Genomic DNA, 57,671 nt, shown 5'->3' with positions numbered 1-57,671 from the left:
TACAAATTGCCCAGTTCTATTTGAATTTGATTTAATGGATTAAGCATTGCCACGAATAACGCGCAATAAAACCACAATAATGGCAATGACCAAAAGGATGTGGATAATGTTATTGCCAGCCGCATAACCTCCAAAAAAACTTATCGCCCAAATGATAACTAAGATAACGGCGATGATATACAGTAAATTTCCCATTTCTTTATAATTTAATACCTAAATCTATTTTTATAGGTATAACAACGAAAAAAGAACTATAGTTTTATTTTAAATGGATTAGCTAATTTCAAGCTGTAATCTATCGTAAGCTAGAAACATATTTTCGGGCAATTCTCTGGAAACAGCTTCATGCAGTCCCATTCGATGCCCTATATGTGTAAAATAGGTTTTATCGGCATGAATGTCATAGGCAAATTCAATCGCCTCATCCAATGTTAAATGTGAAATATGAGATTCCTTTTGCAAAGCATTTACCACGAGAACCTTTACTCCTTCCAATAATTTCCGTGATTCTGCGCTGATAAATTTCGCATCAGTAATGTAGGCGAAATCTCCGATCCTAAAACCCAAGACTGGCATTTTATAATGGAGAACCTCAATAGGCATAATTTCTTTTCCAAATAAAGACAAGGGTACACCGGCCTTTATCTCTTCCAAATCCAACCTCGGAGCTCCGGGATATTTAACTTCAGTAAACGCATAATAAAATTCTCGTCTGAGCGCTTCATGGAGAGCTGCTGTACCGTAAATAGAAATTGAGCTATGCTGCTGATAATTAAATGCCCTTACGTCATCTAAACCAGCAATATGGTCTTTATGTGAGTGTGTCATTAACACCGCATCCAAATGCATAACTTTCTCGCGCAACATCTGATACCTAAAGTCTGGGCCAGTATCCACAACCAATGTATGTTGATTGTATTCAATAAGAATAGAAGAACGTAACCTCTTATCACGTCTGTCTTCAGATTGACAGACCTGACATTGGCATGCTATTACAGGCACCCCTTGTGATGTTCCGGTTCCTAAAAATGTTATTCTCAAGCTACAATTTTTGATTTCAATATTTCTTCATAAATCGGAAGAAGTTTTTCAGAAATGGCTTCCGAATCAATTTCAATATCCAATAATATGTTCCACAATGACTGGATTTTTATTTCAAGATTCGAAAACTTATTGACTACTACAACTTTTGTCGTCTGCAACATACAAGCGCCTGTGCGGAATGAACCTTTCTCGTATCTAACTTTATACCCTTGCTCCTTAAAAAACTCTTCTAACTTAGTTAAACTGCTTTGTGTAAACGGCAACAAAATCTCTCCTTCCTTTTAAATTTCTACCTCAGTCTTCCAAACTTAGATAAATTTGATTTTATATACAAATAAAATCACTGCTACTCATCAACGCGCCAACTTAAGAAGTTCATTGCCAAAAGTATCCCAGCTGTATTTCCTTTTTTCATCGATAATATTCGTTCTAAATTGCTCTTCTTTGTTGTAATGGTAAAATGAAAAAATACCGTCGGCTATTTGACGGGCATCAGGTTCCACAACATAACCAACGTAGCCATCTTGAACCAATTCCGGCAATCCCCCAACATTACTCACAATCATGGGAAGATCAAAATGATAAGCAACTTGGGTGATTCCACTCTGCGTAGCGCTACGATAAGGCAATACAACGCAATCCGCAGCTGAAAAATAACGTCCCACCTCCTGATTTGGAATAAAATCGGTATGCATAAAAATAAACTCTTCGAGTTTATACTTTTTTATAAGCTCCAGATAGGGAGCAGGATCACCATAAAATTCTCCGGCAAGCAATAATTTAACACCGAGATCGCGAACCTTGGAATTAGCTAATGCTTCCAGCAAGATATCTAAGCCCTTGTATTGACGAATAAAACCAAAAAACAATACGACTTTATCCTCTTCGGCAATCTTAAGTAATCGACGTGCTTCCTTTTTACTTTGATGCGCACCATAGTTATCGTAGAGGGGATGCGGCGTATATACCGCTGGCATTTTGGGGCTTAACATTTTCAGATCTGCCAGCACACTTTTACTCATAGTGAGACAAGCATCAACAGATTTCAAAAAGTAGCGGATCAACATCTTATCCCCTATGCGCTGTTCATGAGGGATTATATTATCAGCGATACATACAATTTTAGTATGTTTATTTTTTCGAACCTGTCGCTGGATTGTTCCCAAACAAGGCCCAAAAAATGGCATCCAAAATCGCACGATAAGCAAATCGTAGTTCGCCTTCCTAAGCTCCCTACCAACCTTTATCCAATTAAGTGGATTAATAGAATTCACTATTGTTTTAATATGAAGACCGGTTGGTGCAGGCTCATCTGAATATTGGGACTTCCCAGGGAAAAGAAAATTGGGATACTGTAGACTAAAGGAATAGATATCCACTTCATGACCTAACTCCTGAAAATGGAATGCCAATCGTTCATTAAAAGACGCTATCCCCCCTCCCCTCAATGGATAGGCGGATCCTAAAATCACAATTCGCATAATTATTTAGATGACTTTCTCAATTTGATAATCATTCCGATCGGAGCTGCTTCTAGAGACTAATTCTGCCAAGAAACCTGTCAGAAATAATTGTGTTCCCAAAATAATCGCTGTCAGCGCAAAGAAAAATAATGGTTGATCTGTTATATCTCTAAATGGTGTACCGCTAGCTATACTCATCAGTTTGTGGCAAATCAGATAAATGGAGATAAATAAACCTGCAAGAAAACTAATCACCCCCATAACACCAAAAAAGTGCATCGGTCTTTTCGCAAATTTGCCGACAAAAAATATGGATAATAAATCCAAGAAGCCTTTCACAAAACGGCCCGGCCCAAATTTAGTTGTACCGTATTTACGTGGGTAATGCTGTACAACCTGTTCCTGTATATTGGTAAATCCAGCCCATTTCGCAATAACGGGTATATAACGATGCATCTCGCCATAAACCTCAATGTTTTTAACAACATCTTTTTTATAAGCTTTAAGACCACAGTTAAAATCATGCAAGTTATGAATTCCAGACATAGATCTTGTTACCCCATTAAACAATTTTGTTGGGATTGTTTTGGTCAATGGATCATAGCGCTTTTGCTTCCAACCCGATACTAAATCCGCTCCCTTGTTCACGATCCGATCATACAGTTCAGGAATCTCATCTGGACTATCCTGTAAATCAGCATCCATTGTAATAACAACATCGCCCTGTGCAGCAGCAAAGCCTACATTTAAAGCCGCAGATTTTCCATAGTTGCGTCGGAACTTTATCGCAGAAATATTCGTGTTCTTTAACTTCAACTCTTCAATAACTTTCCAAGAATTATCTTTACTCCCATCATCAACTAAAATAATTTCATAGGAAAAATGATTGGCCGCCATAACACGGTCGATCCAAGCTGTCAATTCGGGTAAGGATTCTTCTTCATTAAATAAAGGAACAACAACAGAAATATCCATGTGAATGTTAATCATGCTAAAAATGTAGTATTATAATACCAACAAAGGTATTACTTTTTCAGTAATACCTTATAGGGTCAATTTTATTTTATTAAACACTAATTGGTCTCTTGCTTAATCACCAATTTTTCTCGTTTTGTCAAGGCTGATAATAGTAATGCAAAAACAAATTGAAACATCAATGTGATTGCCAATCCTTTGAACACCTGCCCTAAGGTTATCTTTCCTATAGCATCAACTTGTTTTTCAAGTTCTGCGATTTTTGAATCTATAACTTCATCTGGCACGTTGTTTTTCTCCATATACTCAATGGTAACATTAATTGTATGCGTCACCACCTTTTCTTGTAAAGTTGGATTAATGAAATTAACATACAGTTGCGTACCAATAGTGGAAATAATCGTAGAAATAGCAAGCATCATAAAGATCGATTTCAATGCTATAGAAAAGTTCCAGTATCCACCATTTGCTTTCCTAAGAGAGAATGCGAACAGCGCAGAGATAACAACAAAAATCCCCGTATTAACAATAAATGACATCGACATTACCCCCCAAAAGGAATTTAAGTCTTTGACAACAAACAAAACAACTAATCCTAGAATAAAAGAAATTATTCCTAAAATAACACCATAGATAATACTTTTCTTTTTGTCGATTACCGCATCAAATCCTACATTACTTTGGTTGAATGATTCTGCCATAAAATTATTTGTTATAGTAAGTACTAATTATTTGGTAAAGGGCGATATCAAAAGCCTTATTGGAAGAAGCGTCAGCATATTCTTCAAATTGTTTTTCAGATGGTTTCAACTCGCTAAAGAAACTCATAATAGGATAGAAAAGTTCATAAACTTCGCTTCTCGGATTTATTCCTTTTCCTACTTTTGCAATTTCGGCATACGGGCTATCTACTACAATCTGATTAGCAATGATATCTTCATAAATTTCATGCTCGTCTTGGAATTCATCTTCGTCAACCAGTAAAAATTCTTTGAGGAAATCATCCAATTCAGGTTCAATCTCATCATCCTTACATTCCCCTAAATAAAGAAAAATATTCAACAATTCTGTTCCACGATCTATTGTTTCATCTTCGATCGCTTCCCATTCTTCAGAATCCAAATAATCATCTTCCAATTTTAATACGTCATTGGAGAAAAAGTTCATCAATAAAAGATCGACATATACTTCACGAAGTTCGTCAAACAACGGATAGTCATCAAAAGACTGATCCAACAGTTCTAATTTTTCTAGATAGCTTGCCTCCGTATTGAATACGCCAATGATCTTTTCAAGAAACTCCGGGGCTGTCGAGATTCCATCAACCTTGCCATAATTTAATATACCTGCCTCAACGGCTGCTTTAACATTTGCTTCCATGGTTTTTAATCGTTTTTAATGATTTGACTATTATTGATGACCAATTCGACAGCGCCTTTTAAGATCTGTCCGAACAATGGAGAATTTTTTGATTTGGATTTATTGGTTTTCTCATCGAAGCTCCAAGTCTTCGCTGAGTCAAATACGACAAGATTGGCTACTGCCCCTTCTTCAATAAGAGGAACGTCAAGTCCTAGAATCTGTCGGGGTCTAACTGAAAGACTATTGACAATTTGTTCTTCGTTTAATCCAGCACGAACCATGAGTGGCAATACGGTCTGTAGTCCAATAATTCCATTTTTTGCAATATGAAATTCTACATTCTTAAATTCTATTTCATGCGGTGTATGTTGCGAAACAACAGCGTCAATAGTACCGTCCTTAATTCCTTTGAGTAATACCTTAAGATCTGCCTTTGTGCGTAACGGCGGACTCACCTTATAATTACTATCAAAACCGACAATATCTTCGTCAGTAAAGACCAATTGATGTGCAGCAACATCACATGTCACTGGAAGACCTTTTGCTTTAGCTTTTTTTATCAGGTCAACGGCTTCTGGTGTGCTAATGGATGCAAAATGAATTGGAGCTCCGGTATATTCCGCCAAATACAGATCACGAGAAACCATTAACGATTCGGCAAGATTGGGAATACCCTTCATCCCCAAATAAGTACTCATCGCACCTTCATTCATTTTGTTTCCACCTGCCATAGATTCATCTTCAGCATGTGAAAAAATCAACCCATCGAATCCCTTCGCATATAACAACGCTCTGCTCATTAATCCTGCCTGCTGTACACTCCTATTTCCATCACTGAAAGCGACAGCACCCGTTTGCTTCATATCAAATAGCTCGGCTAGTTCCTTTCCTTCTCGCTTTTTACTGATAGCTCCAATTGGATGTACATCAACAAGATTCCCTTTCGCTGTATTGACAATAAGTGCAACTTCAGAACGGCTTTGAATCGCCGGTTCGGTATTTGGCATTACAGCAACTCCAGTAAATCCTCCCGCTGCTGCTGCTGCGGTTCCACTTACAATGTCTTCCTTGGTTTCTAATCCAGGTTCTCCAAAATTGGCATGTAAGTCAAAAAAACCTGGCGCTAAAATTTTTCCTGCGCCATCGATGGTCTCTATGTTTTTATCAGCTACTTTGACAGATTTCCCAATCTGCGCAATCTTTCCCTTTTCGATAAATACATCAACTTGCTGCTGATGAAATTCATTACCAGGTAAAATTACTTTAACAGAAGTAATCAATAAGCTTTTCATATATGAATGTGATTGAAATTAAAAGGATACAACTTATTTATCGAAGCATATAGCGTGCGCAGTGTTAACAGACAAACGGTGGCTTTATCACTATAAATTATATAGCTGCAAATAACTTTTTCGCGTGATGCCTGTGATTGCTTCATTTCGAGAAACAAAGTTACAAAATACAAATTTATTAAAGAACATTAAAAATAGATTTCAACGAGGAATAACTAGGCATTTTCTCCCCACTGATAATGTTTAAATTCAAACCCTGCAAGACTCAAAATCCGATCAACCACAGTTTCTGCAACATCCTCCAAAGTCTTTGGCAAACTATAGAATGAAGGTGATGCAGGGCAAATGATACCTCCGGCCTCTGTCACCAATTTCATGTTTTGAATATGTATAATACTTAGCGGTGTCTCACGGGTAACCAAAATCAATCTTCGTCGTTCTTTTAGCATTACATCTGCCGCGCGAGTTGTCAGATCAGAAGAAATTCCGTGGGCGATCCTTGATAATGTCCCCATTGAACACGGACAGACAATCATCGTATCATAGCGAGCCGATCCTGATGCAAAAGGAGCAAAGAAATCACCCTTATCATAAAATTTGAACGGTACATCCTGATAACTCTCATCGCCTAACTCCGCACGCCATACATCCTTCGCATTATTCGACATTACAATCCCAACTTCTGCGATTTGTGTTTTTAATACCAATAGTTTTTTAAGTAAAACTTTAGCATAGATTGAGCCGCTAGCTCCAGTAATGGCAATAACAATTTTTCTCTTAGACATCTCTTTTAAAATAATAAAAACAAAGCTATAAAAAAAGGGTCGTAGTGAGAAACACCCGACCCTACATCTACCTATGAAAAACATGCCCTTGGGAGGGGCTTAACAAAAGTACATCTACTTTTTAATTTACAAAAACATTATGCGCATTACTACACATTTGTGTATATAAAATGCCCCAAAAATAACTTTTTCCCGGATTTTAAGATCCAATTCACCCCGTAAAAACACCCTTCTTCTAAATTTCAGTTCAATCCCAAGCAAAATTAAATACAAATATTTTCGCAAATCAAACATTTATTCTCATCAATAAAGTCTATTTTAGTGACAACGTTAGACAATTTGTTAAGACATGAACCTTTCCGTTTTAGAACAATATATTGAAGAAGGCAGAAGCCATGATATCGACTTATTATTGATTGGAAATCCCGAACTTTTACAAGAAACAACGAGTCATGGAATTTCTCCCCTCCTATTGGCTTGCTATTACAACAAACCCCAGATCATTCGGACACTTTTACAACACACCAAATCCATGACTATCCATGAGGCCTGTGCGGCCGGGTTAACCTCATACCTGGAGGCTATTATTTTGCAAGCTCCATCTGTTGTCAACGAATGGTCATCACAGGGTTTTACGCCATTGACCTTAGCAACATATTTCAACAAAGCAGACATTGTCCGTCTTTTGCTATCCAAAAAAGTCAATCCCAATGTCGTAACCAAAAATGAACAACTCACCACTGCGCTACATATTGCTGCGGCAAACAACAATGAAGAGATCGGCAAGTTGCTTATCGATGCTAATGCAAATGTCAATGCCATTCAAGCTACTGGTGAAACTCCACTTCATTTCGCGGCTCAATTTGGTAATATCGACTTTATTGTTGCCTTACTCGAAAATGGAGCCGACACCAGAGTCATCAATATTTCAGGATTAGCTCCAATGGATATGGCATATGAAAAAGGCCATAAGGAGATTGCAGAGATTTTAAAGAATTAATTTCTTTTTAAAATTTCTGATCCTATACTGCAATGAAGGCAGCGCTTCCTATCACAGTAAAATCTCTTTAATTGCAAAATCCCTTGACTTTGCAATGCGCTTTGAACAGGCCAATCATATTGAGTAAATTGTCTCACAACAACATTTTTTTCTGCAGGAAGCTGCTCTAAAAGATCTAGCGCTTTATCAATATATGACTGAATACTAAAATATTTACCGTATGAAAAAAGAAATACGATAATCACGTTAATAACAAGCGTGTCAATAGTTTCTTTACCCAGCCGAACCGATGTTTTTACCTTCGTTTTTGTACCAAAAGAAAAATATCCCCCAAAATAATCACCCGGCGACTCTATCTTAAATAATTTTCGAGCAGCCTCCAAATCATCCACAGCCAAAATCTTAGCAACGCCCAACTCGTTCTTACTAAACAAAAGAGCTAATTGCGTGATTCGCCGTTCAGGAAAATTATAAGGTCTCATTCTCATCCTTTTCCAAACCCCATAAATAGCCTCTATACCATGAATACGTTTTTGATACTCAAATTCACCAGCTAGCCGCTTCATATACTCGCTTTCTTGTCCCTGAATTAACAGCCTGCTGATCCCAAAGAAAAGAGCCTCTATTTTAAATAGGTTGGAACGATATTTTTGTAAAATGTTCCAAGGTAATTTTTCCCCAAGCTCCTGAAATGTATCTGCATTAACTTTTAATCCCATACATCTGCAGATCCATACCCATAAAGTTTTTTCCCAATCCGTATTACATTGTTTTAAGATCACCGACATTTGTTGAAACTTCATTTCTAGGCGTTCAATAGCTAAACTACTCAGCCATATGGATTTTTTAAAAAGATCGACAGAACTAAGCTGAAATTCACAAGGTATCGAACTTTTAGTATTCATCATCACTGAATACCGCTCCAAGAGATGCTGTTCCACATATTCCGAAAGCACCAATGTCGGTATCGATGTCCCATCATTTCGGTAGATAACTTTATCATTTTTCCACACCACATGTAAGATAACGTTATTATAAACGACATCTTCTTGATGACAATGTCGATCCCAATCCGAAGATTGGATATGCATCTCGACATGACCAAACCAATCATTATCTTTACACCTAATATGTGACATGAGAAAATCGGGGCCGGAATCTGTATTATATTGCCCCACATGAACAACGACCAAGGGTTCTCCATCAGTAGAATTCAACCCATTTGCACGGAATAGCCGAAGTTTCCAGATAAACTGCATTAAGTTTTCTGTAACTAACATAATTGTAATTTTAGAATTAAATCAACCGGCTATGGCTTATAATTCCTTAAATATACAATTTAATAATTACTGTTTCTTATAGATCTTTAAAAGATCATTGGAAACCAATTTGCTTTCTAGCAATTGTCCTTTAAATTGAGGAGCCTCAATCCCCTTCAATAATGTTGTTTCAGACTCAAATACCCTTGCCTCATCCCAGAGATCCGCATCTATAAACATTTGCAGAGTAGCACGCCCTCCTTCTATGATTATTGACTGAACATCCATTAAATAAAGTTGATAAAGAATATTCTGCGGCAGATACAACCCATAATTTTCAAGCTCAATATACTTCACATTTGCTGTCCATTCTGTCTTTTTAGCATTGAACACTATTGTATCAGCTTGCTCATTGAGAATATTAGCATCTAGCGGGATAGCAAGATCTCTATCTAAAAGAATACGCAATGGGTTTTTACCCTGCCATTCTCTTACGGTTAGACTGGGATTATCTACGACTGCAGTATTTGTACCAACCAAAATAGCATCTTCCTCCGCTCTCCAACGGTGAACCAACTGTTGGCTTGCGGCATTACTTATCCAAACCTGCTTACCCTCTTGTCCTATAAAACCATCCTTGGTTTGTGCCCATTTTAAAATAACATAGGGACGAAATTGACCGATACGTGTAAAAAACCGACGGTTGAGCCATATGGCCTCTTTTTCCAGTAAACCAATTTCGACCTCAATACCTGCTTCCCGTAGTATTTCTACTCCTTTGCCATTGACCTTTGCGAAAGGATCCAAACAGGCTATAAAAACTTTCAACGGTTTCAGCTCCGCAATCATATTTGCACAGGGGGGTGTCTTTCCATAATGCGCGCAAGGTTCAAGGCTGACATAAAAAGTACTTTCTGCGATAAGCCGCTTTGCCTTTTCCCCATACTTTTGCATAACCTGTTGTACAGCATTGACCTCAGCATGCGGCCCACCATACGGAGAAGTATACCCTTCACCGATAATTTTACCGTCCAAAACAATGACAGCCCCAACCATTGGATTGGGACTCACTGAACCCGCACCCATTTGGGCCAGTTCCAAACAACGATGCATATATTGCCTGTGCATATCCATAGATACAAATCTATGAAAATCGTACATTTGACACATGAAAATACTTCAAGATTTCGAATTATTATTTCAACATGAGCTTCAGGAGTTATATGATGAGGATGAAATAAAAGCTATATTCTTAGTGGTTGTTGCCGAAAAGTTTGGGTTAAATAGGACCAATTATCAATTGAGAAAAACAGCTATCGTCAACGAGGCGGATAAGGCTGAAGTACTTAGCATCCTTCAGGATCTAAAAAAGCACAGACCTATACAGTACATACTCAATAGGGCAGATTTTTATGGTGAAGTTTTCCAGGTCAATGAATCTGTCCTCATTCCACGCCAGGAAACTGAAGAACTTGTCGATCTGATCATCAAAAACCATAAATCTTCTCAAAACCTAAAAATTATAGATATCGGAACTGGCTCTGGCTGCATCCCTATCACCTTATCAAAGCATCTCAATAATGCCCTGGTAACCACGATAGACATCTCAAAAGAGGCGATAAAAACAGCACAGGAAAATGCTAATAATTTAAAAACTCAGGTTCAATTTATCAATGCGGATATATTTGAGTGGGAATACATTTTCTCCGACCAACACTATAATATCATTGTATCCAATCCGCCCTATATAACCCCGGGAGAAAAGCAGCATATGAACCAAAACGTATTGGCTTATGAACCTGAGCTCGCATTATTCATTGAAGAAAGTGCTCCACTGATTTTTTATGATGTTATTTCATCCTTTGCACTGAAACATTTAGCCCCAAATGGAGATCTATATTTTGAAATCAATCAATATCTCGGTGCAGAAATGAAAGAACTTATGGTCAAAAAAGGATTTGAACAGGTCAAACTTATAAAAGACATCAATGGAGCAGACCGAATAATCCATGCAAAAAAAGCGCGATAAAAAATAATCCGTTTATTTATTAAGCAGTTAAGGTCTTTTCATCAAAATTTGCACGCAATAATTTGGCATATATCAAAAGAAATTCTACCTTTGCATCACTTTCAAAAACAGAAAGGATTCCGTAGCTCAGCTGGTAGAGCAATACACTTTTAATGTATGGGTCCTGGGTTCGAATCCCAGCGGGATCACTAAAGAAAAGCTAATCGCAAGATTAGCTTTTCTTGTTTTAACGATATTAGGATTCGAAAGAAGGGTCGGCCGGGTTCGATCCAATGGAGGCTCAGGGCTGTGCTTGGGAAATGAGGGGCTGAGCCAATCCCAGCGGGATCACTAAAGAAAAGCTAATCGCAAGATTAGCTTTTCTTATTTAACACTCACGGGAACTTCTTTTTGTCCTGCAAAAATTACCGGTAAAACCGAAAAGCTACAACAAAACCAATACGCAACCCCATTCAGCCTATAGTTTACCGATAATCTAATATTGGACTGTTCTCACAAAACTATTTTCATTATCAGTTGTCTCTATTTATACAGACAAAAATTTTAATGATGAAAAGGCAATTAACATACATAATAATGTCATCCTCTTTTTTCCTTATTACAAGCTGCTCCGTAATAGAAGGGATATTCAAGGCTGGTGTTTGGACAGGCATCCTCATCGTAGTTGTTATAGTCGCCCTTGTCCTTTGGATCATCAGTAAACTTTTCGGTGGCACCAAATAACAGCCTCCTCTTTTAACAAACTTTTCGACACCTTTCGCCCGAATACCAACAACATCTCATCAATTCTCATTAACAACGCTTTTCTTGATCTCCATTTGAAAACATGTTTTTTATCTTATCTTTATAATTTCAAGAATTTACGGGCTCAATACATTAAAAATAGTAACCGATAATTCAAGAATAATTCTAGCGCTATCTTACCATCGTATTGACGCTAGAACATTTGTAATCAATGAAAGAGGATCGAGCACATGAAGAGATTTACGTTAAAAGAGATTGGCCAACAGTTAAACCTATCTCCAGGAACCATTTCCAAAGCACTAAACGATAGCCATGAAATAAGTGCAGAAACAAAAAAGCTAATCTTAGATTTTACACAGAAAATCAATTATATACCAAATTTCTCCGCAAAAAGCTTAAAAACGGGGCGTTCAAACACATTAGCAATCATTGTTCCATTTATCTCAAGCTCTTTTTTCTTTGATTTCTACGAAGAGATCTCGCATATTCTATCGCAGACGAATTACAAACTGATCCTATTGCAGACTTTTAACGACGAGAAAAAAGAAAAAGAAGCGCTGGAACTTTGCATACAAAGCAATATCGAAGGAGTGATCATTTCCCCTGTGAAAAATGATTCAAGCTTATCGCTTTTGTTTTATATGATGGAGCAGGTTTGTCCTGTTATTATTTTCGACCGAATAAACCATCAGCTCGATACATTCAAAATCGGAATCCAAAACAACAAGGTCATCTACCAGGCAACAGAAGAAATGATCAAAAACAGAAGAGAAAATATCATTCTTTTACTATGTAAAGATATCGGCGGAAATGTAAGCCGTATAAAAGGATATAAAGATGCACTCTTCAACGCCGGCGTACCCTTCAAAGAAGAAAATATTATAGAAATATCCTATTCTAGCCCCAAGGACAATATCGATGACGAACTGGAAAGCAAAATAAACACGTTATTAAATAAGCCCTCCGCTCCAAATGCACTCCTCTCAACGACAGACACCCTGTCGTTAAAAGTTTTGCACATATTAAATAAATTGAAGGTGAAAATTCCTGATGACATGAACTTAATTGGCTTTAGCAACACCCCCTTTGCCAACAGTCTCAATCCATCTCTAACAACAATCACCCAACCAACACAGCTTATGGCAGAAAAATCGGTAGAACTCCTCTTGCAGATGTTAAAGAAAAAGAACAAAAAGAATTATTTCGAATTCGAGACGTATTTTTTGGACTGCAGTATCGAACACCGAAAATCCACATCATCCCTTTAAAGAAAAGGTCAAAATTCCATAGCGGAATTTTGACCTTTTCAGAAAATACCGATCTCTACTATTAACGATCGACCGCAACATCCACCAATTAAACCTTACTTAATCAATGATCGCAATGCATGGACAGGCAAATCTATTTTAGTATCATTGGATAGATTCCCGTTCAATGTTCCCCATTGCAAACTATCTAAACGGACAGATGATTTCCCTTCAGTTTTAATATTCAGAAGACCAACTTTGGCTTCAGGTCCTTTCCTATTGAAATAAACTTCTGAATTGTTTGCCACAATATCTGCACTTTGATAATTCGTACGCGGAAGTCCCAAAACACTATTCGTCGTGTTAACAAATAAACGACCAACAAGAGAATTCCCCTTACTGTCCGTCCCGCCAAGATCATCAATAGTGGAATTTGTCAGGTTCAGGTTCAACGTATTTATAACGGATTTCTCCGCAAGGGAAAATACCTCAACGCTATCACCTACAACAGTCAACTCGTTCAACTTGGCCGACAACTCGTTAATACCCGCATTTTTTAATTTTAAAACCTTAAGATCAGGTGAAAAAATATAGATTGACTTATAAAACCCCTCTCCTCCTGATAAAAGATCTAAGGTAAGATTGCCAGATTGATCAACATTCGCTTTCACAAAGTCGGCTTGACTTTTATTAACTTTAACCATAAACTTATCGCTTTTCACCCAGTACAACCCTACACCGCTTGCATTGGCACCTACAATATAAAGCTTATCGAAAGCTGCCAAGGGGAACGACCGGTAATAAACATCCTTCGCCCCTGGCTTAGATACCTCCTGCTCAACATCAGCATTATATTTTTTCGCATCCACTCGATTTATACGAACAAGGTAGGACGCGACAAGCATCGGAACCGCGAATAAGCCTATTGCTAATCCCATTATTATTTTTGTACTTAATTTCATGACTCATTTTGATTAAAATTCTGACTTACAAACCGTCTATAACGTTGCTCTAACTCATCCAGACCGATTTCCAATAAATAAATATTACGAAAAAACAAGGGAAGATCTTCTTCTAGAAAAATTGCCTTTCTATATAACTTCACATTCTTCACCGATTCTTGTGTCAGAAAAAAACCGATCCCGCGCTTATTGGCTATAATTTCTTTCTGCTGCAACATATCGTAGGTCCGCATAACAGTATTGGGGTTAACCTCCATCTGAACTGCCAATTCCCTTACTGAGGGGAGTTTTTCATCCACTTTCCAGGTCGCTAGCAAAATATGATCACATACATACTCAGCAATCTGAAGGTAAATGGCTTTATTTGCATTGAACTCCATATTAAATCTCCTTTTCTTTTAACCTTAAAAAAGCAACCGCCCAAATCATTATGGTAAGTAACACTCCTACAGCGCCGATCAATGCAAAAATATGATTTGAATCAGACCAATAGTTATTATCCATTGTACCTACGGTATCCTGGGTCTGAGTCTTCATTAAGTAAACAAAAAGACACATCCAAACAACACAGTAAAGCACAAGAAAAATAGCCGTCTTTACATATTGATAGTTTTGGTAGACGATCCCACCAAGTAAGAAAATTGCATTCAGAAGAATTGGTATAAAACAAAAATAATAAGCCGGTTCAGGGTATTGAACCTTGAAAAAGTACTGCCATAGATCCACACTGACCGTCTCCCCTGATGGCTGTACTTCATTTACAACCACAGAACCAACGCTCCTCAAATAAGAAACAAATGCCAGATCGATCAAATAAAAGACCAATAAGTATGAACCAATACTCACGACAACCGTATAGAATAAGCTGACCAGAAACTTTTCCAATTGTGACGCCGGAATCATCAGCTCAAAAATCGCCCGGGTCTTTTTCCCTAAATCAGCAAAATAACTGCTCGAGATAACCGTTACAAAAAAGAGTCCCAAGATACAAAACAACGGTGCTCTGAAATTTAGCAACGAATAAACAGTATTCTTTTTGATGTCATCATAATTTGACCCCAAATTAACCGCATAAAAACCAAAAATTACCCCGGCAATAATCCCTATTGACATCAGATAAATTCGTCCAAAACCAATCCATTGTCTTCGAATCAGTCCAAAAAAACGCGTAGCATTAAATAGATTTGACATATTCATCAAGTTTAATAAGGTCCGTAATTTTTTCCTTGCACTGTAACACAGCATTAAATAACAACTCCAAATCCAGTTTCGAATCTTCTACCGCCGAGTTTGGGAGAATAACATTAAAACCGCCTACTCCTTCTTCGGAATAGAGTGTATCCAAAGGCAATTCTCTTACTTTTTTAAAGCATAAACGATCAGTAATCACATGCATCGGAGCATTGAGTGCAACCTTATGATCATCAAGCAGAATAACAGCATCAATAAGATTATCCAGATCACGCACCTGATGTGTGGAGATAATTACACATCGATCGTCAGTAATGGCAGAAGCCATGATCTTTCGAAACTGAACCTTAGAAGGAATATCCAAACCATTCGTTGGCTCATCCATGATGATCACTTTCGTGTTAGACGCTAAACCGAAAGAAATAATATATTTCTTTTTCTGTCCATAACTCATGTTTGCTAATTTTTGCTCAATAGGAATATCGAACTCACGAATAAGCTGATCGAAATATACCTGATCGAAGTTGGGGTAGAACCCTGCATTAGCCTTCAGAAACTGTTCCGATTTTACGGCAGGGAGATAAAACTCTTCCGGAATAAAACTAATCTCTCTTAACAAGGAAGGTTCCCTTCGATTAGGGTTATGCCCCAGCACATCAACTCGCCCCGAAACAGGATATACCAAACCGGCAATATTCTTAAGCAAAGTTGATTTACCAGCACCATTCTTCCCCAACAAGCCATAGATATGCCCCTGCTTCAATTCAAGATCCATATGAAGAAAGAGTGGCCTTGATTTACTATAGCTGAAATTTAGATTTTGGATAGTAACCATACTACTGTATTATTTAATTAATACACTAATATAGAAACGAATTTTATATAATTCCAAAAATATTTTAAAAAAAATACAGGCAGGGCTTTGCTTACGCTCAGGCATTACTTTATTTTAATAGCGCCAATCGGGCATAGGACAACATAAACACTCAATTTATGTAATAAACATAATGCAATGACAAACAAATAGTTATTTAAATACATTATGAAATTCATAATAAACAAAAGGCAACTTTAACGAGATGCGTTATCCGTGTTAAAAAACTGAACAAATTACAACTATCCGCCAAAACTAAAATAACCCCATTCTAAGCCTAAATAAATTAAAACTACACAAACCCCTTGAGAAAAACAAACAGCACCTCAGAGAGGCTAAAAACAGCCAAAACCAAAACATACAAGAGTAGTATTGATTACTCAATAGGAAATACCTTTGTTCTTGCAATCATTTGAACTGTGTGTTTGGACTAGTTAATCGTTATTCTCCACCTGACCGATGAATACCAAATTACACGCAATAGCAGTATTAACCAAGAGTTAAACAAAACACAAAAAAAACTAATAATCAAAACAATAAAAAACTTATATAAACAAGAAATACACATAAATATGACATACCTTGAACAACAGATTAGTCAACTGATGAAAAACCGTCGTTTATTTTATGTGATGATATTGCTTAAAATAGCTTTAAATCTATTTTATTATCATCTTTGTCTGTATGATGAATTACATTTATCCTTTCATTCTAGCGATGCATTCTTTATGGAGATGGGAGGTATTGATTGTGCTAACGATTAGTCTCGCGAACTTTTTTTACAAAAGAAAAAAGGAACTTCCATTCTCCCCTACCGATCAATTTCTTGTAAAAATTACGGTTATTTCTTTTTATATTCAGCTATTTTTGGGTTTTAGCCTCTGTGTACTGAGTCCCATCACACAGTACTTTCTGCAACATTTTAACGAAGCAGTTCACCTCAGGCAAATTCGCTTCTTTGGCATGGAGCACAGTAGCATGATGATTATTGCCGCAATCTGCTTAACAATAGGTGCCCTTAAAAGCAAAAACGCCGATACAAACGATCGACGTTTTAAAATATTATTAATCTGGTTTGGACTAGCTCTCCTGATCGTCCTTAGCTCCATTCCCTGGGAATTCTCACCGCTGACAAGCAGACCTAGTTTTCGATCATTTTAATTAGCTATTTTGCCAGTTGGCTTTTCTCTTATTTCGCATTGCATCCATTCCTTCTTTGAAATCATTGGTTTTACGCAAATCCGCCAAGCTCTCCAATAGAAAGTTATACTTATCATCATAATCTTGCTCTTTTAATTTTCGCAGTGCTACAAAACCCCGTGATATGGCCAAGGGAGCATTTTCCAGGATCGTCCTTTTCAATTCAATCAATACTGTTTCTTCAGCATCCAGGATGCCATAAACGATTTCCCTTTTCAAAGCCTCCTCCGCAGAAAAAGACCGACCACTGATACAGAGATCCATGGCTTTTCTTTCAGGCATATATTCTGTAAGCAACGCCAACACCTGAAATGGAAAGAGCCCAATTTTCACTTCAGGCAAAGAAAAACGTACATGTGGGAGAGCAAATAAATACGTACAGGATAATGCTATCAAAAAACCACCTGCAATAACATCTCCCCTAACAACACAGATTGAAGGCTTATCTAAACAGGCAAATATTTCTGCCAGTGACTTTTCAACCTTGGGAATTGCCGAATTTCCAATATCTAATGTAGGGTCCTCAAAAGCTTTAAGATCCATACCAGCACAGAACACCGGACCTTCAGCCTCTATTTGTACTAAACGAACATCAGGATTGCTATTCGCCAGATTCAATGCATAGGCTATTTCGCTCACCATTGTCGGACTAAAAGCATTTCTTTTATCCGAACGGGCTAAGGTCAAGTTGAACACATGCCCCTCAACGTGCACTTTAATAAAATTCAGTTTTTCCATCTACAAAATCATTTGTCTGAAGCTATGCTCCAATCCGATTATTTCAGCATCAGTTCCTCGTCCAAAATAATGCAACAACAGCTCTGAAGGTATATTACCGACCAAATCATCTTTTGCAAATGGACAACCGCCATAACCGAGCAATGCGCCTTCAAATTTACGGCAACCCGCCAGATAAGCTGCTTCAATCTTTGCAAGACTCTCCTCTCGCCTTGCATGAAAATGTGCGCCTACTTCCAGTGTTGGAAAACGAGTTTTAACAAAACTAAATAATTCTGAGATCTGATTTGCATCGGCTTCTGAAGTTGTGTCTGCCAAAGAAAATTCCCGAATGCCAAGATCGCATAATTTTCCAATCCACTCTTCTACCAAAAGCGGGGACCAAGGGTCACTGTATGGGTTTCCAAAAGCCATGCTAATATAAACAACCAGAGATTTATGCTGCGAGTCGGCCAAAGCTTTCATTTCTTTTACCTGCTGATAAGAAGCCGCCAAGCCCATATTGGTATTTCGAAGTTGAAATGTTTCCGATATTGAAAATGGATACCCTAAAAAGTGGATTTTTTCCTCTAGAGCTGCCTCCTGCGCGCCCCGAAGATTGGCGACAATCGCCAATAACTTCACTTTTTCATTCGTTCTGATTCCTTCCAGTACTGCTTTTGTATCCGCCAACTGCGGAACTGCTTTCGGCGAAACGAAAGATCCAAAATCAATAACATCAAACAGCCCACTTTCGATTAACGTATTGATATGTTTAATTTTCTTATCCGTCTCAATAAGGTTATGAAGCCCTTGAACAGCGTCTCTTGGGCAATCAACCAATACAACTTGATCCCTCATAATATGCTATAAAATATCTTTCTCAATCTCTCTAGCAATCACCATTTTCTGAATGCTTGAAGTCCCTTCACCTATTGTACATAACTTGGCATCTCTAAAAAACTTCTCGGCAGGATAGTCCTTTGTAAATCCATAACCACCAAAGATTTGTACAGATTCATTCGAAACACTAACGGCAGCCTCCGACGCATAAAGTTTAGCCATCGCACCAATTTTAGAAACACGATCTCCATGATCCTTTAAATAGCCTGCCTGCCTCGTCAACAGTTCACTGGCTTCCACCTGTGTCGCCATATCTGCTAGCGCAAAAGAAACCGCCTGAAATTCGTAAATCTTTTTCCCAAACTGCTCACGCTCGTGCGCATATTTCAACGCGCACTCGTAAGCTCCGCGTGCAATACCCAAAGAAAGTGCCGCAATAGAAATACGTCCGCCATCCAATAATTTTAAGGCCTGCACAAAGCCCTGCCCTTCTTCACCAATGAGTTGATCCCGATGAATCCGACAATTATCAAAAAACAGACAGGCAGTTTCTGAGGCACGCATCCCCAATTTATTTTCTTTCTTTCCTGCGGTAAATCCAGGTGTACCTTTCTCAACAATAAAAGCTGACATCCCTTTTTTATCTCCCTTAGCCCCCGTCCGCGCAATAACGACAGCAACACTAGAACTGATGGCATGCGTGATAAAATTTTTAGAACCATTTAACACGTAGTGATCACCATCTCGCTCAGCAAATGTCGTCATTCCACCAGCGTCCGAACCAGAACCTGTCTCTGTAAGTCCCCAGGCACCGATCCATTCAGCTGTCGCCAACTTTGGAAGATAACGTTTCTTCTGTTCTTCACTGGCAAAGCTTAATATATGATTTGTACATAACGAATTATGCGCCGCTACGGAAAGTCCAATTGAGCCACACACCTTGGAAATCTCATCCAAAACGGTAATATACTCCTGGTATCCGAGTCCCGATCCACCATATTCTTCAGGAACGATCACACCCATGAAACCGTGTTCGCCTAACTTTTTAAAAACTTCTATTGGAAATATTTGGGCTTCGTCCCATTCCATCACATAAGGTTTGATATGATACTGTGCAAAATCTCGTGCACTTTGTCTGATCATATCCATTTGTTGTTTATTTTCAATAAACATAAGCATGAATATTAAATTTACAATCGGTAATTCAATTCAAATATATCAAAATATTTAGGAATAAAATTGCAAATATTTTAAAATTTTATTTTAAATTTATCTAAAAATAAGAAATTCTTAATTCAACAGCTTTTTAAAACCAAGATTATAAATTATGAAGGAGCTACTCGCATTACTTCGCCAAAAAAGAGAAAATTTAAAACTAGGTGGTGGCATCGATAAAATAAAAAAACTGAAAGAAAAGGGTAAAATGTCAGCCTGGGAACGAATAGAATATCTACTGGACCCAGACCGAGAATATCTGGAAATAGGCATGTTTGCCGGCGAGGGAATGTATAAAGAACATGGCGGATGCATAAATGCGGGCTGCGCAGCGGTACTGGGCTATGTAAAATCCAAACTATGTGTCATCGTCTCTAACGATGCAACCGTAAAAGCAGGAGCCTGGTTCCCTATTTCTGCCAAGAAAAATCTACGCGCACAGGAAATTGCCATGGAAAACAATCTTCCAATTATTTATTTGGTAGATTCTGCAGGTGTGTTTTTACCGATGCAGGATGAAATATTTCCCGATAAAGAACACTTTGGCCGCATATTCCGTAACAATGCCCGAATGTCTTCCATGGGAATACCTCAAATTGCAGCAATCATGGGAAGTTGCGTGGCAGGTGGCGCTTATCTCCCTATCATGTCCGACTACGCCTTTATCGTCGAAGGAACAGGCTCTGTATTTTTAGCAGGCCCATACCTGGTCAAATCTGCGATAGGTGAAACCGTAGACGCTGAAACACTCGGCGGAGCTTCTACCCATTCGGAGATATCCGGCGTGACAGACAATAAATTTCCCGACGACCAAAGTTGTTTAGAGGCCATAAAAAATGTTATCGATAAAATCGGTGGAAATCCAAAAGCTAATTTCAACAGAAAGCAAAGCCTTCCTCCAAAAACAGATCCGAGTAAAATAGTAGAGATTCTTCCCGAAGACAGAACAAAACCTTATCGCATGCAGGATATCTTGAATGCAATTGTAGACGCAGATACTTTAGAGGAATACAAACCCGATTATGGAAAAACCATTGTCTGCGCCCTCGCACGTGTAGACGGTTGGGCTGTCGGGATTGTTGCCAATCAACGTGAAATTATCAAAGCCAAGAAACCCGGTAACGCAATGGAAATGCAGATGGGCGGGGTTATCTATAGTGATTCAGCAGATAAGGCAGCGCGCTTCATCATGAATTGCAACCAGCAGAACATTCCGCTTGTGTTTTTTCAGGACGTCACTGGATTTATGGTAGGAAGCCGATCAGAGCAAGGGGGGATTATCAAAGACGGAGCAAAAATGGTAAATGCAATGGCCAATTCCGTAGTTCCAAAATTCACTTTTATTGTTGGAAATAGTTATGGCGCAGGAAACTATGCGATGTGTGGAAAAGCGTATGACCCACGACTAATCTACGCTTGGCCTACTGCCCAAATGGCTGTCATGAGCGGTGCCGCTGCAGGCAAGACACTGTTTCAAATCCAAGAATCAGCTTTAAAAACCAAGGGTCAAGAAATTAATGAAGAAGAAAAAAACAGTCTCCTTAAATCAATAGAAGATCGGTACAACGAGCAACTGAGTCCGTATTACGCTGCTGCAAGATTATGGGTTGATGGAATTATAGCGCCTGAAGAAACACGAAAAGTCATCAGCATGGGAATTGAAGCTGCCAACGAAAAACCTATTCTAGAACGGTATAATGTAGGTGTTATACAGGTCTGAGTGGAGTAAAATTAAATTAGAAAACCCCTCAAACGACAAACTTCATCATCAGAGGGGTTTTCTAATTAGGTATTTTTATATCATACTATACTTAAGATCTTCTCCAGATTTTACTGATCGCTTCAAAGTCTAACAAAGATTCTCTGTTCCGCATAATATCTACTGACACCGCTTTTTCTACAGTCATTCCCGAAAAAATCTTCTTAATAGGCAGCTCCAGTTTTTTACCGCTTAACGTGTAAGGAATAGCCGATACCTGAAAAATATCGTCAGGCACATGTCGCGGACTATATTGTTGCCGAAGCTCCCGTTTAATCTCCCCTTTTAACGCATCATTCAATAAACCATTGTCCAATTGAACAAAAAGCAACATATCAGATGATCCATTTTCATGATCTACACAGATAACCAAACTATCCAAGACCCCTTTGGTTCTATTTAAAACATTATAGATCTCTGCAGTACCGATACGTACGCCACCGCGGTTCAGCGTTGCATCTGAACGACCGTACATAATTATTCCATCATGTACAGTGATCTTAATCCAATCACCATGGCTCCAAACACCGCTATATTTATCAAAATAACTATCAAAGTATTTTTTATTCGCCAAATCATTCCAAAAATAGATGGGCATACAGGGCATGGGAGCTAAAATAACAAGTTCTCCCACCTCTCCATAAAGATGATGGCCATTCTCATCAAATGCTTCTATCTTAGCTCCTAAGGTGCGACATTGGATCTCCCCTGCATAAACATCAAGCAATGTACACCCCGAAAGAAAGGCACTGCAAACGTCTGTACCACCACTTAGCGAGACAATTTGACTCTCTGGAAACTGTACATTTAGCCATTCAAATACATCTGGTGGAAGTGGTGAACCTGTCGACCCTATTGTTTTTGGCTGATAAGCCAAGGATTTTAAATCTTGATCCTGACAGGAGATGAGATAAGCAGCACCAACGCCAAAATGGTCCACCTTGCTTTCTTGTGCAAACTTCCATAAACTTAATTTATCGGGATAATTCGTAGCCCCATCATATATACACAATGTATTTCCCATTAAAAGGGCCGAAAGCGCGTAATTCCACATCATCCATCCAGTAGTGGAATACCACATGAATCGATCCCCGTCTTGCACATTTTGATGCAGTCCAAGTGCTTTCATATGTTCCAGCAGCATACCACCAACTCCATGTGTAATGGCTTTGGGCTTCCCGGTAGTTCCCGAAGAATACAAAATCCATATTGGCGCATCAAAAGGCATTGCCGTAAATTGGAGCTCAGCCTGTGTAAGATCCTTTTTCAGAATCTCTTCCCAAATATTGTCATCAATCAAAACACAAGCCAGTAAAGATGGTAGCCGCAGAGAAAGTTGTTTAATACTCTCCGCCTTTTCAAAAAGACGGCCATTATAGTAATAACTGGAATTTGCGAAGAGCACTTTGGGTTCAATCTGCTCAAAACGATCCTGAATACTCGCCTCCCCAAAATCGGGCGAACAACAGGACCAAACAGCACCAATGGAATTAACAGCCAAAAATAACGCAACAGCCTCAATGCCATTAATTAATACACCAGCGACGCGATCCCCACTTTGTACCCCTAGTTCCTTCAAATAGACCTGAAGTTTGAGAACCATGGATTCCAACTCAGTCCATGACACCTCTCTTTTAACTTGCTGTTCAGATTGAAAGATTATTGCCGGACGCTTTTCCGTTGTGTTTCGAAATACGTGTTCAGCATAATTCAAGGTAGCCCCAGCAAACCATTTTGTTCCGATAAAGCTTGTAGGATCTGCTGGCGACTCAACAATAGTTGTAAAGCCTGAATGAAACTTTATATTAAAATAGGTGGCTATACTCTTCCAAAAACTAGCCAGTTCCGTCGTAGACCATGCCCAAAGCTCCTGATAGGATGGAAAGAATAAGCCATGCTCCTTCTCGACATATTGTTTAAACTTATTGATCTCAGATTGAGATTTTTGCTCTTCTGTTGGGCTCCAGAGTAATTTCCCCATAATAGTTAGCTATAAAACGGTTATATCCAAACTTAGATAAATTTACTTGTATATGCAATTTTAAATATTTCTGGCACCCCATAACTGCACAGCATATTTTTGGATTAAATACGAATGCTCAATTATAGCACTTCAATAGCTGTATTCATTTCTACCGGATGCCCCGTGCACAACAGTATTCTTCCTTGTTCAACTTCGCGGTCTGTTAATACCTCATTATAGTCCATTCTTACTTTCCCCCTTGTACACTGCGAAATACACGTACTACACATACCGGATTTACAAGAATACGGCAACTTAATTTTATGTTCCAGCCCGATGTCCAAAATGGATTTATTGTAAGGCACCTCTAGATGATAAGTTTTACCTTGAAAAGATAGTTCGATGGCATAGGTTGTTGTATCGACTTCCTTTTCAGTCTCATCATCATCATCCTCTTCATTTTCGGGCAATAGAAATGTCTCCCGTTTTATCTGATTGGAATCAAATCCCATCCCCAAAAGTGTAAAACGACATAAGTCCATATAAATCACAGGACCGCAAGTATAAAACAAAGCATCTTCCTTATTTCCAAACAAATGATCGTTAACAATAGCATGTATATAATCTCTATTTAACCTGGCTTTCATCAAGTATTTACTATTGGAGTAAATCCACACAATAGTTAAGCGATCAGGAAATCTCTCTGCCCAGTGCTCCAATTCCGATCGGAACGGTGTTAACTCCAGCGTACTATTACTGTAAATTAAAACTATTTTGGACTTACTTTCGGCAAGAAGCGCTGTTTTCAAAATAGCATACAAGGGTGTAATGCCAATTCCTGCAGCAAACAAAAATAAGGTCCGAACCTTTTCTGGTTCAGGTTCATATACAAATAAACCCTGAGGTTCCATTGCATTTACGATATCCCCCTCCACAATTGTATGGTGGAGCAGTCGGGATATTTCTCCATTTTCGACACGCTTAACAGTGATACTTAAGGGCTCATTATTATCAGGCGAACTATTAAAAGAATAAGAACGACGTACCTCACGGTCACCAAATACAAAAGAAAGTGTAATAAACTGTCCAGCTTTATAGGAAGGATAGTCCCCTGCTATAGACTCAAGCTGAAAAGTAATGTTATTATTAGGTTGGGGGATAATTTTTGAAATCCTTAATGTATACATAAATCAAACTTAGCTAAATTTGACTTTATAAACAATTATAATTCTCTGGATATCTGCCCTAAGACCGCCTTGAAGCGTTCTTAAAGGCATGCAAATTATATGTTACATAAATATCGTAAACCAAAATTCAAAACAATATATGCCACCCTAAAAGATGAATTTATAACAATTTTGTTGTATTACAATTAACAGACAATTCTTGCACAATATTTGTAAAATTTCACGTTATATTTATATCAAAACTAATCACAATAAGATTATATGCAAACACGCAGAAACTTCCTTCAAAATGCAGCAAAGGCTACACTAGGCATCGCTGTATCTGGATCAATATTACAAGATATTGCTTCAGCGAAAGCTACTGAATTAAATGCCGCTACTTTAAAGTTTTCCCAAGTAAAATTACCTTTCAGTTATGCCGCTTTGGAGCCTAATATTGATGCGTTGACAATGGAAATCCATTATACAAGGCACCATATGGCCTATATTAACGCCGTTAACGAAGCCATTCTTGCTGAAAATATCAAAGAAGCCTCAGAGGAGCAACTTCTAGCAAACATATCTAAGTACTCTCCTAAAGCAAGGAATAACGCTGGTGGAGCTTGGAACCATAACTTTTTTTGGGAAAGTCTGTCCGATAAGCCGAGCCAGCCCTCTGAAAAATTATTGACCATGATCAATAAGACATTTGGTTCTTTAGACAAATTCAAAGAACAATTTGCCGCAGCAGCAACCTCACGATTCGGTTCGGGATGGGCCTGGTTGATTTTGGATGACTCAGGTAACTTAAAAATTACCTCTACTCCAAATCAAGATAACCCTTTAATGGATGTTGCAGAGGTAAAAGGTATCCCCGTTTTAGGCCTTGATGTATGGGAGCATGCTTATTACCTGCACTACCAAAACAAAAGAGCTGATTATATTAAAAATTGGTGGAATGTTGTGAATTGGAAAAAAGTCAATGAAAGACTAGCATAAAAAAAGCTCGATTATTACTAATCGAGCTTTTTTTATATCCGTTATAAACAACCTATCCCAACTTTTCTTTTAATTTGTTGACCTGAAAATCAACTAATTTTTGAAGTGGTCCAGAAGCGATCATCTTCATCATCATGTTGAGATCAGCATCTATAATAAAGGTTGCCTTTGTCACCGTATCAGCAACAACTTGCAATTCCCAACGAAGAGCAACCTCAAAAGGCGCCTTCTCCGACGGAACCAACTTAATGAATTGATTCTCACTACGCTCTTCTACCTTAAGAGCCAATTTTGCCATATTCTGAATTGTAAATCGAGCTTCGTCCGTAGTCGAAGACCAATTGTAGATATTTTCCGGCATCAACTGTTCATGATTGTTGAGATCCGCCAAAAATGCATACACCTCGCTGACATTTTTGTTGATTTCTGTTGTGTTCTGAATAGTAGTCATAACGATAAATTAATCTTTTTTATTGAAAATTATCTCCCCAAGTTGCAGGGTTCAATCGCCACTTTTTCAAGATCTCAATATCCTCTTCCAATACATAACTATTTTCAGCAGCGACCTGAATCAAAGCATCATAATTACATAAACTGAAATAAGGACATTTTGCATCGGCAAAATTATCAGTAGCTTGTTGCAATCCATAAGTAAAAATAGACACCAAGCCAACAACATTGCAGCCAGCCTCACGTAAAGCCTTTACAGCCACTAAACTACTCTTACCTGTCGAAATTAGATCCTCAATTACAACTACACGTTGACCGCTAACTACTTCACCTTCAATTAAATTCTGACGACCATGGTCCTTAGCTGAGCTTCTAACATAAGAAAATGGCAGTCCCAAATCCTGTGCTACCAAAACGCCTTGTGGAATACCTGCCGTAGCAACTCCAGAAATCATATCCACTGATCCAAACTCTTCTTGAATAAGCTTAGAAAGCTTTTGACGAATGTATGTACGAATCGCAGGATGAGATAAAGTGATACGGTTATCACAGTAAATTGGAGACTTCCAACCCGACGCCCATGTAAAAGGACTTTTAGGTTGCAATTTTATTGCTTTAATTTGCAATAAGGATTCAGCAACTTTTTGTTCAACCTCATTTAAATTATTCATGGCGCAAATTTATAAAATTTATATGAACGAAACCGTGCTAATTTTAGCAGATTTTGTTCCATCGAAAACCAAAAACCCACAAACAATTAGTTTTCAAGAGATTGACCTCCAAAAACTTTTCAAACAATCTGAAATTGATAAAGTTCCAAAAACATATCTCTACATCAACAAGGATTTTGAAACTGTATTTCAAAACTTAAAAAATAAAATTAAGCTCATCAAAGCAGCCGGTGGATTGGTGAAAAACGGTGATGGAGATTATCTTTTTATCTACCGATTAGGAAAATGGGATCTCCCTAAAGGTAAAGTGGAAGACAATGAAAAAATGCGGGAAGCAGCTGTACGCGAAGTTGAAGAGGAATGTGGCATTAAAATCAACTACTTAGGAAAAAAAATTACCACATCATACCATACTTATTTTTTGCGAAATGGAGAATTCGTCCTAAAAGCAACAAACTGGTATGAAATGGGAGTCAACAAAGTCCCTAAATTGATTCCACAAACCGCAGAAGATATTACAAAAGCGGAATGGCGTCATGTGGACCAATTTGAAGACATACGGAACAACACTTACCCTATTATCGAAAATATCCTCAAAAAGGCAAAATAAGTTGCCTTTTTGAGGTTCATCTGACACGAATAAAAAAGATCATACCTATTTTTATGTTATGGAAAATATAACAGGAAAAAGAGCCTTAATTACAGGTGGCGCGCGGGGATTAGGAAAAGCAATTGCCTATGCATTAGCGAAAGAAGGTGTTCATATCGCGATTACTGGGAGAAATGAAGCTGCTTTGAAGGATACGGTTGCGGAACTTGCGGAGCTAGGCACTGAGGTCACTTATGCCGTTTTTGACGTATCAAATTATAGTGCTGTACAACAGGAGATCGAGCAACTGAAAAACACTTTCGGCAGCTTTGATATCTTAATTAACAATGCGGGAGTGGCATCATTTTCCGCTGTGCTCGACATGGACGTTGCCGATTGGACATCGATCATTCACACCAATCTCTTGGGTACATACTTTGTTACAAAAGCTATCCTTCCACAACTGATTGAAAAAAATCAAGGCGATATCATTATGGTATCTTCGACTGCCGGATTAAATGGCGCGGCCACCACTTCCGCTTATAGTGCGTCAAAGTTTGGCGTCATCGGCTTCGCCGATTCTTTAATGCGGGAAGTACGGAAAAACAATATTCGTGTATGTACGTTAATGCCAAGCACGATCGCTTCCGATATGTCCAAAGAACTTGGACTTACCGATGGCGATCCAGAAAAAGTTCTCCAGCCTGAAGATTTCGCAGAGTTAGTAGTTGCCAATTTAAAACTACCAAGAAGAGCAATGCTAAAATCAGCATCTTTATGGTCTACAAATCCTTAACAGTTGAACCACGGTTCGCAAGGATTTAAATAAAGGCTTCTGAGGGCCTCTCTTTACAAAACAAAGAATTGATCAAGGCGGGAGCTTTCCTTGCTCCTGCCTTCTATAAACACGCAATTATGAGTCAATTATTTTCATCAGTAAATATTGGAAACCGCCAATTGAAAAATCGTTTGGTCGTATCTCCAATGTGCCAATACTCCGCAAAAGATGGTTTTGCAAATAACTGGCATTTGGTTCATTTGGGCCAGTTTGCAATCGGCGGAGCTGCAGCAGTAATACAGGAAGCAACAGCAGTTAGCCCTGACGGTCGAATCAGTGATGGAGACCTTGGTTTATGGGACGACCAGCATATCGAAAAACTAAAAGAAATAACCGAGTTCATTAAAGAAAATAATTCCATACCGGGCATACAACTTGCTCATGCAGGCCGCAAAGCAAGCAGTAATAAACCTTGGGTCGGGCGGAATCAATTTTCACCAACGGATCCACAGGGTTGGCAAACAGTCGCCCCATCTCCGATCCCTTTCCATGCTGGAGATTATGAACCACAGGAGCTTGATCTAGACGCCATTGAAAATCTGATTGAACAATTCGGAACAGCAACGAAAAGAGCCATACAGGCAGGCTATGAAATTATTGAACTCCACGCTGCACATGGATATCTGATCCATCAATTTCTTTCACCACTGAGCAACTTACGGACAGACTCTTTCGGCGGGATCTTTGAAAATAGGATACGTTTTCTTATTGAAATTGTGAAAAGAGTAAAACGAGAAATAACAAGCCAAAGTTTATGGGTACGTATTTCAGCAACAGATTGGGCCGAAGCAGGCTGGGATCTACAGCAGTCTATAGCCTTATCACAACTACTGTATACATTGGGGGTAGATTTAATTGATGTGTCGAGTGGAGGCTTGGTCTCCTATCAAAAAATAGATGTCGGACCAGCATATCAGCTCCCTTTCGCCATCGCGATTAAGGAACATACCAAGAATAACGTTGCCACAGTAGGTTTAATCAAAACGGCTATTCAAGCGTCTGAGATCATCGCACAAAAGCAAGCTGATTTAATCTTAATCGCACGGGGATTTCTTGATGATCCACATCTTCCATTACATTTTGCCAAAGAATTAGATGCTGACATCCCCTGGCCTAAACAATATGAAAGAGCAAAATAAGATGAAACATTGTAAAATAGTCTGTATATGATCCATATCCTTAAGGAACAACCTTGTATAACAAACACAATGAGATAAGATTTAAAAATGAAATTAAACCTCAACAAGATACATCATATCGCTATTATCTGTAGTGATTATGAGCGTTCAAAGAAATTCTATACTGACATACTGGGCCTAGAGATTGCTAGAGAATACTATCGTGTGGAACGTGATTCCTACAAACTGGATCTCAAACTCCATGATCATTATATTATAGAACTTTTTTCGTTTCCATCACCGCCTAATCGGCTCAGCTTTCCAGAAGCCGCCGGTTTAAGACATCTTGCATTCGAAGTCGATAATCTCGACCTAGAATTAAATAAGCTCGAAAAAGCAGGTGTATCACACGAAGGGATCAGAATAGACGAGCTAACAAATAAACGCTTTACATTCTTCTTTGATCCTGATCAGGTACCAATAGAACTATACGAACGTTAAAACAGAAAGCGGCATTGATTAAAACCAATGCCGCTTTCTGTTTTATTACTGTATCACTAAGTGATTACAATTTACGTTTCACTTCAACTTGTTCGTAAGCTTCGACAATGTCTCCTACTTGAATATCATTGAAACGGTCAATATTTAAACCACATTCATAACCCATTGAAACTTCTTTCACATCGTCTTTGAAACGTTTCAAAGATGCCAGTTTACCAGTATGAATTACGACACCATCTCTGATTATGCGGATATCATTATTTCTATTGATCTTACCTTCTTTAACCATACATCCGGCAATCGTACCAACTTTAGAAATTTTAAAAGTTTCTCTGATTTCAACCTCAGCAACAATTTTCTCTTCAAATTTCGGAGCCAACATACCCTCCATCGCAGACTTGATTTCGTCAATCGCATCATAGATGATCGAATATAAACGTACATCAATTTGCTCGTTCTCTGCCAACTTACGCGCATTTTGTGTTGGACGTACTTGGAAACCGATGATGATCGCATCGGAAGCAGAAGCTAACAATACATCTGATTCAGAGATCGCACCCACTGATTTATGAATAATATTAACTTGGATCTCGTCAGTAGACAATTTCAATAATGAATCTGATAATGCTTCAATAGAACCGTCCACATCACCTTTAACGATAATATTAAGTTCTTTAAAGTTACCGATGGCCAAACGACGACCGATTTCATCCAAGGTAATATGTTTAGTTGCACGCATACCTTGCTCGCGTTGTAACTGAAGACGTTTGTTGGCTACAGTTCTAGCTTCAGACTCGCTTTCAAGAACATAAAGCTTATCTCCTGCTGTTGGCGCGCCTGCCATACCCAAGATTTGTACTGGAACAGACGGTCCCGCCTCTTTAACACGTTCACCTCTTTCATTAGTCAAAGCCTTCACCTTACCTGAATGCGATCCCGCTAAAATAGGGTCTCCAACACGTAATGTACCACTTTGTATCAATACCGTTGTCACGATACCACGACCTTTATCCAAAGCTGCTTCAATTACTGAACCAACAGCGCGTTTTTTCGGATCAGCTTTTAGATCTAACATCTCAGCTTCCAATAGAACTTTCTCTAATAGTAGGTCAACATTTTCTCCCGTTTTTGCTGAAATCTCTTGCGCTTGGAACTTACCACCCCAGTCTTCAACTAAGATATTCATCGCAGAAAGCTGCTCGCGGATTCTATCAGGATTTGCTCCCGGTTTATCTACTTTAGTAAATGCAAATACGATTGGTACTCCCGCTGCTTGCGCGTGGTTGATTGCTTCTTTTGTTTGCGGCATGACAGCGTCGTCCGCTGCAATAACGATAATAACAATATCCGTCACTTTAGCACCGCGGGCACGCATAGCCGTAAAAGCTTCGTGACCAGGAGTATCCAAGAATGTAATTTTACGGTCATCCTCCAATTTCACCGCGTATGCACCGATATGTTGGGTGATACCACCAGCCTCACCAGAAGTAACGTTCGCCTTACGGATATAATCCAATAAAGATGTTTTACCATGGTCAACGTGTCCCATGACCGTTACAATAGGGGCTCTTGAAACCAAATTCGCTTCGTTATCCGGTTCCTCAAGTTCAGCAGTCTCCTCATCCTCAGGTTTGATAAACTCTACCTGATAACCAAATTCATCCGCTACAATTGTTAAAGTTTCCGCATCTAAACGTTGGTTAATTGACACGAACATACCCAAACTCATACAAGTTGCAATAATTTGGGTTACCTGAACGTCCATCAAATTAGCTAATTCGTTTGCTGTTACGAATTCTGTAACACGCAATACTTTCGCCATCATTTCTTGCTCCATTGCAGCTTCTTCTGCATGTTGAGCAACATCGTCACGTTTCTGACGTCTCAATTTGGCACGTTGCGCAAATTTACCAGATTTACCTGCACCACTCAAACGAGCAAGTGTTGCCTTGATTTGATCTTGGATTTCCTTTTCAGTAGGTTCTTCCTTATTCTCAACAGGTCTTCCCTTACCTCTATTGTCAAAACGATTACCGTGTTGCGGTCTCGTACCTTGTCCTGGTCTACCTGGGTGTTGGTTGTTACCTCCTTGTCCTGGTCTACCCGGATGTTGGTTGTTGTTTTGCCCTTGACGATTGTTCGGGTTGTTGTTAGGACCATGATTCCCTCCTCGGTTACCCTGTTGGTCCCGGTTGTTGGGATTGTTGCCATCACGCGGCCCACGGTGTTGGTTATTATGACCTTGACCTTGCCCCGCATTTGGGTTTACTGGACCATTTGGATTCGTACGCTTACGCTTACGTTTCTCATTATTATTTCCAGCATTTGAAGATGAAGCCACTGGTTTGTGGGAAGGTCTAGCAGATGGTAATTCAATCTTACCAATGACTTTAGGACCTGTCAATCTCTCTGCACGAGCAGAAATAATTTCATCTCCTTGTTTTTTCACAGGCTCCACTATTGGAGTTACTGGTACAGCTTTCGGCGCTGTTTCTTCTTTTTTCTTGTCTTCTACCTTCACAGGTTCAGTTTTTGTCTCTACAACCGGAGTTGCTTTTACTTCAGTTTTATTTACTTCGGGTTTTTCTATTTCAGCTTTTGGTACAACAACTTCCGGCTTCTTTTCAATAACCTTTGGTTCTTCTTTTTTCGCTTCAACAATAGGCGCTTTGACTTCGGCTTCTTTCTTTTCTTCCACCTTAGCTTCAGCTTTGACCTCTACAGGTGTTTCTTTAACGGTTTTTGGTTCCTCCTTAACAGGTTCTTCCTTCTTGACCTTATTTCCGCCTCTATTCAATGCGTCCAGATCAATCTTACCAACCACCTTCATACCACCTTGATGAACGGGCTCCTCTACTTTTGCAGGAGTAGGTTCCTTAACAGAAGGGATTTCTACCGTATTTTTGACCAGGATTTCCTTGGATTCATCATGATCTTCGAAATCCTCATTCTTAGATGATTCCTTAGGAGAAGTGGACGGCGACTCCTCACGACGAATTTTGCCAATCACAATTTGTTTAGCTTCATCTTTCAGTGATTTGTCTCCCTGAAACTCTTTTAACAGCACACCATACATCTCTCCGCTCAATTTAGTGTTAGGCTTTGCTTCTACATCATATCCTTTTTTCACTAAACATTCCACGGCGGTATGTATCCCGATGTTGAGTTCCTTTGCTGCTTTAAGCAAGTTTGTTCCTTTTCCTTCAGTCATCTATAATATAAACTATTTTAATATAATTACAAAAATATGTTTTTTTCCATCCATAAACAATTTATTCCGAATGTTAGATAGAAAAAAATTAATGAGCTGAATTTTATTCAAATTCAGCTTGTAAAATACGTACAATCTCACGAACAGTATCTTCTTCCAAATCGGTACGTCTAACCAGCTCTTCCTCGCTAAGAGACAACACCGACTTTGCAGAATCCAAACCAACACGTTTCAATTCATCAATAACCCAGCTTTCAATCTCATCGCTGAATTCTTCGATATCAACATCTTCATCAAACTCGTCATTTTCGCGATAAACATCAATTTCATAACCAGTCAATTTACCAGCCAACTTGATATTGTGTCCTCCACGACCAATTGCTAAAGAAACCTGATCCGATTTTAAATATACAGCCGCAGTCTTATTTTCTTCATCGATTTTGATTGAGCTAATCCTTGCTGGACTCAAAGCGCGAGCGATATACAATGAATGATTTGTTGTAAAATTAATCACGTCAATATTCTCGTTACGCAATTCACGAACGATACCATGAATACGGGATCCCTTCATACCAACACAAGCTCCTACAGGATCAATACGATCATCATAAGACTCAACGGCAACCTTCGCTCTTTCTCCTGGTTCACGAACGATTTTCTTAATCGTAATCAAACCATCAAAAATTTCAGGAACCTCAAGTTCAAATAAACGTTGTAAGAACGCAGGTGCGGTACGTGAAATGATAATCTTTGGATTATTATTCATCATATCCACTTTATGCACAACTGCGCGAATGCCATCTCCCTTTTTGAAATAGTCAGCTGGAATTTGTTCTGATTTAGGAAGAATTAATTCATTACCATCCTCATCCAATACCAAGATTTCTTTTTTCCAAATCTGATAAACCTCACCAATGACCAACTCTCCTTCTCTATCTTTATATTTCTTAAAGACTTCGTCTTTTTCCAATTCCAAAACCTTAGATACAAGCGTCTGACGTGCAGCTAAAATTGCACGACGGCCAAAGCTTTCCAATGTGATCTGTTCAATAAAATCATCGCCTACTTCCAAATCTTCATCATGCTTTCTAGCTTCCGCCAATTCGATTTCAAGATCATCATCCTCTGAAAACTCATCTTCAACAACGACACGCGTCCTCCAAATCTCCAAATCTCCGTTATCTGGATTCACGATAACATCCACATTTTCATCCGTACCAAAACGACGACGGATCATACTACGAAAAACCTCTTCCAATACTGTAATAACAGTAGGTCTATCGATATTCTTAAACTCCTTAAACTCTTGAAAAGAGTCTATCAGATTGATGTTGCTGTTACTCATTATTATTAAAATGAAATTACCACTTTTGTTGCTTTTATTTGATCAAAAGGAAGTTCTTTTTCTACCTCTTGTGCTTTTTTACCTTTTTCTTTTATCTTCTGAAGAACATTGATCTTCATCTCGTCTACGGTCAATAATGTACCTTCAACTTTTGTATTATCGTTCAACTTTACCAGAACTGTACGACCAATATTCTTTTGGTACTGTCGGATATTAACAAAATTAGCATCAATACCTGGAGATGAAACCTCTAAACGGTAAGCGTCATCAATTACATTTTCCTCCTCCAAGTGGAAACCAACATGACGGCTCACCTGTGCGCAATCATCAATATTCACACCATTATCTCCGTCCAAAAGAATCTCAAGAATTTTATTTGGGCGCATCTTCACGCTGACGATAAACAAATCCTCGCGATCTGCAATTTTTTCCGCGATGAGTTCAATAACTCTCTTTTCTATATGCTGCATTGTTCTGTTTCTAGAAATGCTAAATTAATTGAATTAAAAAAAGGGGGCAATACGAGCCCCCTTCCTTTCAGATATGCAAATATAGCATTTTATAAAATAAAAAACAAAATTAGATAGATTGTTTTTATATTCGACACCCCTACATTCCCTATAAAAACAAGCTATCGATCGCTCCTCGGTCATAGAAATTATCTTAACAGTGCAACTATATCGTAAAAAAACGCAGACAATTCTCTACTATTTTGAACCATCTACCACCGCATTAATTGTTTTCTGCATCTGCGCCATCATACTCGTCAGCGTTTCCATTGTTGGCTCTGGCGTAGGCTCAGGCAGTTGTGTACTGATAAAAGCCTTCGCTTTCCATACTTCAAGAATGTCCGCTGTCTCCACCCAATAAGGCTCATATGTTTTATTGTCTGAAACGAGCTTCAAACCCTTATCTTCTTTAAATTTAAAAGCGATACGCTTATAAACCACGCCATCTTCCTTAGACAATATAACATAGGTACTCCCCGGCTTGATATCATGCCAGTTCTCCACATACTCCGCTACAATAATGGACCCCGATGGCAAAGGTAACATCGAGTCTCCCTTTATTTCAAAAGCACGAAATGTCCCTTGACCAAACATAGGCAGCGAAAACTTAGGCAACTCAGCAACATATTCCGGATCACCATACCCATTTAAATACCCGGCACTAGCCTTAACCGGAACAAGTTCGATATTTTCACGATCATCCGCATCTACAGTCACACTAAGCACCCTTAAATTTGAGGCATTGCTTTTGGGAACCGGCTTCCATTTATCATCAATAACGTCGTTTGCCAATTCATCCATAGTCAAACCATAGAATTCGGCAATCTTCTTTAATAACTCATATTTGGGCTCTGCTCGATCTTCCTCGTACGCGCCCACAGACGCACGCTTAATTTCCATAAGATCAGCAAATTGTTGCTGTGTGATTTTTTTTCCTTTTCGAAGGAACTTCAGATTGGACGAAATATTTGACATATTATTTTTTCAAAAAAATATTTTGCAAAAACTAATTTTATTAGTAATATTGTGCCAATAAAATTAGTAAATATATTTTAAACGTCCAAATAATTTAGCATTATGAACAATTTTATTGTATATATATCAACTGACAACAATCGTAAACACTTCAAAATCGGCCTCAGTTCCAACATCTTTAGTACAGTAATGGAATTACAGCAATCCAATAGTTTTATTTTCAACCAAGGCCCCAGTTTAAATCGAATAATCTACACAGAATCTTTCACGAATTCAGAGACCGCCAATAAGAGAATAAGCGAACTGCAACATTTTACAACCATGCAAGTCGAACGGCTCATTCGTAAATACAACCCTAACTGGAATAATCTTTTTCCACAGCAACACCAAGCGTTCGCCAAAAGAGATTCCAACCATGCAGCCTAGCATAAAAAAAGCCACCTTAGTTAAACTAGGCGGCCATCTTTATTTTTTAGATAGAATCCTCTTTAAGTAGTATCAGTTTTGACTACCAACCTCCTCCAACGAGGATGACCCTTCGCTACTCGTTCCACTATCAGCACCTTCAGTATGATTACGCTCAACAGGATGCTCCGCTCCTTCTTCCTCAGGTCCGATAAATCCTTCATCAGCGGGCTCTTCTACCTGTGTAGAATCACTCTGATCTGGCTCTGGATCACTATAACGCGGAGTTTCGCATTTGTAAGATTTCGTAATTTCAACTGTAGGACTAGGAAACTTACCTTGCGTATACCCCAGCTGTTTATCTTTATAAACAGACTCCATATACACCCCAAATATCGGTAATGCTGTACGAGAACCTTCTCCCGAATGAGAATTTTTAAAGTGAATACTCCGCTCGTCACAACCAACCCAAACACCTGTAACCAAGTCTTTGGTCACCCCCATATACCAGCCATCCACATATTCCGAAGAAGTACCTGTCTTTCCGCCGATTTCATTTTCTTTATCAAATAAATCCCATTCCCACAATCCTTGAGATGTACCACCAGGTTCTTCCATACCACCGCGCAACATATACGTCATCAACCAGGCGTCTTGCTTATCCACCACTTGTTTACGCTCCGCCTGAAAAGTAGCAATAACATTGCCATCATGATCTTCGATCTTAGACACTAATAAAGGAGTGACACGCTCACCATGATTCATCATCGTCGAGTACCCATTCACCATTTCAAAAACAGAAACATCATTAGGCCCTAACCCCACAGAGGCAACCGGATTTAATTTACTTGTGATACCACAACGATGGGCCGCATCAACAACTTTCGCAGGCGTAACCATATCAGTTAACTGAACCGTAACCGAATTGATGGAACGTGCCATCGCATGACGCAATGACATTTCACGATAGGAAAAATTCCAGTCTGCATTTTTGGGTTCCCATATCTCCACGGAATCCCCTTTATCAATCTTGATCGTAACAGGCTTGTCGGTAATCTTATCACACGGAGACATCCCTGACTCCAAAGCAGCCAAGTATACAAAAGGTTTAAATGTAGACCCCGCTTGTCTCTTCGCCTGCATCACGTGATCATACTTAAAATATTGATGGTTTATTCCACCCACCCATGCTTTAATTTCACCCGAATACGGATCCATAGACATCATGCCTGCATTTAACATCATGGCATAATATTTCAAAGAATCCATTGTAGACATATCCTTTTCGATCTTACTACCATCCTTCCAATTATAAACTTCGATCTTCTTCTTTTTATTTAGGAAGTAATTGATGCTATCAGGGGTATTTGCATATTTTTTACTCAAAAAAGCATAATAAGGAGTTTTCTTTGCCAAATTATCCAAGAAGTTGGGGATAACCTTACCTGATAAATCACGCCAAGGCTCCTGTCCCTCCCAGGTGTTATTTAGACGTTGCTGTAATTCAATCATTTGTTTCGCCACAGCCTCTTCAGCATGCTTTTGAAGTTTAGAATTTATCGTCGTGTAAATTTTCAAACCGTCTGTATAGATATCATAATTGTTATCCTCAGACCATTTTTCCAACCACTTAGCTACTGCAGCACGTAAGTAAGAATCTCCACCCGCATTAAGATCTTGACTATTTGTATTCAAAACAATCTTCTCCTTAACCAGATTATCATACTCTTCTTTTTTCAGAAAACCACCTTTATACATTTGACTTAAAACGGTGTTTTTTCGCACAAAAGCATTTTCGGGATTACGAATAGGATTATATAAAGTCGTACCTTTTAACATGCCAATCAAAACAGCAGCTTCGGTCTGATTCAATTGATTCGCTCCTTTTGAAAAATAGCGCTTTGCAGCAGTCTCAATCCCATAGGCATTATTACTGAAGGATACCGTATTTAAATACATCTCCAATATCTGATTTTTGGAATAACGTTGCTCCAATTTATAAGCCGTCATCCACTCCTTAAACTTCGTGATCACCAGGCCCGCGACGGGAAGACGCGTCAACAATCCACCGGCCTTATTATAACGTGTACGATAAAGATTTTTAGCTAACTGTTGCGTAATTGTACTGGCACCACGCTTATCCCCTTTTAATGTAGAGATAATACCTGACCCTAGACCAAAAAAATCAACACCATTATGACTATAAAAACGCACATCCTCAGTTGCTATCAACGCATTAGTAACAGACTTCGGAATGCTATCAAATGGAATTGGATTTCTGTCCTCGTCGAAATAACGCCCAATTAAAACACTATCTGCCGTGTATAATTCGGTAGAGATATTCACACTGGGCATAACGATATCCTTTTTTGTCGGAGAATAACCAAAGAGCCACAAAAAATTCAATTGTATAGCACACACCAATATAATGATAAAATATATTGCTATAAGGAGATAACGAAGAATCCTATTCTTAATACGTTTAAACATAAATGGAAATTTATCTTATATTCAACACATCCGACCAGCAAAAGGTTTTACGCCCGTCCAATATGCCTTTTTATCTATTTTCAGGGGCTAAATATACAACTAAATAAATCGCTGTAATCAACTATTTACATTTTTTAACAATAAAAAACACCCGCCAAACAACCGTAAAATACAACATAATTCGAAAGGATGGATTTTGGAAATTACAACGACGACTAAATAAGAACAGCGCGGTATGGAGAAAACAAGCCCAGTCTCAAATTTGTTTATAAATTCTCCCGCGTTCCACAAATATTATACCCATTTTTTATTTATTATCGATTTTATTTTAAAATAATAATGATATTTGTTTAAATTTAGATGTAAAAAAGTCAACTATTAGCATGTTAAAACAAACATTACAACAAAAGCTATTACAGAAATTGTCCCCGCAACAAATACAATTTATAAAATTGTTGCAGGTTCCGACTGTTTCATTAGATGCGAGAATCAAGGAAGAATTAGAAGAAAACCCTGCGTTAGAAGATGGTAGCTTGACTAATATGACCGATCCTATAGAAGAGTATCCCGATAAAGATCCAGACGATAATTTTGACAATGAAGATGGATTTGACTCAGAAGACTTTAGTTTAGAAGATTACATCCAGGAAGATGATTTCAAAGATTACGGCAACGGCTATGACTATGGAGACGATGATGACGACCGGAAAGAAATGCCCGTTGCTATTCAGCACTCCTTTTATGAGCAGTTACAACAACAATTAGACCTTTTAGCTTTAGATGACAAGCACTTTTTAATTGGCCAACAAATTATTGGCAGTCTGGATGATGACGGCTATTTACGCCGGCCCATCATCAATCTTGTCGACGATCTCGCTTTTGGCCAAAATGTAATGACCGATGAACAGGAAGTACTTGATATGCTAAAGGTAATTCAAGATTTTGAGCCTGCAGGAATTGGAGCACGAGACCTACAAGAGTGCCTATTGATCCAATTACAAAAAAAAGATACCCAAAACCCCACAATCAAACTCGCGATTAAAGTCGTAGCGAATTACCTTGAAGAATTCACCAAAAAGCATTATGATAAATTAGAAAAATCTTTAGGTGTTTCATCAGAGGATTTAAAAAACGTCGTCAATGAGATCCTAAAACTTAATCCTAAACCAGGAGATTCTGGTGCAGTCGCGGGCAAACAGCTTCATATTATCCCGGATTTCCATATCAGCAATAATGATGGAACACTGCATTTGACTTTAAATGGCCGAAATGCGCCTGAGCTCCGCATAAGTCGTGATTACCAACACATGTTTGAACATTACGAGAAATCGGATCAAAAGGATAAAAAAATGAAAGAGGCTGTGCAATTCGTCAAACAAAAACTTGACTCAGCCAAATGGTTTATTGATGCAATAAAACAGCGTCAACAAACCTTACTAAAAACAATGAATGCAATCATGGAATACCAATATGATTATTTCCTCACTGGTGATGATCGTAAGTTAAAACCAATGATATTGAAAGACATCGCCGACAAAATCGATATGGATATATCTACGGTGTCGCGGGTAGCAAATTCAAAATACGTACAGACAGAATTCGGAACATTTCTCTTAAAATCATTTTTCTCTGAAGCTATCCAGACGGATTCCGGTGAAGAAGTATCCAATAAAGAGGTTAAGAAAATATTGGAAGAGTGCATCTCAAAAGAAAATAAACGAAAACCCTTGGCTGACGAGAAACTAACTGAGATCCTAAAAGAAAAAGGATACAATATTGCGCGGCGAACGGTGGCAAAATATCGGGAAGCATTGAATATTCCTGTAGCAAGATTACGAAAAGAGCTCTAAGAGCTCTTTTTGTTTTTCCCACAGAACCAAATCCAAATTAAGAATAGTATCTTTGTGCTGTATTAAAATAAGCATTAAAGAATGAGCAAAGTAAAAGTTGGAGTTGTACAGATGAGCTGTACCGCAAGCAAACAAGAGAATCTCGAAAAAGCTATCGCTAAAGTAAAAGAAGCCGCTGCAAAAGGTGCGCAAATTGTGTGTCTGCAAGAACTATTTACCTCTTTATATTTCTGCGATGTGGAAGATTACGACAATTTCGCACTGGCTGAATCCATTCCCGGCCCATCGACGGACGCCCTATCGGCTGTTGCTAAAGAAGCAGGCGTCGTAATTATCGCTTCATTATTTGAAAAAAGAGCAGAGGGACTGTACCATAATACAACCGCTGTATTGGATGCAGATGGTTCCTATTTAGGAAAATACCGCAAAATGCATATCCCAGATGATCCTGCATTTTATGAAAAATTCTATTTTACCCCAGGAGATTTAGGCTACAAAGTATTCAAAACAAAATTTGGAAGAATAGGCATTTTAATTTGCTGGGATCAATGGTACCCTGAAGCATCTCGAATTACCGCATTAATGGGTGCAGAAATCTTATTCTACCCTACAGCTATTGGATGGGCAACAGACCAAGATGAAGAAACCAACAAAGATCAATATAATGCGTGGCAAACAATACAACGCTCCCATGCCGTTGCAAATGGTGTTCCTGTTGTATCCGTTAATCGCGTAGGATTTGAGCAAAATGGCGCAATGAAATTCTGGGGTGGAAGCTTCGTAACAAATGGACAGGGTAAATTGCTTTATCTTGCCTCACATGACAAAGAAGAAATTGAGGTCGTCGAATTGGACTTAAATGAATCAGACTATTTCAGAAAACATTGGCCATTTTTGAGAGACCGAAGAATCGAAACATACGCACCGATCACCAAACGTTTTATTGACGAAGACTAATATCGGATATTCTAGCCATTTCGGTTTCGAACGCATACAACTGTGCTGAAACGAACTGAAATGGCTTTTTTTAATCCCATTAAAATAAGTATGGAACAAAAAAAGACATTCACACCGGACTATTTTGACAATTCCCCAAAACAACAGGGCTTCTCATTTCCCGCAGAATGGGCAAAACAAGAAGCCTTATGGTTGAGCTGGCCACATAAAGAGGAATCCTGGCCTGGGAAGATTGAAACAATATACAAACCCTATTGCGAATTTATTAAAGTCGTAGCAGCAGGGCAAAAAGTAAGGATTAACGTCGCTAACGAGGAAATGCAAAATTTTGCTATTACCGCGCTTAAAGAAGTAACAACAGATTTTAGCAATATCGAATTCTATTTTAATCCGACTAACGATGCTTGGTGTAGAGACCACGGTCCCGCTTTTATTATTAACCAGGCTACAAATCAAAAAGCAGTTGTCGACTGGGGCTATAATGCCTGGGGTGGAAAATACCCTCCTTTCGACCTGGATGACGTCGTTCCGACGCGTATTGCCAAAGAATTTAACCTTCCTTTGTATACCCCTGATATCGTCATGGAGGGCGGTTCAGTTGAGTTTAATGGCGCAGGAACAATCATGACAACAACCGCTTGTCTATTGAATAAAAACCGAAATCCACACCTGACAAAAGAACAAATAGAAACCTATTTAAAAGAATTTTACGGTCAGGAACAGGTTTTATGGCTTGGAGACGGTATCGTTGGAGACGATACAGATGGGCACATTGATGATATTACACGTTTCATCAACGAAAACACCGTTTTAACGGTTGTAGAGGAAGATCCAACAGACGAGAACTATGAGATACTTCAAGAAAATCTAGCAACACTTCGTTCATTTAGACTCTTAAATGGAGAGCCTCTGCATATCATTGAGCTCCCAATGCCAGCACCGGTCATCTATGACGAAACAAGATTACCTGCTTCTTATGCTAATTTCTACATTGCAAACGATGTTGTTGTAGTACCGATCTTCAACGATAAAAATGACCAAAGAGCACTGGATATCATCCAAGGCTGTTTCCCTACACGTAAAGTCATAGGAATAAATTCCGTCGACATTATTTGGGGGCTGGGAAGTTTCCACTGTTTAAGCCAGCAAGAGCCGGCGTTGAGCTAAAAAAAACTATCCATAAAGAAAATGTCCCCAAATAGTTAAACACTCTTTTGGGGACATTTTTTATGATAAAGATAAGCAGCTCCGCTTTGATTTTTAGTTAAGCCGTGTTAAACAACAATAACATTTACCCCCGCTTTTTCTAACGATTCCACAAAGCTTGTATTTACTTTGTCATCGGTAATTAATATATCAATTTTATCAAAACCACAAATCCGCCCGAAGCTTCGTCGTCCGAATTTAGACGAATCTGCTAGTACAACAACCTTTTGAGCCGTATCGATCATAATGCGATTTAATTGTGCCTCCTGCGCACTTGAGGTTGATACACCATATTCTAAGTCAATACCGTCCACACCCAAAAATAATTTACTGCAGTAAAAATCCTGCAATAAATTTTCTGCATACTTTCCAGTTACGGATGTTGAAGTCTTGCGAAGCGTTCCGCCCATCTGCATGATTTCAACCGAAGGATATTTGATCAATTCCATCGCAACATTCAATGCCGAAGTTACTACAGTGATATTTCCTTTAGGAATGATCTGCTTTGCTAGCGACTGCATGGTCGTTCCTGAAGCGATAATGATTGAATCATTTTCCTCAATCATTTCAGCCGCTTTTTTTCCGATCCGGCTTTTATCGTCCGAACGAAGCTTCTCTTTTTCAAATACTGTACGGTCAGTCGTATAAGGATTATATTGTGTTGCCCCGCCATGCGTTCTAAACAACAATCCACTATCTTCCAACAAGGTCAAATCTTTCCGAATGGTTACAGAGGAAACGCCCAATTCCTCACATAGATCAATTACCTGAACTACGCCGACCTCCTTTAATTGTTTTAAGATATATTGATGTCTTTCTACATTTGTCATGGCTCTATTTATAATAAGCTGTTAAAATACTAAATCTATTATCGGTTTGTTTAAAGGAATATGTCGATATCTTGAAAAAATCCATCGATATCAATAAATTTCAACAAATATGACTTTCTACTTAAATTTCCCTCAGTAGAATTGATGTTAAAATAATGAAATTATTTAATTTTTTCACGCTGACAATCATAAATTCATTTTTATTTTAAAAAGAAAAATGAATTAAAATTGCAAAGGATCAGGCAGGACAAATTGATAATCCAGTTCCTCTAGAAGTAATCTTCCGCTAACTATTTTTTGCGTCACATCCCCGGCTTCGAACGCAAGTGGCAAAGCATAGCCATATTTTTTTGCCGAAGCTAGAATAACATCCTTTTTCTTAGGATGTAAGGGAGCAACAACATTGTATACAGTATGCTTAAGCGCATTGCAAGATGCTGCCTCTAACAGTCTGATCACATCATCGATATGAACAAAATTGGCGGGCTGTTCCCCCGTCGTACAGATACGTTCGGAAAAATATTTGGCAAAAACACGATTTTTACCAAACAAACCTCCTAATCGATAAATTATAGTATCAGCCAATCCCAACATACTTGCTTCAGCAAGCAAGAGTTTTGATGAAAGTTCGGTTATATCTGCATAGGATTCATCAAATACGCCATCTTTGTCCGGATAAATTCCAATAGAGCTCAGGAAGACTTGTTTCTTCCATGTCATATGCGCATAAAATGATTTGATATTCGAAAATCTGTTTTCAAGGATCGCTACACTATTTTTCTGACTTGCAGGTATACTGTTTAATACGAAGTCAAATTGAGTAGGTAAATCTACCTGTGCTGGAAAATTTTCATAATCAAAGTCTAAAATAAACGAAAAAATACCATCGGCTTTAAGCCGATGGTATTTCTCAGATGTTGTTGTACTAGCCCAAACCTCATGGCCTTGATGCTTCATATGCATCGCAAAAGATTCTGCGAGCCAACCGCATCCCAAAATGAGTATCCTCATATTACGACAACACTATTTATTAATAAGCTTTTGCAAACAGTACACGTCGACTTGAAGGTTTCCCTGTAAAGATACAGATACCTTCCTCTTCCTTCGCATCCAAAGGAATACAACGAATTGTTGCCTTAGTTTCTTCTTTTACACGTTTTTCCGTTTCTGTTGTTCCATCCCAATGACAAGAGATAAAACCACCCTTACCTTCCAGTACTTCTTTAAACTCATCATAAGAATTCACTTCAGTAAAATGAGATGTCCTGAAATTTAACGCTTTTTGATATATATTTTCTTGTATTGTATCCAGCAATTGTACAATGGTACCAGCCAAGCCTTCCTGAGCAACCGTTTCTTTCGTTTGAGTATCACGACGCGCCAATTCTACTGTACCATTTTGCATATCTCTCGCTCCAACAGCTACACGTACAGGAACACCCTTTAACTCCCATTCTGCAAATTTAAAACCTGGACGTTGTGTGTCCCGATCGTCGTATTTTACCGATATATCGTTCACACGCAATTCATTGGTCAACTGATTCACAAATGCATCGATTTGCGCTTTTTCTTCTTCAGTCTTAAAAATCGGAACGATGACAACTTGAATTGGTGCCAATTTTGGCGGCAATACCAATCCTTGATCATCTGAGTGAGCCATAATCAATGCGCCCATCAGACGTGTAGAAACCCCCCAGGAAGTCGCCCAAACATGTTCCAATTTACCTTCTTTAGAAGTAAATTTCACGTCAAACGCCTTTGCAAAGTTTTGGCCAAGAAAATGAGAAGTTCCTGCTTGTAATGCTTTTCCATCCTGCATCAATGCTTCAATACAATACGTATCCAAGGCACCCGCAAAACGCTCGTTTTCTGTTTTTCTACCACGTACAACAGGCACAGCCAGTATCTTTTCAGCAAATTCAGCATACACATCAAGCATACGTTCTGTTTCTTCAATAGCCTCTTCTCTTGTTGCATGGGCTGTATGGCCCTCCTGCCATAAAAACTCGGCAGTACGCAAGAAAAGACGTGTACGCATTTCCCATCGTACAACGTTCGCCCATTGATTGACCAAAATTGGAAGATCACGATAAGATTCAATCCATCCACGATAGGTGTTCCAAATAATCGTTTCGGAAGTCGGGCGCACGATCAACTCTTCCTCCAATTTCGCGTCTTCATCCACGACGATCTTACCTGTACCATCGTTTTTTAATCGATAATGAGTTACTACCGCACATTCGGTAGCAAAGCCTTCCACATGCGCCGCCTCTTTAGAAAAAAACGATTTGGGAATGAATAAAGGGAAATAAGCGTTGCTATGACCTGTTTCTTTAAATCTTTTATCTAAGATCGCTTGCATCCTTTCCCAGATAGCGTATCCGTAGGGTTTAATCACCATACAGCCTCGTACAGCTGAATTTTCAGCTAGATCAGCTTTAATCACAAGCTCGTTATACCATTGTGAATAATCTTCAGCACGACTTGTTATTCCTTTACTCATATGAAATTGATAAATTATTGTAACATTATTACGTTAAATCTCGTCTGTAATTCTAATACGAAAAGCGTTCAATAAAAAATATTTGTATTTTTGATTACTTCGATTAAACCCCCTTGAGAAATTTGCGTCTAAGATAGTAAATAAGGCTGTATAATCGAAAATAAGGATTTAGGATATTATGAAAAAAAATAGATTATTTATCGGAGCACTTGCCATAACAGGAGCGTTCATGCTTGGTTCCTGCGGTACAAGTAGGCAAATCTATGGCGACGATGTCTATGGCAATAATGGGCAAGCTAGACAAAAGGTTTATCAAAGCCCAGATTACTATTACACAGATGCAGATCAGGCCCAACCAAACGGGCAAGCGCAAGGCGGTTACTATGATGACGAATATTCTGATCAGGATTACAACAATGATTCCTATGAAGATCTTGAATATGCCAATCGTATCAACCGTTTCTATTACGCTAGTCCGGGCATGACGTATTTCGACCCATTTTTTGATCCATGGTATGGTTATGGTTTCGGCGGTTGGTACGGATACGGCCCATCGTTCGGAATGGGATGGGGATGGAACTCTGGATGGGGTTCATCTTGGTCTATCGGCCTCGGATGGGGTTGGGGATCTAGCTGGGGCTGGGGATCTCCTTGGTATGGCGGTTACAGACCTTGGGGTGGCTGGTATGGCGGCGGCTACTGGGGATCTGGTTGGTACGGAAACGGTTACTGGGGCGGTGGTTCCTGGGGTAACTCAAGACCACGGTATGCATCAAGTAGATCAGTTTACAGAGACAACTATAACACGCGCAGTTCATCCTCAAGAACCCGAACTTCAGGTGGATATGACCGCAACAGCGTTGCTCGAAATTCTGGAGGATATGACCGTACCGGCGTAGCACGTGATTCTAGAGGAAGGATTACATCCGTTGCTAGCAGATCAAGAAATTCTGATGGCACAGTATCGTCACGGAGCTCATCATACGATAGAACTGGAGGAAGAACAAGAACTTCGGATGGTGTGTCGAATAGAGCTTACTCAGACGGTATGCGTTCAAGAACCTCAGATAGAGTCAATGGTTCCTATCCAAACAACACACGGAGCACCTCTAGCGGATATTATAATAATGATTCCAGATCACGAAACAGTTCAGGTGAGGTATCTCGTCCAATGAGCCGTTCGATGGAAACACGTTCCAGCAACCCAAGCTCAACGTCAAGACCATCGTATACTCCGCCAACAAGAAGCTATGATAGTGGTTCATCATCCCGCTCTAGTGGTGGTTTTTCTGGAGGTGGTAGTTCTAGATCTTCGGGAGGAGGCTTCTCCGGAGGCGGTAGCTCAAGATCAAGTGGAGGACGTACTCGATAGTTAAAAGCATTTAAACAGTAGCATACAGTATCTTGTGTGCTACTGATTATTATTGACGATATTTTAGCATATGACAATCAAAAAATTACTTTTTGGAACTGCATTCGTTTTAGGTGCAGCAGGGACTACTCAAGCGCAATATACGAAAGATGTACTTTTATTCTCCCAAGGGGACAATGGCGGAACAGCTCGTTTTAAAGCCATGGGAAATGCTTCAACTGCATTAGGTGGAGATATAAGTTCAATTACGAGTAACCCTGCAGGTTTGGGTTACTTCAATCAGTCTGATGTATCAGTAACTGGCCGGTACCTTAACAATAAAAACAAAACCGACTATTTTGGTCAAAACTCAAACAGCAGCAAGAATAATTTCAACTTAGATAATGCTGGAATCGTTTTTCACCTCCCAACTTACCGCAATGGAGGTAACCTGGATAGGGGCTGGTTGAATTTTAATATTGGTATTGCTTACAACCGCAATTATGTCTATAACAACCTGCTAGAGTATCGAGGAGTAAATAATACAAGTTCGATATCAGATGCTTATTCAGACCGTCTTTCGGACGTCGGAGGAACACAAGGTTGGGGCCAGGAAGTCTATAACAACTCTTTATTATTCGACGTAGACCCCAAAAATGCAGGCGCCTATATCCCGATTACTGTCGGCGGAACTTTTGATGGAAAAAATGGCTTTAATCAAGTAAATTCCATCCTAGAAAAAGGTAGTAAATCCGAATCTGTATTGTCATTTGGAGCCAATTATAGTAACAAATTGTATTTAGGGGCCTCTTTAGGTTTCACCGCATTTAGCTACGACAATTCCAGCTGGTTTACAGAATATGGTCAAACAATGACGGCCGACCAATTAAAAGCCATCAACAAAGATTCAGAATTTTTAAAACCAACCAATGCCCAAAAGTATGCCATGTTGGATAAAGATTATGAATTATATGATGATTATGCGCAAGCCACTGATGGTACCGGTGTCGACTTTAAACTTGGGGTAATCTATAAATTTACGCCAACGTTTAGCATGGGATTCACCGCTAAGTCACCTACATTTATGAGCATCCGGGATGAATCGTATAGTAATTCTGAGTTCCGTTACTTCAGACCAAATGAAGACAAATCATTTAAAGAGTATAGAACCAGTGATGACGCAGGACACAGTTACTTGGAATATAATATGAATACCCCCTATAAATTGTCTCTTGGGGCGAGCCAATTATTTTCAAGAGGGCTAATAACCGCTGATGTCGAATGGGTAGATTATGCAGCTATGCGTTTTAAAGATGTAGGAAACTACAGTAAAACGTTAGAAAAGAACATGAACCAAAACATCAAAGATACTTACCAAGGTGCATTTAATGCCCGAATTGGTGGTGAAGTGATGTTTGACAATGTATTCAGCGGAAGAGCTGGTTTCAACTACAGTGGTAATCCCTATAAAAATGCAGACTATACGAATTATACAGCATCTTTAGGTATTGGCGCTAAACTTGGCCGTGGCATGTATGTTGATTTGACTGGCGCGTATAATGCAGTCAACTACAAAGAAAGCCCATATTTGATTAATGAGAACTACTGGAATAATGCTAGTCCTGTAGCAGACATAAAAAATCAACGGACTAATGTTGTACTAACAATTGGTTCAAAATTTTAAACTATATTTTTCTCAAAAAAGTCCAGCGATGTCTGGACTTTTTTTTGAGAAAAAATAGCAGAAAACAAACATAAAACACGATAAAATTAGTTTACGCGTGATTATACTTGTATATAAAGGTAACTTTATCTAAGTTTGTCCCCTTGGATTGAAAATTACATGGCAAATCACACAATTTCAAAAGCATTCAATTTCATTTTTACATACCCCATTTGGCGGATAGAAATCGATGCGGAGAATAAATTGATCGCTGTGGAGACCAGAAACCCAGACGATACCCTACCCTATTTTAATGTAGTCACTTTTGAAGGAACTTACGTATTACAAGACTTCAAGGCAATAGCCAAAGAGTGGGTCCTAGCTGGAATTCAATGCAAAAAATTAATACTTAAGAAGATTGCCAATAATTCACCTATCGACGCAGGCATACAGGTAATCGATTGCTACAACCCACAGCTACAAGAAACCTGGTTCAACTACATATTCATCGGTATGGTTGATCAAGGTGTACTTATTAGACCAAAAGTAATAGCAGAAGGCTTCCAATTATTTTTGAACCTCCAATCGATGTCGATTGAAAGCAAAAATGAAATTCCCTTTAAACCTTATGCCAGCGAGCTCGTCTATCCTATTATCTACAATGGTGAAATTCCCCTTTTTTTGAAGGACTTCCCAATTGATGGTGAAATCTGGATAAATACGGTGAATGACTACTTTATTTGGGCTTTCTATGAAAAAGACAGAAACAATCGTTATCAAATCAGGCTAGTGCAATCCACAAGAGAAAAATTGACAGAGTCTATTATTGCAGTTTCCGAGCTGGAACTAAAGCTCTTCAACATTTATTTTCTTATTCACGAACAAATATTCCTTTTGACAGATAATAAACGGGAGTTTGTTTCGTATTTAGTATAATTGCAAAATATATGAAAGTTTTATTCGAATTAAAAACATATAAAAAGATAGCTATTCTATCCATCGCGATATTAGCTATTCAACAAGTTGAAGCAAAGAATTCAACTTCTTTACGTACTGATTTTATCCCTGATTCAGTAGGGACTGAAGCAATCAATGGTGAAGAATACGTGTTGTTCAAAATTGAAAAAGGAGACAATTATTACCAGTTAAGTAAAAAGTATAAAACAACGGTGGGTCAATTGACCCAAATAAATGGTAATGGAACATTAAGCCTGGGGCAAATTGTTAAGATTCCGACAGGTCGAAAAGCGAAATCAACAGTAAGCAACGACCGTGGAAATACGGCAGTGCAAAACCCGCGTAATCCGCAACAGCAAGAAGGTTTTACGGAATATATCGTTGGAGAGAAAGAGACACTTTATGCCATATCTAAAAGATTCAGTATTTCTGTTGAAGATATCAAAAAAGCGAACAATTTAAAAAATAACGTTATTGGCGGTGGAATGAAGCTTATGATCCCCAATCAGCCCCTACCTCCTGAACGGCCAAAATTAGTTGAACCTAAAGGAATCGAAATTGTAACACCTGATTCTACAGACAATGACGATAAAGAAGAAAATCAAATTTCAACAAACCGCTACGGAATTCGTGAAAAGTCCGAACGTGGTATCGGTGTGTGGATTGATGGACTTTCATCCCAGGGTACAAGCAACCTTGCTCTTCATAAGAGCGCTCCAGTAGGTACTATTCTAAAAATTACCAACCCAATGACCAAAAGTGTTACTTACGCTAAAGTGGTCGGTAAATTTAATGATAATGCCGAAAACCAAAATGCAATTGTCGTGTTGTCAAAGTCTGCCGCCGCAAGCATAGGCGCACTTGATAAACGCTTCCAGGTCGAAATTGCGTATGGATTACCGCTAGAAAATTAACAGAATAAAATAGCTTTTATAGCATAGTAAGAATGAATAACAAACCGTATGTCATAGGAATTGCCGGAAGTAGTGGCTCTGGAAAGACTTTTTTTTTAAATAGTTTTTTAAAACATTTTAAGCCTAATGAGGTAACCTTAATTTCCCAAGATGATTATTACATCCCTGCCAATACTAAAACCCAGGAGGAAAATAGGCTCTATAACTTCGATATTCCGACATCAATCGACAGAGATGCTTTTTATAAAGATATCAAGGCACTCTTTAACGGTGAGACAATATATAAAGAAGAGTATACATTTAACAACCCTTCATTAACACCCAAAATACTAGAGATTAAACCGGCACCCATTTTAATTATTGAGGGCCTATTCATTTTCTATTATACGGAAATTAATAATTTAATCAATCATAAGATATTTTTAAGCGCTGATCAGGATATCGCATTAAGAAGACGTCTACACCGCGATCTGGTTGAACGGGGCTACTTTGAAGATGATGTCATGTACAAATGGATAAACCATGTACTACCATCCTACAACGAGTACCTACTTCCCTATCAGGATACGTGCGATCAGGTCATATTTAACAATACCGATGAACCGGAACCAATCTGGGATATCACCAACCAAATTTCTGAAGAGCTAAAATTAAAGCTCAATTTGGTATAAAATTAAAACAATGTAGAAAGGAGAATCTCGTAAACAGATTCTCCTTTCTATTTAAAGTACTTGATTTATTGGTATCAAGATTTTAAATACCTATCTTTGCGCCACGAAACAAATCCATCATAATGAACCATCCTGTAAAGATTAAAAATGCATTGGTTTCAGTCTATTATAAAGACGGCCTTGCTCCTTTAGTTGAATTATTAAACAAATACGGTGTTACCTTCTATTCCACTGGTGGAACAGAAACATTTATCAAAGATTTAGGTATAGATGTTGTTCCAGTTGAAGACCTCACCAGCTACCCTTCTATTTTAGGAGGCCGTGTAAAAACATTGCATCCAAAAGTATTTGGCGGTATTTTGGCACGCCGCCCGCTTGAGTCGGATCAACAACAGCTTGCTCAGTATGAAATACCTGAGATCGATTTGGTTATTGTGGATTTGTACCCTTTTGAAGAAACTGTTGCTTCCGGTGCATCCGAGCAAGATATTATCGAGAAAATAGATATCGGTGGAATTTCATTGATACGCGCTGCCGCTAAAAACTTTAACGATGTTGTTATTATCTCTTCCAAAAATGATTACAAAGAATTGGAAGAAATTCTAGCAAACCAAGAAGGTAATACGTCATTGGAACAACGTAAAGAATTTGCTAAACGTGCATTCAATACATCTTCGCATTACGATACGGCAATCTTCAACTATTTCAATCAAGAAAATCCGCTTCAGGTTTTTAAACAATCTGAGCAAAAAGCGCAGGTGTTGCGCTATGGTGAAAACCCACACCAAAAAGGCGTTTTCTTCGGCGATTTAGATAAGATGTTTGATAAATTAAACGGTAAAGAGCTATCTTACAACAATCTGGTTGACGTTGATGCTGCCGTTGCTTTGATTGATGAGTTCACAGAACCTACATTCGCGATCTTAAAACACACCAATGCTTGTGGAGTTGCCTCCCGTTCAACAATCAAACAAGCTTGGTTAGATGCTTTAGCATGTGATCCTGTTTCAGCTTTCGGTGGAGTCTTAATAACGAATGGTCAAGTTGATGCTGCAACAGCTGAAGAGATCAATAAATTATTCTTCGAGGTGTTGATTGCACCTTCTTATTCTGAAGAAGCGATCGCTATACTTACCGCAAAGAAAAACAGAATTATTTTGGTTCGTAAAGAGGTTACATTGCCAGAACAACAGTTCAAAACTTTATTGAACGGCGTCATTCTTCAAGATAAAGACAATACGATTGAAGGACCTGAACAAATGGTTACGGTAACACAAGTACAGCCTACTGCAGAACAACTGGAGGACCTTTATTTTGCGAACAAAATTGTAAAACACACCAAGTCAAATACAATCGTATTTGCTAAAAATGGCACTTTGTTAGCTTCAGGTGTAGGGCAAACTTCACGTGTAGATGCATTGAAACAAGCTATTGAGAAGGCAATTTCTTTCGGTTTTGACCTTAAAGGCTGTGCAATGGCATCGGATGCCTTCTTCCCTTTCCCTGATTGTGTGGAAATTGCTTCAGAAGCTGGTATCGCGGCGGTATTGCAACCTGGTGGTTCAATCAAAGATCAATTGTCAATTGATATGGCCAATGAAAAAGGAATCTCCATGGTAACAACAGGTGTTAGACACTTTAAGCACTAGTTGAACTTCAATAATAAATAAAAAAAGCTACTTTTCTAAAGTAGCTTTTTTTATTTATCTCGCTTCTACAGGAAACTTTGAACGCTTATACTGTTCCATCTCAGCGCTAAGTTTGCGAATCGCATAACCAACAATGGCCACATCATCTATCCACCCGCCCACAAGAATAAAATCAGGAATCGCATCAATCGGCGAAACCACATAAAGTATCGTTCCAATAATAATCGATAAATTCCATTTATCCATTTTATACTTCCCCGTAACTGTGTCCTTACACATTGCAATTAATACGTTAAAGTCGTCCATATAGCCCCCTAGATTCCTCGCTTTTGCTTCCGCCTGTACAAATTCAGATTCCGTAATTTTACGATGCCTAAACTGCTCAAACATTCCCTTCGCAATTCTTTTGATTCTATTGTTCATACCTCAAAATTAGGATTACTAATTTAACAATCCAAATCCTCGCGCTAAACCAAACTCGAATCAAAATCGGATTGCATATCGCAACATAAGCAAATCCTTTCCCTCAAACTGATTAAATTTTGCCTAGGAACCATATGCATCTGCTGCCGATTCGATTAACCACCATCTTTAAAAACTGGCTTGTAAAGGCTATTGGAATAAAAAACGAGGTCTGAATATAGATTTTTATTATTTTTACAAATCGCTGTAGCAAAGTGTCAGTCATCTCCGTATAATAGACAACACAAGCGCAGTGTGAGTCACAAAAACAGATTTTAATATTACACGGTTATGAAAAACTATAGATTATTTAATTTTATTGCTATTGCTTTAGCGGCCTTCTTTCTAACAAGCTGTCTAAAAGATAACGATGACCAGCCAATTCCTGGTGCATTGTTTACCATGGTCAATGGCTACAGCGACTCCAATGCAGTTATCTATTATGCGGACGGAGGCTCACTTCAAAACCCCAATTATCCACTGGGATTCAAGAGTTATGCTCAAATAGGCTTATTATTTACAGGCGCACGAAAAATAGCAGTTTCTGCTGAATATAATACTATCTTGACAGATACAACAATAACTGTCAAAGACAGCACCATATATACATCCTTTTTATTTGGAACGAAATCCAAACCCGTACAGGTGATCACTACAGATCGAATCAATAAAGACATCAAAAATACAGAGTCTGGTTTACGCTTCTTTAATCTTGCTGAAGGTACGGATTTAGTTAGCCTTAAAATAGGCGATCAGGCTTCCCCATCAGAATGGACAAATAGAGCACAAGAAACACAGAATTCGGCAAGTGCCCATCAGGGCTTCATCGCTCAAAAAAGTGGTACATTCACTGTAACAGCTCGTGATAAAGCGGGGAAAACAATCGCAACACGCAGCGACATTAAATTGGTTGGAGGCTATTATTATTCATTAATACTCATAGGTAAAGCTAATGATGAAAAGAAACCATTATACATTGGTTTAGTAGCGCAAGCCGCAAATTAAAATACCCATATCTATATACTTTATAACAACGGCCGTCATGTAAACATGATGGCCGTTGTTTTTCATTTTATACGATACTGTAGATCTTAATGATTCTCTTTAGCTGCTACTTTAGTAATCACATAAATATCCTCATTATCTTTTTTCATCTTATACTTCTCACGAGCAATACGTTGCACTTCTTGCGGATTTGATCGAATATCGTTAATTGTCTTAATGATGGCGGCATTCTCCTTCAGATAGAAGGAGCGTTCACTTTCCAAATTTGCTTTCTGCTTTTGATAACTATACTGCGTGGCAAAGTCATTTCGATCAAAAAATAACATCCACACGAGAAAAGCCAAAGCGGCTAGCAAATACTTATTTCTTATTAAAGACCACAATCGTTGCATAAGACAAAAATACTATTTAGCTTTTATACTTAGGATATTTTCTTCAAAAGTTGAACATCTTTAATTAAAGATATGGAATAATATGTTCAAAGTCATCATATACCTAGAATAATCTTATCTTTAACAGTTCAAAAACGATCATTTCAATGAAATACTCATCGTTAAGACGAAACGCAGTTTTAACGATAAAAGATATTCCAAATGATCATTAAAGAATAAATCGTTGACATATGAAATACTATCTTATTGCAGGTGAAACTTCAGGGGACTTACATGGTGCCAATCTTATTAAAGCATTAAAAATGGAAGACCCCAATGCGACTTTCCAAATAGTCGGGGGAAATCTAATGCAAGCAGAGGCCGAAAAAAAAGCATTGATACATACCTCAGAAATGGCTTTTATGGGCTTTATAGAAGTTTTAAAAAATCTGCCAAAGATATCTAGGAATCTCAAACTTGTTAAAAATGATCTCTTAAAAGAAAAACCGGACACCGTCATTCTAATAGATTTCCCGGGCTTCAATTTGAAAATTGCTGATTTTGCAAAAAAACATGGAATCAAAACATGCTACTATATTTCCCCAAAAGTGTGGGCCTGGAACCAAGGTCGCGTAAAGAAAATCAAACGGATTGTCGACCATATGTTTTGTATTTTGCCTTTTGAGGTAGATTTTTATAAGAAGTGGCGCATGCCCGTTGATTACGTTGGAAACCCGCTTTTGGATGCGATTTCAACCTATAATTTCAATCCCCAATTTAGAGCACAAAATGGACTTTCAGAAAAACCACTGATCGCCCTTTTACCGGGAAGCCGGGAAATGGAAATTTCCAAGCTTCTCCCTATCATGGCCGAACTTCCGTTTTTCTTTCCTGTTCATCAATTTGTCATCGCCGGTGCTCCTAATTTTGATGAAGCCTACTACAAGCAGTTTTTTAAAGGTATTGATATTCCCGTGATCTTCGATCAAACCTACGATATTCTCCATAACGCAGAAGCCGCAGTCGTTACAAGTGGAACGGCTACTCTTGAAACAGGTATTCTGAAGATACCTCAGGTTGTCGTTTATAAGGCTAACCCAATATCTGTATGGATAGCCAAATTAGTCATCAAGGTTAAATTTATCTCTCTAGTGAATCTAATTAATAATTTCTTATCAGTGAGGGAATTGATTCAAGACGACTGCACGGCATACGATATTTCATATGAAGTAGGCGAACTTATCAATAATAAAGCTCATCGCGCAAGTGTGATGGAAAACTACGATATTTTGGCTGAGAAACTAGGTTCTCCTGGCGCATCAGAGAAAACTGCCAAATTAATTGTAAAATATCTCGCTAAAATTTAAACTCTTTTACCTTTTATTTGTCAAACTACTAGTTAGTTACAATTAATTAAAAGTTTTATGAAATTTAAATTTATTCTAGGCTTTTTTCTTTGCTTTGCAATGACCTTCACTGGGAAAGCACAAGAAACACAACATATTTCTAAACTGGAAATTGGCAAAAAGGCAAAAAAAAATATCGATAATAGAGACTCAACTGTCGTCATGCACATCGATACTTTAATCATGAAAGACAATGCTACCCTTTCGTTCTATGGCAAGAAAAATGTCAAGCTAACGATTGGTTATGCTGAAATTGGAAATAAGGCAACCATCTATGGAACCGATGGAAAGAATAACGGTGCAAACTTTGACATCAATGCTAATTTTCAAAAATTAGGTTCCCTTTATATCATTGCAAAAGGGGATGACGCTTTTAATGGTACCAAAACTTTTCCCAATGGGAACGGAGGAAAAATTAAAGTCACTTTAACAGATGGCAGTCTCAAACCGCAAACAACAAACAAAAAAGCGGCGAACTATATCTATGGAGACGTAGCTGCAGGTGGCCGCGCTGTCAATGCAAACACAGACTTGAGAAACATCTATGATCGGATTAAAACTGCTCCCACCGGATTGAGAGGGTTACCTCAAGGACAGATTTATTCTGGCAGTGCCGGAACTGAGGGTACATTTGAACTAATTTCAACACAATAACGAAATCCTTAACCCATAAAAAAGGCGTATT

55 protein-coding genes and 1 tRNA gene (1 of these 56 running past the window's edge) are annotated in these 57,671 nt (G+C 38.6%); 25 read left to right on the top strand and 31 right to left on the bottom strand.

Features of this window, described 5'->3' with window-relative positions:
• Positions 1 to 35, top strand: the 3' end of a protein-coding gene (locus tag B4N43_RS20900; protein ID WP_286736075.1) for a 2-C-methyl-D-erythritol 4-phosphate cytidylyltransferase. The gene continues 649 nt to the left of window position 1, outside the view; only the last 35 of its 684 coding nucleotides appear in the window; its start codon lies off the left edge, out of view; its stop codon occupies positions 33 to 35.
• Positions 36 to 39: 4 nt separating this feature from the next.
• Here the strand turns inward: B4N43_RS20900 and B4N43_RS20895 are convergent, their stop codons facing one another.
• The 8 genes from B4N43_RS20895 to B4N43_RS20860 form a co-directional block, all read right to left on the bottom strand.
• Positions 40 to 195 carry a lmo0937 family membrane protein gene (locus B4N43_RS20895; RefSeq protein ID WP_104382583.1) on the bottom strand — a complete coding sequence of 52 codons (156 nt, stop codon included), beginning with the start codon at positions 193 to 195 and terminating at the stop codon, positions 40 to 42.
• 78 nt (positions 196 to 273) lie between these two features.
• Complete coding sequence (locus tag B4N43_RS20890) at positions 274 to 1,041, bottom strand: MBL fold metallo-hydrolase (RefSeq protein WP_182984051.1); 768 nt, start codon at positions 1,039 to 1,041, stop codon at positions 274 to 276.
• Between the two features lie 356 nt (positions 1,042 to 1,397).
• Positions 1,398 to 2,525: a glycosyltransferase gene (locus B4N43_RS20885; protein WP_286736073.1), complete on the bottom strand. Its 1,128-nt coding sequence runs from the start codon at positions 2,523 to 2,525 to the stop codon at positions 1,398 to 1,400.
• Between the two features lie 6 nt (positions 2,526 to 2,531).
• On the bottom strand, positions 2,532 to 3,482 hold the full coding sequence (locus B4N43_RS20880; protein WP_075993353.1) for a glycosyltransferase family 2 protein: 951 nt from the start codon (positions 3,480 to 3,482) through the stop codon (positions 2,532 to 2,534).
• Positions 3,483 to 3,580: 98 nt separating this feature from the next.
• The gene (locus B4N43_RS20875; protein WP_075993354.1) at positions 3,581 to 4,183 is read right to left on the bottom strand and encodes a DUF4199 domain-containing protein; all 603 of its coding nucleotides are present in this window, start codon (positions 4,181 to 4,183) and stop codon (positions 3,581 to 3,583) included.
• Between the two features lie 4 nt (positions 4,184 to 4,187).
• A complete protein-coding gene (locus tag B4N43_RS20870) occupies positions 4,188 to 4,862 on the bottom strand; it encodes a hypothetical protein (protein WP_075993355.1) in 675 nt (224 codons plus the stop codon).
• Between the two features lie 5 nt (positions 4,863 to 4,867).
• Complete coding sequence (locus tag B4N43_RS20865; protein ID WP_088162198.1) at positions 4,868 to 6,136, bottom strand: dihydroorotase; 1,269 nt, start codon at positions 6,134 to 6,136, stop codon at positions 4,868 to 4,870.
• 215 nt (positions 6,137 to 6,351) lie between these two features.
• Positions 6,352 to 6,921, bottom strand: coding sequence for a UbiX family flavin prenyltransferase (locus tag B4N43_RS20860; RefSeq protein WP_075993357.1), 570 nt, complete (start codon positions 6,919 to 6,921; stop codon positions 6,352 to 6,354).
• A gap of 349 nt (positions 6,922 to 7,270) precedes the next feature.
• Here B4N43_RS20860 and B4N43_RS20855 point away from each other — a divergent pair, with 349 nt between their 5' ends.
• Positions 7,271 to 7,921: an ankyrin repeat domain-containing protein gene (locus tag B4N43_RS20855; protein ID WP_075993358.1), complete on the top strand. Its 651-nt coding sequence runs from the start codon at positions 7,271 to 7,273 to the stop codon at positions 7,919 to 7,921.
• On the opposite strand, the gene B4N43_RS20850 is transcribed toward B4N43_RS20855, so the two are convergent.
• Positions 7,918 to 9,201 carry a DUF2851 family protein gene (locus tag B4N43_RS20850; protein WP_286736072.1) on the bottom strand — a complete coding sequence of 428 codons (1,284 nt, stop codon included), beginning with the start codon at positions 9,199 to 9,201 and terminating at the stop codon, positions 7,918 to 7,920. The two genes, B4N43_RS20855 and B4N43_RS20850, sit on opposite strands and share 4 nt — an antisense overlap.
• A 66-nt stretch (positions 9,202 to 9,267) precedes the next feature.
• On the bottom strand, positions 9,268 to 10,314 hold the full coding sequence (gene ribD / locus B4N43_RS20845; RefSeq protein WP_286736071.1) for a bifunctional diaminohydroxyphosphoribosylaminopyrimidine deaminase/5-amino-6-(5-phosphoribosylamino)uracil reductase RibD: 1,047 nt from the start codon (positions 10,312 to 10,314) through the stop codon (positions 9,268 to 9,270).
• 34 nt (positions 10,315 to 10,348) lie between these two features.
• On the opposite strand from ribD, the gene prmC reads away from it, so the two are divergent.
• The 3 genes from prmC (at position 10,349) to B4N43_RS20830 (ending at position 13,221) form a co-directional block, all read left to right on the top strand.
• Positions 10,349 to 11,209: a peptide chain release factor N(5)-glutamine methyltransferase gene (prmC, locus tag B4N43_RS20840; protein WP_286736070.1), complete on the top strand. Its 861-nt coding sequence runs from the start codon at positions 10,349 to 10,351 to the stop codon at positions 11,207 to 11,209.
• Between the two features lie 115 nt (positions 11,210 to 11,324).
• Positions 11,325 to 11,397, top strand: a tRNA-Lys gene (locus B4N43_RS20835).
• Between the two features lie 786 nt (positions 11,398 to 12,183).
• On the top strand, positions 12,184 to 13,221 hold the full coding sequence (locus B4N43_RS20830) for a LacI family DNA-binding transcriptional regulator (protein WP_120332639.1): 1,038 nt from the start codon (positions 12,184 to 12,186) through the stop codon (positions 13,219 to 13,221).
• A 95-nt stretch (positions 13,222 to 13,316) separates the two neighbouring features.
• Here B4N43_RS20830 and B4N43_RS20825 read toward each other — a convergent pair whose 3' ends face one another.
• Genes B4N43_RS20825 through B4N43_RS20810 form a run of 4 tightly spaced genes read right to left on the bottom strand, consistent with a single transcriptional unit; the run spans position 13,317 to position 16,188 of the window.
• Positions 13,317 to 14,162, bottom strand: coding sequence for a hypothetical protein (locus B4N43_RS20825; protein ID WP_070567717.1), 846 nt, complete (start codon positions 14,160 to 14,162; stop codon positions 13,317 to 13,319).
• Entirely contained in the window at positions 14,159 to 14,542 is a 384-nt protein-coding gene (locus tag B4N43_RS20820) for a GntR family transcriptional regulator (RefSeq protein ID WP_070567719.1), read from the bottom strand. Before B4N43_RS20820 ends, B4N43_RS20825 begins: the two co-directional genes overlap by 4 nt.
• A gap of 1 nt (position 14,543) precedes the next feature.
• Positions 14,544 to 15,353, bottom strand: a complete 810-nt coding sequence (locus B4N43_RS20815) for a hypothetical protein (protein WP_157626142.1) — start codon at positions 15,351 to 15,353, stop codon at positions 14,544 to 14,546.
• Entirely contained in the window at positions 15,337 to 16,188 is an 852-nt protein-coding gene (locus B4N43_RS20810) for an ATP-binding cassette domain-containing protein (RefSeq protein ID WP_075993364.1), read from the bottom strand. Before B4N43_RS20810 ends, B4N43_RS20815 begins: the two co-directional genes overlap by 17 nt.
• 723 nt (positions 16,189 to 16,911) lie before the next feature.
• Here B4N43_RS20810 and B4N43_RS20805 point away from each other — a divergent pair.
• A complete protein-coding gene (locus B4N43_RS20805; protein ID WP_286736069.1) occupies positions 16,912 to 17,388 on the top strand; it encodes a hypothetical protein in 477 nt (158 codons plus the stop codon).
• On the opposite strand, the gene B4N43_RS20800 is transcribed toward B4N43_RS20805, so the two are convergent.
• The 3 genes from B4N43_RS20800 to B4N43_RS20790 are packed head-to-tail and all read right to left on the bottom strand — an operon-like array spanning position 17,389 to position 20,160.
• Positions 17,389 to 18,165 carry an enoyl-CoA hydratase/isomerase family protein gene (locus tag B4N43_RS20800; RefSeq protein WP_088162209.1) on the bottom strand — a complete coding sequence of 259 codons (777 nt, stop codon included), beginning with the start codon at positions 18,163 to 18,165 and terminating at the stop codon, positions 17,389 to 17,391.
• On the bottom strand, positions 18,166 to 19,005 hold the full coding sequence (locus tag B4N43_RS20795; RefSeq protein WP_286736068.1) for a hydroxymethylglutaryl-CoA lyase: 840 nt from the start codon (positions 19,003 to 19,005) through the stop codon (positions 18,166 to 18,168).
• 6 nt (positions 19,006 to 19,011) lie between these two features.
• Positions 19,012 to 20,160, bottom strand: a complete 1,149-nt coding sequence (locus tag B4N43_RS20790) for an acyl-CoA dehydrogenase family protein (protein WP_070567729.1) — start codon at positions 20,158 to 20,160, stop codon at positions 19,012 to 19,014.
• Between the two features lie 154 nt (positions 20,161 to 20,314).
• Here B4N43_RS20790 and B4N43_RS20785 point away from each other — a divergent pair, with 154 nt between their 5' ends.
• Positions 20,315 to 21,922 (top strand): acyl-CoA carboxylase subunit beta, encoded by a 1,608-nt coding sequence (locus B4N43_RS20785; RefSeq protein WP_286736067.1) that lies wholly within the window; start codon positions 20,315 to 20,317, stop codon positions 21,920 to 21,922.
• Positions 21,923 to 22,013: 91 nt separating this feature from the next.
• Here the strand turns inward: B4N43_RS20785 and B4N43_RS20780 are convergent, their stop codons facing one another.
• Both B4N43_RS20780 and B4N43_RS20775 read right to left on the bottom strand, forming a co-directional pair.
• Positions 22,014 to 23,942 (bottom strand): acetoacetate--CoA ligase, encoded by a 1,929-nt coding sequence (locus B4N43_RS20780; protein WP_286736066.1) that lies wholly within the window; start codon positions 23,940 to 23,942, stop codon positions 22,014 to 22,016.
• Positions 23,943 to 24,064: 122 nt separating this feature from the next.
• A complete protein-coding gene (locus tag B4N43_RS20775; RefSeq protein ID WP_286736065.1) occupies positions 24,065 to 25,111 on the bottom strand; it encodes a ferredoxin--NADP reductase in 1,047 nt (348 codons plus the stop codon).
• A gap of 261 nt (positions 25,112 to 25,372) precedes the next feature.
• Between B4N43_RS20775 and B4N43_RS20770 the strand changes: the two genes are divergently transcribed.
• A complete protein-coding gene (locus B4N43_RS20770; protein ID WP_075993370.1) occupies positions 25,373 to 26,089 on the top strand; it encodes a superoxide dismutase in 717 nt (238 codons plus the stop codon).
• Between the two features lie 52 nt (positions 26,090 to 26,141).
• Here the strand turns inward: B4N43_RS20770 and B4N43_RS20765 are convergent, their stop codons facing one another.
• Together B4N43_RS20765 and pyrE are read right to left on the bottom strand one after the other, a co-directional pair.
• Positions 26,142 to 26,540: an SRPBCC family protein gene (locus B4N43_RS20765; protein WP_286736064.1), complete on the bottom strand. Its 399-nt coding sequence runs from the start codon at positions 26,538 to 26,540 to the stop codon at positions 26,142 to 26,144.
• 19 nt (positions 26,541 to 26,559) lie between these two features.
• Positions 26,560 to 27,210: an orotate phosphoribosyltransferase gene (gene pyrE / locus B4N43_RS20760; protein ID WP_070567741.1), complete on the bottom strand. Its 651-nt coding sequence runs from the start codon at positions 27,208 to 27,210 to the stop codon at positions 26,560 to 26,562.
• Positions 27,211 to 27,232: 22 nt separating this feature from the next.
• Here pyrE and B4N43_RS20755 point away from each other — a divergent pair, with 22 nt between their 5' ends.
• From B4N43_RS20755 to B4N43_RS20740, 4 genes are all read left to right on the top strand, one after another.
• Entirely contained in the window at positions 27,233 to 27,820 is a 588-nt protein-coding gene (locus tag B4N43_RS20755) for an NUDIX domain-containing protein (RefSeq protein ID WP_232475558.1), read from the top strand.
• 58 nt (positions 27,821 to 27,878) lie between these two features.
• On the top strand, positions 27,879 to 28,595 hold the full coding sequence (locus B4N43_RS20750; protein ID WP_286736063.1) for a 3-ketoacyl-ACP reductase: 717 nt from the start codon (positions 27,879 to 27,881) through the stop codon (positions 28,593 to 28,595).
• A gap of 119 nt (positions 28,596 to 28,714) precedes the next feature.
• The gene (locus tag B4N43_RS20745) at positions 28,715 to 29,776 is read left to right on the top strand and encodes an NADH:flavin oxidoreductase/NADH oxidase (protein WP_286736062.1); all 1,062 of its coding nucleotides are present in this window, start codon (positions 28,715 to 28,717) and stop codon (positions 29,774 to 29,776) included.
• Positions 29,777 to 29,863: 87 nt separating this feature from the next.
• The gene (locus B4N43_RS20740) at positions 29,864 to 30,256 is read left to right on the top strand and encodes a VOC family protein (protein WP_088162214.1); all 393 of its coding nucleotides are present in this window, start codon (positions 29,864 to 29,866) and stop codon (positions 30,254 to 30,256) included.
• Between the two features lie 64 nt (positions 30,257 to 30,320).
• Here the strand turns inward: B4N43_RS20740 and infB are convergent, their stop codons facing one another.
• The 4 genes from infB to B4N43_RS20720 all read right to left on the bottom strand — a co-directional run bounded on the left by infB (position 30,321) and on the right by B4N43_RS20720 (position 36,296).
• Positions 30,321 to 33,467 carry a translation initiation factor IF-2 gene (infB, locus tag B4N43_RS20735; protein ID WP_075993375.1) on the bottom strand — a complete coding sequence of 1,049 codons (3,147 nt, stop codon included), beginning with the start codon at positions 33,465 to 33,467 and terminating at the stop codon, positions 30,321 to 30,323.
• 103 nt (positions 33,468 to 33,570) lie between these two features.
• On the bottom strand, positions 33,571 to 34,812 hold the full coding sequence (nusA, locus tag B4N43_RS20730) for a transcription termination factor NusA (protein ID WP_070567754.1): 1,242 nt from the start codon (positions 34,810 to 34,812) through the stop codon (positions 33,571 to 33,573).
• Positions 34,813 to 34,817: 5 nt separating this feature from the next.
• The gene (gene rimP, locus B4N43_RS20725) at positions 34,818 to 35,282 is read right to left on the bottom strand and encodes a ribosome assembly cofactor RimP (RefSeq protein ID WP_286736061.1); all 465 of its coding nucleotides are present in this window, start codon (positions 35,280 to 35,282) and stop codon (positions 34,818 to 34,820) included.
• A 237-nt stretch (positions 35,283 to 35,519) separates the two neighbouring features.
• On the bottom strand, positions 35,520 to 36,296 hold the full coding sequence (locus tag B4N43_RS20720; RefSeq protein WP_075993377.1) for an XRE family transcriptional regulator: 777 nt from the start codon (positions 36,294 to 36,296) through the stop codon (positions 35,520 to 35,522).
• 102 nt (positions 36,297 to 36,398) lie between these two features.
• On the opposite strand from B4N43_RS20720, the gene B4N43_RS20715 reads away from it, so the two are divergent.
• A complete protein-coding gene (locus B4N43_RS20715; RefSeq protein WP_075993378.1) occupies positions 36,399 to 36,722 on the top strand; it encodes a hypothetical protein in 324 nt (107 codons plus the stop codon).
• 72 nt (positions 36,723 to 36,794) lie between these two features.
• On the opposite strand, the gene B4N43_RS20710 is transcribed toward B4N43_RS20715, so the two are convergent.
• Complete coding sequence (locus B4N43_RS20710) at positions 36,795 to 39,191, bottom strand: penicillin-binding protein 1A (RefSeq protein ID WP_286736060.1); 2,397 nt, start codon at positions 39,189 to 39,191, stop codon at positions 36,795 to 36,797.
• Between the two features lie 383 nt (positions 39,192 to 39,574).
• Here B4N43_RS20710 and rpoN point away from each other — a divergent pair, with 383 nt between their 5' ends.
• The 3 genes from rpoN (at position 39,575) to B4N43_RS20695 (ending at position 43,165) form a co-directional block, all read left to right on the top strand.
• The gene (rpoN, locus tag B4N43_RS20705; RefSeq protein ID WP_075993380.1) at positions 39,575 to 41,041 is read left to right on the top strand and encodes an RNA polymerase factor sigma-54; all 1,467 of its coding nucleotides are present in this window, start codon (positions 39,575 to 39,577) and stop codon (positions 41,039 to 41,041) included.
• Between the two features lie 81 nt (positions 41,042 to 41,122).
• On the top strand, positions 41,123 to 41,998 hold the full coding sequence (locus tag B4N43_RS20700; RefSeq protein ID WP_075993381.1) for a carbon-nitrogen hydrolase: 876 nt from the start codon (positions 41,123 to 41,125) through the stop codon (positions 41,996 to 41,998).
• 90 nt (positions 41,999 to 42,088) lie between these two features.
• On the top strand, positions 42,089 to 43,165 hold the full coding sequence (locus B4N43_RS20695) for an agmatine deiminase family protein (RefSeq protein WP_075993382.1): 1,077 nt from the start codon (positions 42,089 to 42,091) through the stop codon (positions 43,163 to 43,165).
• Between the two features lie 107 nt (positions 43,166 to 43,272).
• Here the strand turns inward: B4N43_RS20695 and agaR are convergent, their stop codons facing one another.
• From agaR to proS, 3 genes are all read right to left on the bottom strand, one after another.
• Entirely contained in the window at positions 43,273 to 44,034 is a 762-nt protein-coding gene (agaR, locus tag B4N43_RS20690; protein WP_075993383.1) for a transcriptional repressor AgaR, read from the bottom strand.
• Positions 44,035 to 44,256: 222 nt separating this feature from the next.
• Positions 44,257 to 45,045, bottom strand: coding sequence for a hypothetical protein (locus tag B4N43_RS20685; protein ID WP_075993384.1), 789 nt, complete (start codon positions 45,043 to 45,045; stop codon positions 44,257 to 44,259).
• A 19-nt stretch (positions 45,046 to 45,064) separates the two neighbouring features.
• Entirely contained in the window at positions 45,065 to 46,537 is a 1,473-nt protein-coding gene (gene proS / locus B4N43_RS20680; protein ID WP_075993385.1) for a proline--tRNA ligase, read from the bottom strand.
• Between the two features lie 178 nt (positions 46,538 to 46,715).
• Between proS and B4N43_RS20675 the strand changes: the two genes are divergently transcribed.
• The 6 genes from B4N43_RS20675 (at position 46,716) to purH (ending at position 53,742) form a co-directional block, all read left to right on the top strand.
• On the top strand, positions 46,716 to 47,909 hold the full coding sequence (locus B4N43_RS20675; RefSeq protein WP_075993386.1) for a hypothetical protein: 1,194 nt from the start codon (positions 46,716 to 46,718) through the stop codon (positions 47,907 to 47,909).
• 70 nt (positions 47,910 to 47,979) lie between these two features.
• The gene (locus tag B4N43_RS20670) at positions 47,980 to 49,572 is read left to right on the top strand and encodes a hypothetical protein (RefSeq protein WP_286736059.1); all 1,593 of its coding nucleotides are present in this window, start codon (positions 47,980 to 47,982) and stop codon (positions 49,570 to 49,572) included.
• A 159-nt stretch (positions 49,573 to 49,731) separates the two neighbouring features.
• A complete protein-coding gene (locus B4N43_RS20665) occupies positions 49,732 to 50,487 on the top strand; it encodes a hypothetical protein (RefSeq protein WP_286736058.1) in 756 nt (251 codons plus the stop codon).
• Between the two features lie 11 nt (positions 50,488 to 50,498).
• Positions 50,499 to 51,422: a LysM peptidoglycan-binding domain-containing protein gene (locus B4N43_RS20660; RefSeq protein ID WP_075993389.1), complete on the top strand. Its 924-nt coding sequence runs from the start codon at positions 50,499 to 50,501 to the stop codon at positions 51,420 to 51,422.
• Positions 51,423 to 51,454: 32 nt separating this feature from the next.
• Positions 51,455 to 52,093 carry a uridine kinase family protein gene (locus B4N43_RS20655; RefSeq protein WP_075993390.1) on the top strand — a complete coding sequence of 213 codons (639 nt, stop codon included), beginning with the start codon at positions 51,455 to 51,457 and terminating at the stop codon, positions 52,091 to 52,093.
• 122 nt (positions 52,094 to 52,215) lie between these two features.
• Complete coding sequence (gene purH, locus B4N43_RS20650) at positions 52,216 to 53,742, top strand: bifunctional phosphoribosylaminoimidazolecarboxamide formyltransferase/IMP cyclohydrolase (RefSeq protein WP_286736057.1); 1,527 nt, start codon at positions 52,216 to 52,218, stop codon at positions 53,740 to 53,742.
• A gap of 54 nt (positions 53,743 to 53,796) precedes the next feature.
• On the opposite strand, the gene B4N43_RS20645 is transcribed toward purH, so the two are convergent.
• Complete coding sequence (locus B4N43_RS20645; RefSeq protein WP_075993392.1) at positions 53,797 to 54,165, bottom strand: YkvA family protein; 369 nt, start codon at positions 54,163 to 54,165, stop codon at positions 53,797 to 53,799.
• A 330-nt stretch (positions 54,166 to 54,495) separates the two neighbouring features.
• Here B4N43_RS20645 and B4N43_RS20640 point away from each other — a divergent pair, with 330 nt between their 5' ends.
• Positions 54,496 to 55,209, top strand: a complete 714-nt coding sequence (locus B4N43_RS20640) for a DUF4397 domain-containing protein (protein ID WP_075993393.1) — start codon at positions 54,496 to 54,498, stop codon at positions 55,207 to 55,209.
• A gap of 86 nt (positions 55,210 to 55,295) precedes the next feature.
• On the opposite strand, the gene B4N43_RS20635 is transcribed toward B4N43_RS20640, so the two are convergent.
• Positions 55,296 to 55,601: an FtsB family cell division protein gene (locus B4N43_RS20635; RefSeq protein WP_075993394.1), complete on the bottom strand. Its 306-nt coding sequence runs from the start codon at positions 55,599 to 55,601 to the stop codon at positions 55,296 to 55,298.
• A gap of 230 nt (positions 55,602 to 55,831) precedes the next feature.
• On the opposite strand from B4N43_RS20635, the gene lpxB reads away from it, so the two are divergent.
• Together lpxB and B4N43_RS20625 are read left to right on the top strand one after the other, a co-directional pair.
• Positions 55,832 to 56,947 carry a lipid-A-disaccharide synthase gene (gene lpxB / locus B4N43_RS20630; RefSeq protein ID WP_075993395.1) on the top strand — a complete coding sequence of 372 codons (1,116 nt, stop codon included), beginning with the start codon at positions 55,832 to 55,834 and terminating at the stop codon, positions 56,945 to 56,947.
• A gap of 57 nt (positions 56,948 to 57,004) precedes the next feature.
• Complete coding sequence (locus tag B4N43_RS20625; protein ID WP_075993396.1) at positions 57,005 to 57,640, top strand: hypothetical protein; 636 nt, start codon at positions 57,005 to 57,007, stop codon at positions 57,638 to 57,640.
• Positions 57,641 to 57,671 lie beyond the last annotated feature (31 nt).

Origin of the sequence: Sphingobacterium sp. UBA1897, from assembly GCF_002337775.1 — a bacterium.
GTDB lineage: Bacteria > Bacteroidota > Bacteroidia > Sphingobacteriales > Sphingobacteriaceae > Sphingobacterium > Sphingobacterium siyangense.
The sequence above is the reverse complement of the archived record's forward strand: the minus strand, read 5'-3'. Positions and strand labels throughout refer to the sequence as shown.

Coding starts and splice junctions, on each gene's coding strand:
- B4N43_RS20895 (WP_104382583.1), bottom strand. CDS start 195: ATGGGAAATTTACTGTATATCATCGCCGTTATCTTAGTTATCATTTGG.
- B4N43_RS20885 (WP_286736073.1), bottom strand. CDS start 2,525: ATGCGAATTGTGATTTTAGGATCCGCCTATCCATTGAGGGGAGGGGGG.
- B4N43_RS20880 (WP_075993353.1), bottom strand. CDS start 3,482: ATGGATATTTCTGTTGTTGTTCCTTTATTTAATGAAGAAGAATCCTTA.
- B4N43_RS20875 (WP_075993354.1), bottom strand. CDS start 4,183: ATGGCAGAATCATTCAACCAAAGTAATGTAGGATTTGATGCGGTAATC.
- B4N43_RS20870 (WP_075993355.1), bottom strand. CDS start 4,862: ATGGAAGCAAATGTTAAAGCAGCCGTTGAGGCAGGTATATTAAATTAT.
- B4N43_RS20865 (WP_088162198.1), bottom strand. CDS start 6,136: ATGAAAAGCTTATTGATTACTTCTGTTAAAGTAATTTTACCTGGTAAT.
- B4N43_RS20860 (WP_075993357.1), bottom strand. CDS start 6,921: ATGTCTAAGAGAAAAATTGTTATTGCCATTACTGGAGCTAGCGGCTCA.
- B4N43_RS20855 (WP_075993358.1), top strand. CDS start 7,271: ATGAACCTTTCCGTTTTAGAACAATATATTGAAGAAGGCAGAAGCCAT.
- B4N43_RS20850 (WP_286736072.1), bottom strand. CDS start 9,201: ATGTTAGTTACAGAAAACTTAATGCAGTTTATCTGGAAACTTCGGCTA.
- ribD (WP_286736071.1), bottom strand. CDS start 10,314: ATGGATATGCACAGGCAATATATGCATCGTTGTTTGGAACTGGCCCAA.
- prmC (WP_286736070.1), top strand. CDS start 10,349: ATGAAAATACTTCAAGATTTCGAATTATTATTTCAACATGAGCTTCAG.
- B4N43_RS20830 (WP_120332639.1), top strand. CDS start 12,184: ATGAAGAGATTTACGTTAAAAGAGATTGGCCAACAGTTAAACCTATCT.
- B4N43_RS20825 (WP_070567717.1), bottom strand. CDS start 14,162: ATGAAATTAAGTACAAAAATAATAATGGGATTAGCAATAGGCTTATTC.
- B4N43_RS20820 (WP_070567719.1), bottom strand. CDS start 14,542: ATGGAGTTCAATGCAAATAAAGCCATTTACCTTCAGATTGCTGAGTAT.
- B4N43_RS20815 (WP_157626142.1), bottom strand. CDS start 15,353: ATGTCAAATCTATTTAATGCTACGCGTTTTTTTGGACTGATTCGAAGA.
- B4N43_RS20810 (WP_075993364.1), bottom strand. CDS start 16,188: ATGGTTACTATCCAAAATCTAAATTTCAGCTATAGTAAATCAAGGCCA.
- B4N43_RS20805 (WP_286736069.1), top strand. CDS start 16,912: ATGATGAATTACATTTATCCTTTCATTCTAGCGATGCATTCTTTATGG.
- B4N43_RS20800 (WP_088162209.1), bottom strand. CDS start 18,165: ATGGAAAAACTGAATTTTATTAAAGTGCACGTTGAGGGGCATGTGTTC.
- B4N43_RS20795 (WP_286736068.1), bottom strand. CDS start 19,005: ATGAGGGATCAAGTTGTATTGGTTGATTGCCCAAGAGACGCTGTTCAA.
- B4N43_RS20790 (WP_070567729.1), bottom strand. CDS start 20,160: ATGTTTATTGAAAATAAACAACAAATGGATATGATCAGACAAAGTGCA.
- B4N43_RS20785 (WP_286736067.1), top strand. CDS start 20,315: ATGAAGGAGCTACTCGCATTACTTCGCCAAAAAAGAGAAAATTTAAAA.
- B4N43_RS20780 (WP_286736066.1), bottom strand. CDS start 23,942: ATGGGGAAATTACTCTGGAGCCCAACAGAAGAGCAAAAATCTCAATCT.
- B4N43_RS20775 (WP_286736065.1), bottom strand. CDS start 25,111: ATGTATACATTAAGGATTTCAAAAATTATCCCCCAACCTAATAATAAC.
- B4N43_RS20770 (WP_075993370.1), top strand. CDS start 25,373: ATGCAAACACGCAGAAACTTCCTTCAAAATGCAGCAAAGGCTACACTA.
- B4N43_RS20765 (WP_286736064.1), bottom strand. CDS start 26,540: ATGACTACTATTCAGAACACAACAGAAATCAACAAAAATGTCAGCGAG.
- pyrE (WP_070567741.1), bottom strand. CDS start 27,210: ATGAATAATTTAAATGAGGTTGAACAAAAAGTTGCTGAATCCTTATTG.
- B4N43_RS20755 (WP_232475558.1), top strand. CDS start 27,233: ATGAACGAAACCGTGCTAATTTTAGCAGATTTTGTTCCATCGAAAACC.
- B4N43_RS20750 (WP_286736063.1), top strand. CDS start 27,879: ATGGAAAATATAACAGGAAAAAGAGCCTTAATTACAGGTGGCGCGCGG.
- B4N43_RS20745 (WP_286736062.1), top strand. CDS start 28,715: ATGAGTCAATTATTTTCATCAGTAAATATTGGAAACCGCCAATTGAAA.
- B4N43_RS20740 (WP_088162214.1), top strand. CDS start 29,864: ATGAAATTAAACCTCAACAAGATACATCATATCGCTATTATCTGTAGT.
- infB (WP_075993375.1), bottom strand. CDS start 33,467: ATGACTGAAGGAAAAGGAACAAACTTGCTTAAAGCAGCAAAGGAACTC.
- nusA (WP_070567754.1), bottom strand. CDS start 34,812: ATGAGTAACAGCAACATCAATCTGATAGACTCTTTTCAAGAGTTTAAG.
- rimP (WP_286736061.1), bottom strand. CDS start 35,282: ATGCAGCATATAGAAAAGAGAGTTATTGAACTCATCGCGGAAAAAATT.
- B4N43_RS20720 (WP_075993377.1), bottom strand. CDS start 36,296: ATGTCAAATATTTCGTCCAATCTGAAGTTCCTTCGAAAAGGAAAAAAA.
- B4N43_RS20715 (WP_075993378.1), top strand. CDS start 36,399: ATGAACAATTTTATTGTATATATATCAACTGACAACAATCGTAAACAC.
- B4N43_RS20710 (WP_286736060.1), bottom strand. CDS start 39,191: ATGTTTAAACGTATTAAGAATAGGATTCTTCGTTATCTCCTTATAGCA.
- rpoN (WP_075993380.1), top strand. CDS start 39,575: ATGTTAAAACAAACATTACAACAAAAGCTATTACAGAAATTGTCCCCG.
- B4N43_RS20700 (WP_075993381.1), top strand. CDS start 41,123: ATGAGCAAAGTAAAAGTTGGAGTTGTACAGATGAGCTGTACCGCAAGC.
- B4N43_RS20695 (WP_075993382.1), top strand. CDS start 42,089: ATGGAACAAAAAAAGACATTCACACCGGACTATTTTGACAATTCCCCA.
- agaR (WP_075993383.1), bottom strand. CDS start 44,034: ATGACAAATGTAGAAAGACATCAATATATCTTAAAACAATTAAAGGAG.
- B4N43_RS20685 (WP_075993384.1), bottom strand. CDS start 45,045: ATGAGGATACTCATTTTGGGATGCGGTTGGCTCGCAGAATCTTTTGCG.
- proS (WP_075993385.1), bottom strand. CDS start 46,537: ATGAGTAAAGGAATAACAAGTCGTGCTGAAGATTATTCACAATGGTAT.
- B4N43_RS20675 (WP_075993386.1), top strand. CDS start 46,716: ATGAAAAAAAATAGATTATTTATCGGAGCACTTGCCATAACAGGAGCG.
- B4N43_RS20670 (WP_286736059.1), top strand. CDS start 47,980: ATGACAATCAAAAAATTACTTTTTGGAACTGCATTCGTTTTAGGTGCA.
- B4N43_RS20665 (WP_286736058.1), top strand. CDS start 49,732: ATGGCAAATCACACAATTTCAAAAGCATTCAATTTCATTTTTACATAC.
- B4N43_RS20660 (WP_075993389.1), top strand. CDS start 50,499: ATGAAAGTTTTATTCGAATTAAAAACATATAAAAAGATAGCTATTCTA.
- B4N43_RS20655 (WP_075993390.1), top strand. CDS start 51,455: ATGAATAACAAACCGTATGTCATAGGAATTGCCGGAAGTAGTGGCTCT.
- purH (WP_286736057.1), top strand. CDS start 52,216: ATGAACCATCCTGTAAAGATTAAAAATGCATTGGTTTCAGTCTATTAT.
- B4N43_RS20645 (WP_075993392.1), bottom strand. CDS start 54,165: ATGAACAATAGAATCAAAAGAATTGCGAAGGGAATGTTTGAGCAGTTT.
- B4N43_RS20640 (WP_075993393.1), top strand. CDS start 54,496: ATGAAAAACTATAGATTATTTAATTTTATTGCTATTGCTTTAGCGGCC.
- B4N43_RS20635 (WP_075993394.1), bottom strand. CDS start 55,601: ATGCAACGATTGTGGTCTTTAATAAGAAATAAGTATTTGCTAGCCGCT.
- lpxB (WP_075993395.1), top strand. CDS start 55,832: ATGAAATACTATCTTATTGCAGGTGAAACTTCAGGGGACTTACATGGT.
- B4N43_RS20625 (WP_075993396.1), top strand. CDS start 57,005: ATGAAATTTAAATTTATTCTAGGCTTTTTTCTTTGCTTTGCAATGACC.